Raw genomic sequence first — 56,725 nt, 5'->3', positions numbered from 1 at the left:
CGAGGTGGGGTGGTCCTGCGCCGCTTCGGGGAAGTCCCCGATTCCGGGTGACGAAACGCTTCGCCCCAGCGCTTTCCCGGGTGTGACGACTCAAGCGGAGACCAGGCCATCGGCGGCTGCGAAGCCGCTGCGATGGGCGGCGGACACGGTGGCGACGATGCGCGAGGGGGCACGGCTGCACCTCGACTACTCGGCGCAGAGCCTGTGGAGCGTCGACCGGATGATCGAGGGGATACGGCGGGAGGGGGCGCCCGACGCCGCCGTCCAGCAGGTGCTGCGCGGCTTCGGCGCGTACGCCGGTGAGGTGATGGCGCGTCAGGCCGGCGCCGAGTGGTGGGCGACCGGCGGCGACCACTGGATCCGTACCCCCGACGGGCGCCTGTGGGACCCCATCGACGAGGCCCGCCGCTGCTACGGCGGCCATGGATCGCTGCGGCTGCTGTGCCGGGACGCGATGACCACCGCGCCCCGGCGTTAGCGTCAGCGCCCCGGGACGCCCTCGTCGCGGACCTCGGCCAGGCCCTCGTACCCGGGCCCGGGCGGCTCGGTGACGGGCGTGGCGGTCGTGCCGGCGTTGGCGGCCAGGGCGCGGATCGCGGGCAGATCGTTGTAGAGGTTCTGCCCGGGGCACTCGGTCGGGTAGCCGTCGCGGTGGCCTGAGACGCGGTGGAACGCCACCTTCTGGCCCAGTTTGTACTTGCCGTTGTCGGCACCCGCGGTCAGCACGACCGCCCCGGCCGGGTCGATGCCGTAGAGGCCGAGCTTCCACGCGGCGACCTTCGCGACCGACGCGCGCACCGCGGCGTTGGTGGCCGCCGTGGAGTAGTTGCCGAGCACCGAGACGCTGCTGGTGGCGGTGTTGAACCCGTAGGTGTGCGCGCCGAGGACGGGCTTGTCGATGCCGCCCGCGCGCCCCTCGAAGACGGTGCCGCACTTGTCGACGAGGAAGTGGTAGCCGATGTCGTTCCAGCCGTTGCTCTGCACGTGGTAGAGGAACACGCCGCGCACGATCGACGCCGACTCGGAGCAGGTGTAGTTGTTGGTGCCCGCCGTGTGGTGCACGAACATGGCCTTGGTGCCGCCCGTGTAGGTGGGCGGGTCCTCCACCAGGGACTCGTCGGCGCCCCAGGCGGAGCGCGACGTCACGGTGGGACGCGGGGCCGCGAGCGGCCCGGCGGCCGGCCCGGCCGCGCCCGGCCCGACGGCAGCGCTGTGCACCGCGTCCGACCCGGCCCCGGGATCGACCAGTTCGACGCGCAGCCCCTCCGGCAGGTGCCAGCCCGTCACGCGCACCTGGACACCGTCCGAGGGCCCGGTCCACAGCGGCTGGGTGCTGCCGCGCACGCCGGTCCGGTCGCGGTCGGGGCCGGTCTCGGGCGTACGGCCGTCGGCCTCCAGGGGGCGCCAGGCGGTCCACGCGCCGCTCTCCCGGGAGCGGGTGCGCACCTGCGCGGTGCCGTCCAGGGCCGCGTGCGGGTCGTCCCAGGTGATGCCGATCATGCTGAACGGCTCGGTGGTGCGCGGGGCGAGGGACCGGTCGTAGGGGTCGCCGTCCGGCACCCGGACGGTGTGCACACCGTTCGAGGGATTGGCCCGGGCGGGCTGGGTCAGGCCGAGGGCACCGAGGGTCAGGGCGGTGGCGACGGCGGTGCGCAGGAGGCGGGATGTCATACGGCGCTCGCCTTTCGTGGGCGGTGGCATCGCCGGCAGAGGTCCCCGGTACGTCACTTGACCGAAACGTCCACGGGGGCGGGGTCCCGAGGACGGCGGGCCGGGATGACCCGAACGGTCGTCGGGCCGGGGCGACCCGAACGGCCGTCGGACCCGGGCGCCTGACGCGCTGTGACACTTCCGAGCGGACCGGCGCTGATCACCGTGGCAGGGCGCGCAAGCGGCACGGACGAGGACGGTACTTGGGTCAGGGAGCGGCACCCCGGCGCGGGCAGGCGTACGACGGGGAACTGGGCGCGGCCGTCGCGCGGGCCCAGCAGGGCGACGAGGCGGCCTTCGCGGCCGCCTACCGGTTCGTGCAGCCCGGACTGCTCGGCTATCTGCGCGGCCTGGTCGGGGACGACGCGGAGGACGTGGCGTCCGACGCCTGGCTGGAGATCGCCCGGGACCTCGGAAGGTTCCGGGGCGACGGGGCCGGCTTCCGTGGCTGGACGGCGACCATCGCCCGGCACCGGGCGCTGGACCACCTGCGCCGGCAGCGGGTACGGCCCCGGTCGTCCGCGCTGGAGCAGGACGTCCTGGAACTGCCCGGACCGCAGAGCACGCACGACCAGGCGCTGGAGGCCATCTCCACCGCGCACGCCCTGGAACTGGTCCGGGGGCTGCCGCGGGACCAGGCCGAGGCCGTGCTGCTGCGGGTCGTGGTCGGCCTCGACGGCCCGGCTGCCGCGCGGGTCCTGGGCAAGCGGCCGGGCGCCGTACGCACGGCCGCCCACCGGGGTCTGAAGCGCCTCGCCCGGAGGCTGGGCGCGGAGAGTGTGACGGATGAGGCCCCGCGGACGCTGGGTGAGTCGACGTAGCGGAACCGATGGTTTCGCGGACGGGCCCGCAGGGGCGGCGCGGGCCGGGCGCCCTGAACAGGGCGGACCGGCGGGACGTACTGGGGCCCGGCGGGCCGGCCGGCGCCGGTGTGGCAGAAGTATCGATCGGATCGAGCAGGGACGGAAACAGACATGGGTGAACGGCCGAACGGCGGCGGGCTTTCCGGCCGTGGTTCCCGTCATGCCCTCCTCGACTCCGACGTGGAGGCGCTGATCGTCGCCTCCCTCGTCCGGGAAGGCGTCGACGCCGGGGCCGAACAGCGGGCCGTGGCCGCCTTCCGGGCCGCCCGGGACGCCGGGGCCGTGCGCACGCGCACCCGCCGCCGGGACGACTGGCGGGCCCGCGAGCGGCGTCACCTGGGGCGGTCCCTGAGGACGACGCTCTCCGTGCTGCTCGCCAGTCTCACGCTGGGCGGTGTCGCCGTGGCGGCGATCGGCGTGGCGGGATCGCCGGAGGAGGACACCGAGGACGGCCCCGAGCGCCGGCCCGCCCCGAGCAGCGCCCCGCGCGACCCGGCGGGACAGCCTGCCCCCGGCAGCCACAGCCCCAGCCCCGGCCCGGGTACCGGCTCGGCCCCGGCGGACCCGGAACGCCCGGCTCCCGCCCAGGACGCCGAAGCCCACTGCCGCGCCTACGAGGGGGCCCGGCAGCACGGCAAGGCGATGGAGGCGACGGCCTGGCAGCGTCTCGTGGCCGCCGCGGGCGGTGAGAGCAACGTCACGGCGTACTGTGCGGAGCGACTGGACGACCCGAAGGACAGCAGTGGCGGCTCCGGGAACGGCGATCCCGCGCAGAACGACGCCACACCCGGCGCGGACCCGGGCGGGGGCAACGAGTCGGGCGACGACTCGGGCAAGAGCGCGGACACCGGCGCGGGCGAGGACCGCAGCGAGGGCAAGCGCTCCCAGCCCAACGGCCGTCACCCGTAAGGGATTCCGCGAGCGCCGGCCGTCACCGCGGGGCGACTGCGCGCACCCGCCGGTCCTCGCCTTGGCAACGGCCGAGGCCGCCACCCCCCACAGGAGAGGCCCCGGCCGTCGCGCGGCACGGGCCGCGCGGCGGCCCGTACTCCCTACAGCGCCCGGTGTGCGTTTTCTGTCACACCCCAGCGCGTCACGGCTTAGTTGCATCCTGGGCGGACATGGACGGGGAGTGGTTTCAGGTCGTAACGTGCCATTCGCGCCAAGGCGAAGGCGGTACGACCACCGCAACCACCTGCGGTCTTGATACCGCAACCACCAATTGAGCAACCACGACGGCGATAACCCGGTCCGCGAGGGCGGCACCGGTTCAGGCGCAGAAGGGCGCGCGGTGCTGGGGGACGACGCGGAGCTGACCACCGCGGTGCGCGCGGCACAGGCCGGGGACGAGGACGCGTTCCGGGCCGTGTACCGCACGGTGCACCCGCGGCTGCTCGGGTACGTACGGACGCTGGTCGGCGACCCCGACGCCGAGGACGTGACGTCCGAGGCCTGGCTCCAGATAGCCCGCGACATGGAGCGGTTCACCGGAGACGCGGACCGGTTCCGCGGCTGGGCCGCCCGGATCGCCCGCAACCGTGCGCTGGACCACATACGCATGCGCGGGCGGCGGCCCGCGATCGGCGGTGACGAGACCGAGCTGACCGGCCGGGCCGCCGAGTCGGACACCGCGGGTGAGGCCATCGAGGCGCTGGCCACCGACGGCGCGTTCTCCCTGATATCCCGGCTGCCGCAGGACCAGGCCGAAGCGGTCGTGCTGCGCGTGGTGGTGGGGCTCGACGCGAAGACGGCAGCCGAGACGCTCGGCAAGCGACCGGGCGCGGTCCGTACGGCGGCGCACCGGGGCCTGAAGCGGCTCGCCGAACTGCTCGGCGACCACCCGCAGGGCGATCCGGAATCCGCCGGGGTGCTCGATGCCCTGCCGCCCCAGCGAGAACCGCGCGGCGGTGCCGTGACGTCCGCAGGTGTGACGCGTAGCGTTGCGCGGACGCAGAAGGATGTGTGATGGCCGACGAGCAGTACAGGTGGCTGGACCGCGAAACGGCGGAGCGTTTGCTGAGCGGAGAGCCACTCGGAGCTGTCGAAGGCGCCGGCCGGGAACAGGCCGAACACCTCGCCGAGGCCCTCGGCGCGCTGTCTGCCACACCCCCGCTGACCAGCGATGAACTCCCCGGCGAGGCCGCCGCGGTGGCCGCTTTCCGCAAGGCCCGGGCGGAACGCGCCGACGCCGACGCGGCCCGTGCGGACCTGGGCGGTCAGGGCGCGGCCGAGGTCGCCGACGCCGGGCTGGTCCGTATCGGAACCCCCGGTGACCGCGGTACCGGCACCGTCCGGCCGCCGCGCTGGGCCCGTCCCGTACGCCTCGTCCTGGCCGCCGCGCTGGCCGTCGGCATGGTCGGCGGGGTCGCCCTCGCGGCCGGAACCGGAGCGCTGAAGGCGCCCTTCGGCGAGGACGAGCCCCACCCCGGTGCCTCCGTCTCTGCCTCCGTGACGCATCCGGAACGCCCGCTGGTGTCGCCGTCGCCGAGCGACGCCGCCCAGGGCGGCTCCACCCCGGACGACGACCCCGGCCGGGGCCGGCACCCGCAGCGCGAGGACGCCGCCGCGGGGCCGGGCGACCCGAAGGCGCGCTCCGGCGGCGACCGCGACGAGATCGTCTCCGCATGCCGCGACCTCCGCGACGGCCGGCGGCCGGATCCCGACCGCAGACGTGCCCTGCGGGACGCGGCGGGCGGCCTGCGGGTGTGGAAGTACTGCAAGGGCGTCCTGTCCTCCGAGGACCCCTTCTCGGGCGAGCGCGGGCACGACGAGCGCGCGGACCAGGGGCGTCACCAGGGGAAGGGCGCGGACCGGCACCCCGAGCAGGACCGCGACCACGGCCGGAAGCACGACCGGAAGCTGGACCGCGACCACGGCCGGAAGCAGGACCGGAAGCAGGACCGCGGCCAGGACGGACAGCAGGACAAGGCCGACCGGAAGGCCGGGAAGCGGGCCGCGCAACAGGACGGGGACGGGGACGGCGCGGACCGTGGCCGGCTCCGGACCTCGCTCGCACCGCTGCGACCTGCGGTTTCGTCCTCCGTGAAAATTGACGGGCCGAGGGTGTGACGTTTTCGGCCGCCCCGGCGCAGTAATGAGTGAGCCGACTGGTCATCGGCCGTCGCACAGAGCCGGGGTTCCCCCCGTACCTACGGCTCGTGCACCTGAGCGCGGGCGGGACACGTTCCCCCGGTCCCGCCCGCGCCCCAACTTCCCCTCCGCGCCGTCACCAGGACACGACGACCTTGTCGCCGTTGCGGACCTGCGCGTAGAGCTCCGCGATCGCCGCCTCGTCCCGGACGTTGACGCAGCCGTGTGAGGCGCCCGCGTAGCCCCGGGCGGCGAAGTCCACCGAGAAGTGCACGGCCTGGCCGCCGCTGAAGAACATCGCGTAGGGCATGGGCGAGTCGTAGAGCGTCGAGACGTGGTCGCGTGATTTCCAGTAGACGGAGAAGACGCCCTCCCGGGTCGGCGTGTACTGCGAGCCGAAGCGGACCGCCATCGTGGACACGGTCCGCCCGTCGATCATCCAGCGCAGTGTCCTGCTGGTCTTGTCGATGCACAGCACCCGGCCGCTGCGGCAGCGCGCGTCCGGCGGGTCGGCCGGCTGGCCGCCCATCAGGTACAGGTCCCAGCGGCCCGGCTCGCGCGTCATGCCCAGCAGCCGCTGCCAGGTGACGGCGTCGGTCCTCCCGGTGCGCGGCAGCCCGCGCTTGCCCTGGAAGCCGCTGACCGCCCGTTCCGTCTGTTCGCCATAGGTCCCGGTCGGCCCCTCGAACAGCCAGGCGACCTGCCGCAGCCGGGCCTGGAGCTCCCGGACGTCCCGGCCGGTGTCGCCGCGGGACCACAGCACGCGGGACGGCGTGGGAGCGGCCCGGGGCCGGTCGTCGCCGGACGGCGGCGCGGAGCGCGGCCCGTCGCCGCCACCGGCGGGCGTGCGGCCCGGGGACGGGGTGTCGCCGGGCAGCTCGATGTGCACCGGCGAGCGGCGCTCGCCCTCGCCGTCGGGGGTCTGCACCGTGCAGCCGGCCAGCGCGGCCACCACGGCGAGTCCCGCCACGAACGCTCTCCCCATGCCCGTAGTACGCACACGGCCCCCCGCTCGGCTCACCGGCACCCCTGGATGTCACCTGAGATGTTCCCCGGGCGTGACCCGCGGCGAACCAGGGGGCATGGTGGTGAGCGAGGTCACTGCTCTGCGGGAGGCACCCACCATGGCGCGTGAGTCGGAGTCCGGACTGCCCATCGAGCCGCTCTACGGGCCGCGGGACCTCGAGGGCTGGGATCCGGCGCAGAAGCTGGGGGAGCCGGGGGCGTTCCCGTACACCCGGGGCGTGTACCCGTCGATGTACACGGGCCGCCCCTGGACCATGCGCCAGTACGCCGGTTTCGGCACGGCCGCGGAGTCCAACGCCCGCTACCGGCAGCTGATCGCCCACGGCACGACCGGGCTGTCGGTCGCCTTCGACCTGCCCACCCAGATGGGCCACGACTCCGACGCGCCGATCGCCCACGGCGAGGTCGGCAAGGTCGGGGTGGCCGTCGACTCGATCGAGGACATGCGGGTGCTGTTCGACGGGATCCCGCTGGACCAGGTCTCGACGTCGATGACGATCAACGCCCCGGCGGCCCTGCTGCTGCTCCTGTACCAGCTGGTGGCCGAGGAGCAGGGGATCCCGGCGGACCGGCTGACGGGCACGATCCAGAACGACGTGCTGAAGGAGTACATCGCCCGGGGCACCTACATCTTCCCGCCCAAGCCGTCCCTGCGGCTGACCGCGGACATCTTCCAGTACTGCCGGGCCGAGATCCCGAGGTGGAACACCATCTCGATCTCCGGCTACCACATGGCCGAGGCGGGTGCCTCGCCCGTGCAGGAGATCGCCTTCACCCTGGCCGACGGCATCGAGTACGTGCGCACCGCGGTCGCGGCCGGCATGGACGTCGACGACTTCGCCCCCCGCCTGTCGTTCTTCTTCGTGGCCCGCACCACGCTCCTGGAGGAGGTGGCCAAGTTCCGTGCCGCGCGGCGGATCTGGGCCCGGGTCATGCGCGAGGAGTTCGGCGCGCGCGACCCCAAGTCGCTGATGCTGCGCTTCCACACCCAGACGGCCGGGGTGCAGCTGACGGCTCAGCAGCCCGAGGTCAACCTGGTCCGGGTCGCCGTGCAGGGGCTCGCCGCGGTGCTCGGCGGGACGCAGTCGCTGCACACCAACTCCTTCGACGAGGCCATCGCCCTGCCCACCGGCAAGTCCGCCCGCCTCGCCCTGCGCACCCAGCAGGTCCTCGCCCACGAGACCGACGTGACCGCCACCGTCGACCCGTTCGCCGGGTCCTACGTCATCGAGAGGATGACCGACGACGTCGAAGCCGCCGCCGTGCGGCTGATGGAAAGGGTCGAGGAGCTGGGCGGCGCCGTCGACGCCATCGAACACGGCTTCCAGAAGAACGAGATCGAACGCAACGCCTACCGCATCGCCCAGGAGACCGACTCCGGCGAGCGGGTCGTGGTCGGTGTCAACCGCTTCCAGCTCGACGAGGAGGAGCCGTACGAGCCGCTGCGCGTCGACCCGGCCATCGAGGCGCGGCAGGCCCGGCGGCTGGCGGAGCTGCGGGCGCAGCGGGACCAGCCGGCCGTCGACGCGGCCCTGGCCGCGTTGAAGAAGGCCGCCGGGGGCGAGGACAACGTCCTCTACCCGATGAAGGACGCGCTCCGGGCGAGGGCCACCGTCGGCGAGGTGTGCGACGCCCTGCGCGAGGTGTGGGGGGCGTACGTCCCGTCCGACGCCTTCTGACCGAGGCCCCGGCCAGGGATGCCGGACCCGCGTGCGAGACTCATGCGCATGTTCGGTGTCGTCGATCTGCCCACCTACCTGGCGGGCCTCGTCCTGATCGTCCTGCTGCCCGGTCCCAACTCGCTGTACGTCCTGTCGGTGGCCGCCCGCCGCGGTGTGCGCGCCGGGTACACCGCCTCGGCCGGGGTCTGGTGCGGGGACGCGGTGCTGATGACGCTGTCCGCCGCCGGCGTCGCCTCGCTGCTCCAGGCGACCCCCGTGCTGTTCGCCGTCGTCAAGTACGCGGGGGCCGGATACCTGACGTGGCTGGCCGTCGGCATGCTGCGGGCCGCGTGGGGCATGTGGCGGACGCGTGCGAGCCGGTCCGCCGGTGACGAGGCGCCCGCGCCCGCCGGGGAGCGGCCCTTCCGCCGTGCCTTCGTCGTCAGCCTGTTCAACCCCAAGGCGATCCTCTTCTTCGTCGCCTTCTTCGTGCAGTTCGTGGACCCGGGGTACGCCTATCCGGCCCTGTCCTTCGTCGTCCTCGGGTCCCTCGCCCAGCTCGCCAGCGTGCTCTACCTCAGCGCTCTGATCTTCGGCGGCACCCGGCTGGCCGCCGCCTTCCGCCGTCGCAGGCGCCTGTCGGCGGGGGCGACTTCGGCGGCGGGCGCGCTGTTCCTCGGGTTCGCGGTGAAGCTGTCCCTGGCGAGCTCGTAGGGCGCCCCCTAGGCCTGGCCGAAGCGGGCCAGGTGGCCTTCGAGTCCGGCCGCCGTGTCCCCTGCCCAGCCGACATGGCCGTCGGGGCGGACGAGGAACAGACCGGGCCCGTACGGCCCGGGTGCGCGGCCCCGTACGACCGGGATCCGCTGGCCGAGGTCCGGAGCCTGTGCGTCCCCGAGGGCCAGCAGGGTCCAGTGCGGGCCGCGGAACACGTCGAAGAGCCGGACGCCGGCCACGAACCCGTCGGGCGCGCGGTCGCCCGCCAGCAGGGAGCCGGGATCGGTCCGGGTCTCGCGGGTGAGCGGTGACCGCCGGTAGCCGATGCCGAGTTGACGGGTCGCCCCGCCGCGCCGGGTCTCGCCGCGGTGCACACGGGTGGACAGCCCGAGCACCTCGGCGGCTATGGGCCGGCGCTCCTGTTCGTAGGAGTCGAGCAGGGCCGCGTCCGCGCCGTCGCGCAGCACCGCACCCAGCTTCCAGCCCAGGTTGTAGGCGTCCTGGACGCTGGTGTTCAGGCCCTGGCCGCCGGCGGGGGAGTGGACGTGCGCCGCGTCACCGGCGAGGAAGACCCGCCCGGAGCGGAAGCGGTCCGCGAGCGCCGCCCGGGGGCGGAAGTCCGAGGCCCACCGCAGCTCCGTCACGGACTCCGGCGCGAGGTGCGACCGTGCGGCGACGACCTTGCGGACGCCCTCCAGGGAGAGGTCCGGTGCCGTGCCCTCCGGGAACTGCGCCACCAGCTGGAAGTCCTCGGTGCCGGCCAGCGGGCAGATCGCCAGGAATCCGTCGCCCGCACCGGGCGGGAAGACATGCCAGTTGTCCCGGTCCAGGCCGTCGATCCGCACGTCCGCGACCAGGGTCGGGTTGGGGTCGACGGTCTCGCCCGCCATGCCGATGCCGAGCAGCCTGCGCGCGGTCGAGCGGCCGCCGTCCGCCGCCACGGCGTACCGGGCGGTGACGGCCTCGCCCGAGGCGAACTCCGCGCGCACCCCCTCCTCGTCCTGGCTCAGCCCGACCACCTCCCGGCCGAAGGCGACCTCCCCGCCCAGCTCCTCCAGCCGCGCCCGCAGGATCTGCTGCGTGCGCCACTGCGGCACCATCCACGGCTCGTTGTAGGGCGCGTCCTCGCTCGGTTCGGCGGCGTCGAACATGTGGTGTTCGCCCGCCCGCCTGCCGTCCTGCCAGACCATCCCCACCGGGTAGGGGCCGCCCGCCGCGCGGATCGCGTCGAGCACGCCCAGGTCGTCGAAGACCTCCATCGTGCGCGGCTGGATCCCCTTGCCGCGCGAACCGGGGAACAGCGCCCCGGCCCGCTCGACGACCAGCGCTGCCACGCCTCGCCGGGCGAGGTCGATGCCGAGCGCCAGGCCCGTCGGGCCCGCACCCACCACCAGCACGTCCGTGTCCATCACGCCACCTTCTCCTTAACGCTGTTAAGTAGCCTCGTTTCAGAGGATTGCCTTAACGGTGTTAAGTTGTCAAGCGTGAGTACGGACCGACGCGAACCCCTGGACCGCCGCCGGGTCGCGGACACCGCGCTGCGGCTCCTGAACGAGACCGGCCTGGACGGCCTGACGCTGCGGGCCATCGCCCGGGAGCTGGACGTGAAGGCGCCCGCCCTCTACTGGCACTTCAAGGACAAGCAGGCGCTGCTCGACGAGATGGCGACCGAGATGTACCGCCGGATGGTCGCCGGGGCCGCTCTCGACCCGGCCGACACCTGGCAGGACCGGCTGCTCAAGGCCAACCGGGGCCTGCGCGCGGCCCTGCTCGGCTACCGGGACGGCGCGAAGGTGTTCAGCGGCTCACGCTTCACCGGCATCGAGCACGCCGGGCAGATGGAGGACAACCTGCGCCTGCTCACGGCCGCCGGGTTCACCCTCGCCCAGGCGGCCCGCGCGCTCACCACGGCGTACCTGTACACGCTGGGCTTCGTCACCGAGGAGCAGGGCGTGCAGCCGCTGCCGGGCGAGCGCCGAGAGGGCTACGACATGGGCGAACGCGCCCGCCTGATGGCCGACTTTCCCTTGTCGGCCCAGGCGGGCGCGGAGATCTTCGAGGACTACGACCGGCACTTCGAGGAGGGACTCGCCCTCGTGATCGGGGGGATCGGGGCGCGCTACGGGGTCTCATGACGCGGCCCGGCGCGTCATGACCGTTTCGCGCGGGCCCGCCGTACCGCCCGGGTGACCACCGGCGGCAGCAGGTCCTTGGCGAGCCTGCGGGCCCGGGACGGGGCGGGCCGGGCCGGGCGCGCCGCGCTCGACGCGCGGGCCTCGGGGATGGGGACCGGTGCGGGTGCGGGCTCCTCGTAGTGCCGCGAGAGCGGGAAGGGCGGCGGCTTCATACCCCGGGAACGGGTCCGGATCAGCCGGTGCCCGGCCGCCTCCTGCACACTCAGCCCGACGTCCGTGCGCAGCCGGAGCATGGCGAGCAGTTCCTCCTGGAGCGGCTCGGGGTCGCCCCAGGTCGCGTACATCTTCTGCGTGCTGAGGCAGATCGGGCGCAGTCCGCGGTTGAGGACGGCCTCCCAGGCGGCGACCGAGACACCCGGGGTGTGCTCGGACCGGAAGTCGTCCAGGACCACGACGCCCTCGGGCAGCAGGATGTCGTGGGCCGCGCCGATGTCCCCGTACACGTGCTCGTACAGGTGCGAGGCGTCGATGTGGATGAAGCGGCAGGAGTCCGGGGAGACCTTCTCGTCCACCAGGGAACTGGGGCCGGTGATCACCGTCGGCAGGGAGTCGTGGAAGGACAGGTAGTTCCGCTCGAACGCCTGCTGGGTCAGCGAGGCGTACGACTGTGCCGACTCCGCCTGGTTGGCGTCGTCGGGGGCGTCGCCCTCGAACAGGTCGCAGACCGTGAACCGCTCGCCGTCCTGGAGGTGGTGGCCGAGGAGGATCGCGCTCTTGCCCATGTAGACGCCGAGTTCCAGCAGGTCTCCCTCGAGGCCGGCCTTCGTCTGCTGTTCGAGGAACCAGGTGAACAGCGTCTGGTCCAGGGCCGGGAACCAGCCGGGTACGTCGGCGAGTTCGCCGGGGTGCTTGTCGATCGCTTGTGCGTGGGTCATGAGACGAGCCTTCTCTCGGAGCATTGCCCCGGTCGACGGCCGGTTGAACGTCCCGTGAACAGGGTCAGCGGGTCTTCGACAGGGCCGCCCGCAGCCGGGGCGTCAGCGGCTTCTCCACATACTTGTGCAGGAGCCACGCCAGCAGCAGCATTGACGCCACCGTCAGCGCGAAGGTCACCCCCGACGCCAGCCCCAGACCGCGGTGCAGGGCCTGGATCACCACCCAGCCGAGATGCTCGTGGACCAGGTAGAAGGGGTACGTCAGCGCGCCCGCGACCGTCAGCCACCGCCAGTTCACCCGGCCCAGCAGGCCCAGCGCGATCGCGGCGACCGCCACGAAGCCGAACGTGACGACGGCGATGATCCCGAACGACGAGCGGTAGGAGAAGGCCTCCGGGTCCGGGGCGTGCCACAGCGACTGCACCGCGTAGTGCTGGCCGATGAGCCAGCTCACGGCCACGATGCCCCAGCCGTGGACGTCCCGCCGGTCGCGGTGCACGAGATAGAGGCCGACACCGCCGATGAAGAAGGGCGCGTACTCGGGCATCAGCACGATGTCGAGCAGCGGCATGTCCGCGTTCTGAGCGATCACCGCCGCCAGCATCCAGCCCGCGCAGAACATGATCACCCGGCGCCGGTTCGCCCCGGGCAGCACCACGCACAGGGCGAACAGGGCGTAGAAGCGGACCTCCGCCCACAGGGTCCAGCACACGCCGAGCACCCGGTCGACGCCCAGTGGCATCTGCAGCATCGTCAGGTTCACCAGCGCGTCGCTCGGCGACACGGCCTTGTAGGCGACCACCGGCAGCGCGAAGACGGCGGTCACCAGCAGGACGGCCGTCCAGTAGGCGGGCAGCAGCCGGGAGGCGCGGGAGGCGAAGAACGACTTCAGGGGGCGGCCCCAGCCGCTCATGCAGATCACGAACCCGCTGATCACGAAGAACACCTGGACACCGAGGCAGCCGTAGGCGAACAGCGAGTGCAGGGTGGGGAACTGGTCCCGGGGCGAGGTGCCCCACGCCTGGGCGACCTCACCGCCGCGCCCGCCGTAGTGGTACAGCGCCACCATCAGCGCCGCCACCAGCCGCAGTCCGTCCAGTGCGCGCAGCCGCCCGGCGAAGTCCCTGGCGCGCCGTGGGACGGTCGTGGAGCCCGGTGGTTCGACCAGCACGGCGACGCCGGGCTGGGGCTTGCGGGTGCTGACGACCGTCTCGGTCACGCTGGAAACCTCTGTGTGGCTCGTATGTCCTTTGCCTGAGCCGCCTGCGGGCGGGCGCCTGTCACCCTAGGACGAGAGTTGACGCAATCACGTTCGACGGTGACAGGCTTCGCCTGCAGGTCCCCATGGGTTCATCTGGAAGTCGCCGGGCGGCGCGGACCGCCGGACGGACCGGCTCAGCGGCCTACCGCCTTGCGCAAGGCCCGGGCCCGCCGGACCACCCGGCGTGCCGTTGAGTTGCGCGGCAGGAACGCCAGCCGCTGCGGAATGCCCCCGGGCAGCCCGAGCGCGGTGAGGCGGCGCTTCTTGAAGTAGCGCCGGGTGCGCGGCCCGAGGTGCCGGGCGAGGAACTGCTCGGCCTGCGGGCGCAGGTCCGGGTAGATCTGCGGCTGCATGGTGAATCCGAGCGCCGTGACGAGAGCGGACAGCCGTGCGGCCGGCAGCACGTCACCGTCCTCGCCGCTCTCCAGGCCGGGCAGCAGCGCGTCCGCCAGCGCGGTCGGGACCCGGTTGCTGTTCTGGTACGGCGTCAGCCGCTCCAGCAGCAGCTCCGTACCGATGCGCGCGACCGGCAGGTCGTAGAACGCCGAGGCGGTGAACAGCGCGGTCGAGAAGCAGCCGACGACCAGCGCCGGCCGGGCCCGGTCGAACAGCACCTCGGCGAGCACGGGCGTGTCCAGCACCGTGAGGTCCACGCCGAGCTTCCCGGCCTCCGTCTCCAGGGCCCGGCTGTAGCGGGCCGGGGCGGTGGGATGGGGCTTGAAGACGACCGTGCGGTGGCCGCGGGCGACGGCGCCCCGCATCATCCGCACGTGCAGGTCCTCTTCCTCCTCGGGGGAGAGGATGTTCAGCGCCGAGAGGTACTGGCCGAGCAGCAACGCCGAGTCGCCGGGCAGGCCGGGCAGTTCGGGCACCGTCTCGGTGACCTCGCCGAGCACCTTCAGGAACGCGGGCGTGGGCACCAGGTGCGCCGGCACGCCGAACTCGGTGAGCAGCATCGGCGTGAGCCCCGGCACCAGGTCCAGGTGCAGCAGCCGCCGCACACGGGTGCCCACCAGCGGGTCGAGCTTGTTGCGCGTGGGGCCGTAGCTCATCAAACCGTCGGCGTAGACGTCGACCGGCGCGTCGGTGAACAACTGGGCCACCGTCAGGGCGGGCGCCACCTGGATGGACTCCAGGACCAGGCTCACCCGGTCGTCGCCGAGACCCCACAGCAGCCGCAGATAGCGCTCGAAGAGCGGGATGTCGTCGGAGCGCGGCGTCCATGCCCCCGGGTGGAAGGGGCGGATGGCCTCGTTCCAGGACAGCACCTCGTCGAAGTGCTCCCGCAGCGGCGCGAACCCCGGCATCTCGTCGAGGGCCGGAGTGGTCTCCGGCGTCGCGGAGTTGTTGAACACCAGCAGCACCCGGCGGTCCGGCTCCTCGAAGAGGCCGGAGTCGATCGCGGCGGCCAGGGTGGCGACGCCGTACAGCGTCGAGGCGCAGAAGATCTGAGTGGTCCCGGGCATCAGGCGGCCGCTCCCGTCGTGGTCACCCGGCGCCGCAGCCGCCGCAGCTTGGACGAGCGGTCCATGTCCATGGCCTCCAGTGCGTCGGCGAGTGCGTCCTGCGGCATGCGCCTGATGGCCGCCGCGCTCATCGACCGCAGCTGCCTGGCCACGGCCGGTTCGAACCTGTCCTCGTTGGACAGGTGGTGGGCGATGATCGCGCAGTAGGTGCGCACCGCCTTGGGCAGCAGCCGGTCGGCGTCGCGGTCCGCGGCCGTCTCCTCGATCACCTGGTCGAAGGCGCGGATGAAGTCGAGCTGCCGGACATCGCCGATCTGCGTCAGGGACGAGGCCACCCCGCGCCGGTAGAACACGCCCAGCAGGCTCACCACGGCGAACGACTCCGCCTCGCGGTGCAGCTTCCAGATCCACGGCCGGTCCTCCGCCGTGCGCAGCCCGTGGGTGAAGTGGAGCACGCCCTTGTCGACGAGGCGGCGGTGGTACGCGCCGGCCCAGGCGTAGGCGTAGTCCACGGAGGTCGAACGGTGGGCGGGCAGGATCGCCTCCCGCGGGTCGAAGGCCTCCCAGCGCCGACCGACCGGGACCCGGTGCACGGAACGGGCGCGCGCGGTGGCCTGGACATGGTCGGTGCGCACGAAATCGCACCCCAAGTCATCCATCGCGGACACCAGTTCGGCGAGATAGCCGGGGGCCAGCCAGTCGTCGCCGTCCAGGAACGTCAGGTACTCGCCCTGCGCCGCGTCCAGGCCGGTGTTGCGCGCGGTGGCGAGCCCACCGTTCTGCTCGTGGCGGATGTACCGCACCTGGGCGACATCCGAAAGCTCCTCGGCCGCTCGTTCGAGAATGGCCGGAGTTTCGTCCTTCGAATGGTCGTCGACCAGGATGAACTCGAAATCGCGGTCGGCGTTCAACCGAAGGCTTCTGAGGGTGTCCGGGGCATATTGCTGCACGTTGTAGAACGGCACGATCACGGAAAGCTTAGGCACCCGCAAAACGTTAGGAGGCTGCCCGGCAGCGGAACTTTACGATGAAGGTACACCGGGTGAACTCGATGTGTCAGAACGGTGCACCCCGTGTACTTCCCGCTTTCCAGCAGGCCAGTTCGGCTCTCAGTGGGCTGTTGTTAACTTTTCGTTGAATCGCGGTTCCGCCATACCTAGGATTCGCTTCCTAGCGTCATCGACGTGCCAGTAAGTACACCGAAGCGCTCGCGAATCGCCGTCCTCGCGGACTCCGACACCCGCTGGAAATGGGGTGCGCTGACCGCGGACCGCATCGCCCCGGAACCGTCCATGGAAGCCGCTCCGCGCGAAGCCGCGCAAGCCGGCCCCCTCCTCGACGGCTTCCTGCTGCGCGGCCGGGCCACACCCACGCCGCGCCAGCTCAGGGAAGTGGGCGTGCGCGCCGACTCGCTGCGCGAGGTCACCGCCGTGGAGTTCCTGGGCGCCATGGCCGAGGGGGCCTACGACGTCGTGGTCCTCTCCCTGGTGGGCGGCGGGGTGCAGGCGATGCTGCACGGACTGGCACGCGTCTGGGAGCACCGCACGCAGCGGCCCGTCGTCGTCACCGGCTATGTCGGAGTCGTCTACGAGAAGCTCGCCGACGGCCTGCTGCTGCGGCACGGCGCGGACCTGGTCCTCGCCAACTCCCGCCAGGACGCGGACCGTTTCCGGGCCGTCTATGAGGGCGTGGGAGCCGACGCCTCCGCGGTGACGGAGGTCGCCCTGCCGTTCCTGGGCGGCGCGCCGTACGAAGGCCAACACGACCCGTGCACGGTCGTCTTCGCCGCCCAGCCCTCCGTCCCGGACAGCCGCAAGGACCGTGCGTACCTGCTGAACCGGCTGGTCCAGCACGCCCGCAGGCACCCCGAGCGCGAGGTGCTGCTGAAGCTGCGCTCCAAGCCGGGCGAACACACCACCCACATCGAGGAGTTGCCGTACCAGAAGCTGGTGCAGCGCCTCGATCCGCCCGCCAACTTCAGCCTGGTGTACGGGAACATGGGCGAGGTCCTCGACCGGACCGACCTGCTGGTGACCGTCAGCTCCACCGCCGCCCTGGAGTCGCTGCACCGCCGCATCCCGACCGTCGTGCTGACCGACCTCGGCATCCGGGAGTCGCTCGGCAACCACCACTTCGCCGGCTCCGGCTGCCTCGCCTCCTGGGACCAGCTCGACGCCGGGCACCGGCCCGTGCCCGACGAGGAGTGGGTCTCCCGGCAGGGCGTCGCGGCGGACGGTTCGTACGACTCCGCCTTCGACGCGGCACGCAAGCGCATCGCCGAGCTGCTCGGCCGGCCCGGCGGCCTGCCCCCGCTGACCCCGTACTACACCCCCGTCACCGCGCCCGGCTACCTGCCCGGGATCCTCGCCCGCCACCACCTCGGCCCGGACGGCACCCCGCTGCCCGGCGCGCCCGCCGCCGACAAGGACCCCGGACCGGTCCGCCAGATCGTGCGCCGGGCAGCGCGCGGCGCCTACCGGCACGGCGTGCAGCGCGTGGCGCCCGTCATCCGGCGGATGGGGGAGCTGTGAGCCGCCCCGAGACCCCTGCCCAAGGAGTAGACCCCATGTCCCACCCGGAAACGGGCAAAGGCGCCTCTGTGCGCCGCGTGCTCGCGGTGATCCCCGCGCGCGGCGGCTCCAAGGGCGTGCCCGCGAAGAACCTCCTGCCCGTCGGCGGAGTCCCGCTGGTGGCGCGGGCGGTGCGCGAGTGCCGTGCCACGCGGCTCGTGACGGACGTCGTCGTCTCCACCGACGACCAGGCCATCGCGGCCGCCGCCCGTGAGGCAGGCGCCGAGGTCGTGCTGCGCCCCGCCGCCATCGCCGGTGACACCGCCACCTCCGAGGCCGCCGTCCTGCACGCCATGGACGCCCACGAGGCCCTGCACGGGGCGCCGGTGGACGTCGTCCTGCTCGTGCAGTGCACCAGCCCGTTCATCGTCCGCGAGGACATCGACGGGGCGGCGGGCGCGATCGCCGAGAACGGCGCCGACACCGCGGTGACCGTGGCGCCCTTCCACGGATTCGTCTGGCGGGACGCGGACGAGATCGCGGCGGGCTCCGTCGCGGAGACCGACGCCGCCGCCGGCGGCGGCTACGGCGTCAACCACGACAAGTCCTTCCGGCCCCGCCGCCAGGACCGCCCCCAGGACCTGCTGGAGACCGGCGCCGCCTACGCCATGGAGGCGACCGGCTTCCGCAAGCACCAGCACCGGTTCTTCGGCCGCACCGAACTGGTCCGCACCGACCCCGCGCGCGTGCTGGAGATCGACGACCCGCACGACCTCGCCCGCGCCCGGGCTCTCGCGCCGCTCTTCGACGCGGACCGCCCCGGCGCCCTCCCGACCGCCGACGACATCGACGCGGTCGTCCTCGACTTCGACGGCACCCAGACCGACGACCGGGTGCTGGTCGACTCCGACGGACGGGAGTTCGTCTCCGTGCACCGCGGGGACGGACTCGGCATCGCGGCGCTGCGCAGAAGCGGCCTGAAGATGCTGATCCTGTCCACGGAACAGAACCCCGTGGTCGCCGCCCGGGCCCGGAAGCTCAAGCTCTCGGTGCTGCACGGCATCGACCGCAAGGACCTCGCCCTCAAGCAGTGGTGCGAGGAGCAGGGCATCGCGCCGGAGCGCGTGCTCTACGTCGGCAACGACGTCAATGACCTCCCGTGCTTCGCCCTCGTGGGCTGGCCCGTGGCGGTCGCGAGCGCCCACGACGTCGTGCGCGGCGCCGCACGCGCGGTCACCACCGTCCCCGGCGGTGACGGCGCGATCCGGGAGATCGCCAGCTGGATCCTCGGCCCCTCTCTCGATTCCCTCACCAAGTAAGGAACGCAACGCCATGAGCAACAACTCCCGCATCCGCACCTTCGGTACCCGCGAGGCCGGCCCCGGCCGCCCCGTCTACGTCACCGGCGAGATCGGCATCAACCACAACGGCGACATCGAGAACGCCTTCAAGCTCATCGACGCCGCCGCCGAAGCCGGCTGCGACGCGGTCAAGTTCCAGAAGCGCACCCCTGAGATCTGCACCCCGCGCGACCAGTGGGACATCGAGCGCGACACCCCCTGGGGCCGGATGACGTACATCGACTACCGCCACCGCGTGGAGTTCGGCGAGGAGGAGTACGGCCAGATCGACGCCTACTGCAAGAAGAAGGGCATCGACTGGTTCGCCTCCCCGTGGGACACCGAGGCCGTCGCCTTCCTGGAGAAGTTCGACGTCCCCGCCCACAAGGTGGCCTCCGCCTCCCTCACCGACGACGAGCTGCTGCGCGCCCTGCGCGCCACCGGCCGCACGATCATCCTCTCCACCGGCATGTCGACGCCGAAGCAGATCCGCCACGCGGTCGAGGTCCTGGGCAGCGAGAACATCCTGCTCTGCCACGCCACCTCGACGTACCCGGCGAAGGCCGAGGAGCTCAACCTCCGCGTCATCAACACCCTCCAGGCCGAGTACCCCAACGTCCCGATCGGCTACTCCGGCCACGAGACCGGCCTGCAGACCACCCTCGCCGCGGTCGCCCTCGGCGCCACCTTCGTCGAGCGCCACATCACCCTCGACCGCGCCATGTGGGGCTCGGACCAGGCCGCCTCCGTCGAGCCGCAGGGCCTGTCCCGCCTCGTCCGCGACATCCGCACCATCGAGGCCTCCCTGGGCGACGGCGTCAAGAAGGTCTACGAGTCCGAGCTCGGCCCGATGAAGAAGCTGCGCCGCGTCGCCGGCGTGGTCGCCGAGGCGGAGATCGCCACGGCCGCGGGCGAGCCGGTCGGCGTCTGAACGCACCACTCCCACAACCCCCCTTACGACGGGACGGTCGTACGTCGATGAGCCCCCGCGCCGGGAACACCGGCCCCCACACTCTCGCCTTCGTCGAGAGCCCGGTACAGCTGCTGAACGTGCTGGAGTGGGCGCACGCGCATGCGCCCGGCGTGGGGCTCACCCTCGTGGTGCTGTCCCCCGTCGACCCGATGACGCGCGGCCAGCTGCGGCGGATGTCCGACCTGGCCCGCGACGAGGGGCACGAGGTCCGCTGGGAGGAGGCCAGGGGCGGCCCGCTGGCGCCCTTCCAGACCATCGGCGGCCTGACCTCCCTGCTTCGCAGGGCTCACCGCGTCGTGCTGGGGGATCCCTTCTCCCGCTACGTCCAGCTGCTGCTGACGATCACCCGCGCCCGTGACCTGGTCGTCGTCGACGACGGCACGGCGACGATGGAGTTCGTCGGGCAGCTGGCCCGCGGTGAACGGCTGGTGCGCTGGCACCGCAAGGGCGGCCGCCCCGGCCCGCGGGACGTGCTCTTCGCGCCGGTGTCCGCCTCGGCCCGCCGCCGGCTGACCCCCGGCGACCGCCGCCGCATCGAGATCTTCTCCTCCATGCCCATGGAGGAGACCCCGGCGGGCGTCACGGTGAGCGCCAACGTCTTCGCCTGGACCCGGGCCCGCTTCGGCCCGCCCCGGATCACCAAGGGCGCCGACATGGTCGGCACGTCCCTGGTGGAGACCGGCGTGGTGGACGACGGCCGCTACCTGGAGGCCGTCCACGCCCTGGCCGCGGCGCACGGCGCCACCCGCTACTTCGCCCACCGCCGCGAGAGCACCGACAAGCTCCACCGCCTCGCGGTCGAGACGGGCCTGGAGATCGTCCGCCCCGAACTCCCCCTCGAACTGATCGCCCGCCGCGGTCCCATCGGCCGGACGATCCTCAGCTTCCCCTCCACGGTCGTCCACACCCTCCCGCTCGCCCTGTCCGGCACGGAGGTACGCGTGGCCGTCTGCGACATCGACCCCGCCTGGCTGGCCGAGAACGCCTCCCCGCGCGCCCAGGGCTTCCTGTCCGGGGTCACCGGAACGGCCCGGGACGTCCACCGGCTGTCGCCGGCGGACCCGGCGATCGCCCCGAAACCGCCGAACCCGTCCGCCCGGGCGCCCTTCACCGCGACGCAGCCGTCCGCCGACCCGCCTGCCCCGGCTCCTTTCACCGCGGCGCAGCCGTCCGCCGACCCGCCTGCCCCGGCTCCTTTCACCGCGGCGCAGCCGTCCGCCGACCCGCCTGCCCCGGCTCCTTTCGCTGGGACGCGGCCGTCCGCCGACCTGCCTGCCCCGGCTCCTTTCGCTGGGACGCGGCCGTCCGCCGACCTGCCTGCCCCGGCTCCTTTCGCTGGGACGCGGCCGTCCGCCGACCCGCCCGCCTCGGCTCCTTTCGCTGGGACGCAGCCGTCCGCCGACCCGCCTGCCTCGGCCCCTTTCACCGCGACGCAGCCGTCCGCCCGGGCGCCCTTCAGCGCCACGTGGTCTTCGGCCGGCCCTTCCGCCCAGGCGCCCTGCACCGCCACACCGCCGTCCGCCGGCCTGGTCGGCCCGGCGGCGTCGTGACGCGTTCCGCTCATTCCTCCCGCGGCACCGGTCCGGGCCTGCGCGCCAGCAGGAACGCGCGGGGCAGTTCCTCCCCGCACTCCGGCTCGCGCAGCACGCGGGCGCGCAGGTCGAGGCCGGCCTTCGCGAGGTGCCCGATGACGGTGTCCGGGGTGCGCCAGTAGTAGTCGAGCGCGATCTCCTGCCCGAAGCGCTCGGTCAGGTGCCGGTGCCCGTCTTGTGCCCCGGACTGGAAACCGAGCAGCACCGGCGCCCCCGGCAGCAGGACGCGGTGGAACTCGGCGAACACGGACGGCAGGTGATCGTCCGGCACGTGGATGATCGAGTAGAGCGCGACGATGCCGCCGAGCGTCTCGTCCGGCAGGTCCAGGGCCGTCATCGACCCGACGTGGAATCGGAGCCCCGGGTGCGCCTTGCGGGCCAGGGCCACCATGCGGGGCGAGGCGTCGACCCCGAACACCGGCAGCCCCGCGTCGCGCAGCCGTGCCGTCACGTGTCCCGGTCCGCTGCCGAGATCCGCGACCGGCGGATGCCCGGGCACCCCCGGCGCCCCGGCCAGCTCCACGAAGGCCGACAGCAGCGCCCGCTCCAGCGGTCTCCCGGCCAGGCTGTCCGGGTGCTCGGCGGCATAGGCCTCGGCGATGGCGTCGTACGAGGCTCGCGTGGACTCCAGGAATTCGGGTGCGCGCACGGGGCGCACACTAGTGGTGGCGGACGTCCGGCAGATGAACACACCCGTGTTCGCCGCGCAGGGCGTGGTATCCGTGGAGAGGATGGATGGATACCGGAGTCCCGACGTCGATGTGATCGAAGTCACACTCCGGGGAGTGGATGGCCCGGCTGCCCCCCAAAAGGCTGGCGAGCATACCCATCTCACTTGATAGCTATGCGTCAGGCGGTCATATTTTCTTCCCCTATCGGGTTGAACTTTTGTTGATCCAGGGTCAGCCGACCGCCCCGGCGCCCTACCCTTCAGAGGGTGAAGCCACTGATGTCACTGGAGTCCGAGGTCGATCTTCCCGCCGGAGCTGTCCTTCCCGGTGCACTGCCCGACGCCCTGCGGGCCGAGCTGATCGCGTTCCGGCGCGACCTCCACATGCACCCGGAGCTCGGCAATCAGGAGTTCCGCACGACCGCCGCGATCAAGGAGCGGCTCGAGCGGGCCGGCCTCAAGCCGCGCGTCCTCGCCGTGGGGACCGGACTCGTCTGTGACATCGGTGTGGAGGGCGAGCAGTGGGACGGCGGTCCCAGCATGCTCGCCCTGCGGGCCGACATCGACGGCTTGCCCATCCCGGACACCAAGACGGAGTGCCCGTACCGCTCGACCGTGCCCGACCGCGCGCACGCCTGCGGTCACGACGTGCACACCACCGTCGTCCTCGGCGCCGGACTCGTCCTCGCCGAGCTCCACCGCCAGGGCGCGCTGCCCCGCCCCGTCCGGCTGATCTTCCAGCCCGCCGAGGAGGTGCTGCCCGGCGGTGCCGCCGACGCCATCAAGTGCGGGGCGCTGGAGGGCGTCGGCGCGATCATCGCCGTGCACTGCGACCCCCGGGTGGACGCCGGCAAGATCGGGCTCCGTGAGGGCCCCATCACCTCCGCCTGCGACCGGCTGGAGATCGGCCTCGACGGCCCGGGCGGCCACACCGCCCGCCCCCACCTCACGACCGACCTGGTCACCGCCGCCGCCCGCGTCGTCACCGACGTACCGGCGCTGGTCAGCCGGCGCTTCGACAGCCGCAGCGGGCTCGCCATCACCTGGGGGCGCGTCGAGTCGGGCCACGCGCCGAACGTGATCCCGCAGCACGCCGAGCTCTCCGGCACCGTGCGCTGCCTCGACCTCGAGGCGTGGCGGCAGGCGCCCGACGTGGTGGTCGCGGCCATCGACGAGATCGCCAACCTGCACCGAGCCAAGTCGGAGATCAACTATGTGCGCGGCGTCCCGCCCGTGGTCAACGAGCCCGGCGTCACCGAGCTGCTGCGCGAGGCGATGATCGCCCGGCGTGGCGTCGAGTCCGTCGAGGGCACCGAGCAGAGCCTCGGCGGCGAGGACTTCTCCTGGTACCTGGAGCAGGTCCCCGGCGCGATGGCCCGCCTGGGCGTCCGCACCCCTGGCGAACGCCAGATCCGCGACCTCCACCAGGGCGACTTCGACGTGGACGAGGCGGCCATCACGGTAGGAGTGGAACTCTTCACGGCAGCGGCCCTGGTCAACGGCCTCCGCTGAGCGTCCCTTCCGCGGCGCGGGGAACCGCGCGACAAGCCACGACGCCGCCGCACGGGCACGCGGGGGCGCGGTGAACTGCGCAAATCCCGCGACGGCGCCGCACGGGCACGCGGGAGCGCGGGGACGCGGGGAGCTGTGCGAATCCCGCGACGGTGCCGCACGGGCACGCGGGGGCGCGGGGACGCGGGGAGCTGTGCGAATCCCGCGACGGTGCCGCGCGGGCACGCGGGAGCGCGGGGGCGTGGGGAGCTGTGCGAATCCCGCGACGGTGCCGCACGGGCACGCCGGGGCGCGGGGAACCGCGCGCCCAGCCGCGACGCCGCCGTACAAAGACGAGACCCCAGCCGCCACCCCGTGCACCCCGGCGCAGCCTCCGGTTGCGAGCGGCGCAGCCGCACGGCAGCCTGGTGCGCGGTACGAGGTAGGCACGCGCCGTGTTCCCGACTACACCTTTCGACCCCGTTCGCTCCCGTGGTTCACAAGGGCGTAACCGGCCATCGGCACGAATGGATAACGGCCCTGCGGCGAACCGTTCCCAGGAGTGTCTACGCGCGTTAATGTGCGCCGAACCGAGCACCCATCGCGGGGCTTTGGAGAATGGGGAACTTCAGATGCGTCGGATTTCCAAACTGACCCGTGTCGCGGTGGGGGTCGCGTCGCTCGGGCTCGTCGCCACGGCCTGCGGCGGCACCAGCAGTGACAGCGGCGACAGCGACAGCAACGACAAGGGCCTCGCCATCGCGTACGACGTCGGTGGCAAGGGCGACCAGTCCTTCAACGACGCCGCGTACGCCGGCCTGACGAAGGCCAAGGACGAGTTCGGCTACAAGACGGCCGACATCGAGCCCACCGAGGGCGAGACGGACGCCGACAAGGAGCAGCGCCTGGCGTCGCTGGCCAAGCAGGGCTACAACCCGGTCATCGGCGTCGGGTTCGCCTACGGCCCCGCGATGAAGGCCGTTGCCGCCAAGTACCCGAAGACCACCTTCGGCATCGTGGACTCGGTCGTCGAGGGCAAGAACGTCGCCTCCCTCGTGTTCGCCGAGGAGCAGGCCTCGTACCTCGCCGGTGTCGCCGCCGCCAAGGCCACGAAGACCGACGTCGTCGGCTTCGTCGGCGGTGTCGACGTGCCGCTGATCCACAAGTTCGAAGCCGGCTACAAGCAGGGCGTGCAGGACACCAACCCCAAGGTGAAGGTCCTGTCCCAGTACCTGACGCAGACGGCCGAGGAGGGCGGCTTCTCCAGCCCCGACAAGGGCAAGGCCGCCGCGGAGGGCCAGATCGAGAAGAAGGCCGACGTGCTCTACGCGGCCGCCGGTCTGTCCGGTCAGGGCGTCATCGAGGCCGCCGCCAAGGCGAAGGTCTGGGCGATCGGCGTCGACTCCGACCAGTACAAGCAGGCCGCCCTGGCGCCGTACAAGAACTACATCCTCACCTCCGCGCTCAAGGACGTCGGCGGCGCGGTCTACACCCTGTCCAAGTCGGTCCACGACGACAAGCCGCTGACGGGCACCCAGACGTTCGACCTGAAGGTCAACGGCGTGGGCCTGTCCGAGTCCAACCCGGAGTACGCGAAGGTCGCGGGTCTCGAGGACGCGGTGAACAAGGCCAAGCAGGAGATCATCGACGGCAAGATCAAGGTCAACACCGAGTGATCCGAGCGGTCTGACCGGCCGGAGCGGGCGGACACCCCCTGGGGTGTCCGCCCGCTCCGCGTTTCCCGGCCCCCTCCGGGAACCGGATCACCCAGCGCCACACCCCGTTTGCGGTCGGCAACGACCCGGCCAAGGACCGGTGATGGCTTGGCCACGGGCGCATAACAAGGTGGACAGAAGGGGTTTTCAGGCAGGTCTACGCGCGTTAATCTGCGGCGAAGCCAGCGCTGAAGCTGAACCGTCCGGCGCTGTGCACCTCGGTTGTACGACAGGAGCACCCACACATGCGCCGGATTTCCCGGATCACGGTCGCAGGCGCAGCGACCGCCTCCCTGGCCCTCGCGCTCTCCGCCTGCGGCGGTACCTCGACCTCCGCCGGGTCGTCGGACTCGAAGGGCGACAAGGGCCTCGCCATCGCCTACGACGTCGGCGGCAAGGGCGACCAGTCCTTCAACGACGCCGCCTTCGCGGGCCTGGAGCAGGCGAAGAAGGAGTTCGGGTACCAGACGGCCGACGTGGAGCCCACCGAGGGCGAGACGGACGCCGACAAGGAGCAGCGCCTGGTCTCCCTGGCCAAGCAGGGTCACAACCCGGTCATCGGTGTCGGCTACGCGTACGCCGCGGCCGTCAAGGGTGCCGCGGAGAAGTTCCCGGACACCACGTTCGGCATCGTCGACGACGCCACGATCAACACCAAGAACGTGGCCGACCTGGTCTTCAACGAGGAGCAGGCCTCCTACCTGGCCGGTGTAGCCGCCGCCAAGACCAGCAAGAGCAAGGTCGTCGGCTTCGTCGGCGGTGTGGACATCCCGCTGATCCACAAGTTCCAGGCGGGCTTCGCGCAGGGCGTCAAGGACACCGACCCGAAGGTCAAGGTGCTCTCGCAGTACCTCACTCAGACGGCCGAGGAGGGCGGTTTCGCCAGCCCCGACAAGGGCAAGACGGCTGCCGAGGGTCAGATCGAGAAGAAGGCCGACGTCGTCTACGCGGCCGCCGGTCTGTCCGGTCAGGGCGTCATCGAGGCCGCCGCCGCCGAGAAGGTGTGGGCCATCGGTGTGGACTCCGACCAGTACCAGCAGGAGGCCCTTGCCAAGTACAAGGACTCCATCCTGACCTCGGCGATGAAGGACGTCGCCAAGGCGGTGTACAACCTGGCGAAGTCGGTCGAGGACGGCAAGCCCGAGACCGGTATCGTTCGTGGCGATCTGAAGACCGGCGAGGTGAGCCTGTCGAACTCCAACCCGAAGTTCGCGGACGACGCCGAGCTCCAGGCAGCCATCAAGACGGCCAAGGAGAAGATCATCAGCGGCGAGATCAAGGTCAAGAGCAGCTGACGAGCGACTGCCTCGAAGCAGGCGGTAACCCCCGGGGTTACGTCCGCTCGACGGGGTACGGGGAGCTGCTCCCCGTACCCCGTTGCCGCGGGGCGTCGGCCCCTTTGTATGCCGTAGGGGCGCTACGCGCGTAGACGGCCCCCGTCCCCAGGAGAGTGCGCCATCAACGCGTCCAGCAGCCCTCCGGCCGGAGCGGCGGTCAACGAATCGGTGACCGCCGTCGAACTCGCCGGGATCACCAAGCGTTTCCCCGGAGTCGTGGCCAACCACGACATCCACCTGAGCGTCCGCAAGGGCACCGTGCACGCCCTCGTCGGCGAGAACGGCGCCGGCAAGTCGACGCTGATGAAGATCCTCTACGGCATGCAGAAGCCGGACGAGGGCACCATCGCCGTCGACGGCGAGCAGGTCAGCTTCTCGTCGCCGGCCGACGCCATCGCCCGCGGCATCGGCATGGTCCACCAGCACTTCATGCTCGCCGACAACCTCACGGTCCTCGAGAACGTGGTGCTCGGCAGCGAGAAGCTCTACGGCATCGGCGCCAAGGCCCGCCGCAAGATCAAGGAGCTCTCCGAGCGCTACGGCCTCGGCGTCAAGCCCGACCTCCTCGTCGAGGAGCTCGGCGTCGCCGCCCGCCAGCGCGTGGAGATCCTCAAGGTCCTCTACCGCGGCGCCACCACCCTCATCCTCGACGAGCCGACCGCGGTCCTCGTCCCGCAGGAGGTCGACGCCCTCTTCGCGAACCTGCGCGAACTGAAGGCCGAGGGCCTGTCGGTCATCTTCATCTCGCACAAGCTCGGCGAGGTCCTCTCCGTCGCCGACGAGATCACCGTCATCCGCCGGGGCACCACCGTCGGCACCGCCGTCCCCGCCGAGACGACGCCCCGTCAGCTCGCCGAGATGATGGTCGGCAGCGAACTGCCGACGCCCGAGACGGCCGAGTCCACGGTCACCGACCGCCCGGTCATCGGCGTCGAGAAGCTGCGCCTGGCGGCCCCCGGCGGCAAGGCGCTCCTCGACGACATCACCTTCACCATCCACGCGGGCGAGGTCCTCGGCATCGCCGGCGTCGAGGGCAACGGCCAGACCGAACTGGTCGACGCCCTCATCGGCCTGCGGTCCGCCGACAGCGGCACCATCCGGCTCGCCGACGAGGAGATCACCGCCTGGCCCACCCGCAGGCGCCGCGAGCAGGGCATCGGCTACATCCCCGAGGACCGGCACCGTCACGGTCTCCTCCTGGAGGCGCCCCTCTGGGAGAACCGCATCCTCGGCCACGTCACCGAGAAGCCCCTCGCCAAGGGCATCTGGCTGGACCCGAAGGCGGCCCAGGAGGACACCCGCCGGATCGTGACGGAGTACGACGTCCGCACCCCCGGCATCGACGTCACCGCCGCCTCCCTGTCGGGCGGCAACCAGCAGAAGCTGATCGTCGGCCGCGAGATGAGCCACAAGCCGCGCTTCCTCATCGCCGCGCACCCCACCCGGGGCGTGGACGTCGGCGCCCAGGCCGCCATCTGGGACCACATCCGCGAGGCGCGCCGCGAGGGTCTGGCCGTGCTGCTGATCTCCGCCGACCTGGACGAGCTGATCGGCCTGTCCGACACGCTTCGCGTGATCTACAACGGCAAGCTGGTCGCGGACGCCGACCCGGCCACCATCACCCCCGAGGAGCTCGGCTCGGCCATGACCGGTGCCGTCACCGGGCACCTCGCGCACGACGACACCCCCGAGGTCTCGAAGGCCGACGCCCCCGAGTCTCCGGAAGACGAGGCCCGCTGATGAAGAAGTTCGACAAGGAGCGCCTGCTCCTCGCGGTGGCCGGACCGGTCATCGCGCTGGCCGTGGCCTTCGTGCTGAGCGCGATCGTGCTGCTCGCCTCGGGCAAGAGCCCCTTCGAGCCGTTCGCCCTGATGTTCGAGCAGCTGAGCTTCTCCGACATCCAGGTCCTGATCATCAACCAGGCCTCGATGTACTACATCGCGGCCCTCGCGGTGGCCATCGGCTTCCGGATGAACCTGTTCAACATCGGCGTCGACGGCCAGTACCAGCTCGGCGCCATGATGGCCGCCGTCGTCGGCGCCCACGTGAACCTGCCGTCCGCCCTGCAGGTCCCGCTGCTGCTCCTGACGGCCGTCCTCACCGGTGCCTTCTGGGCCGGCATCGCGGGTGTCCTCAAGGTCACCCGCGGGGTCAGCGAGGTCGTCGCCACGATCATGCTCAACGCGATCGCCACCTCCGTGATCGCCTACCTGTGGCTGCCGAACGTCTTCGGCGTCAAGGTCGGCAACAACAACACCACCGGCGAGATGTACGAGTCCGGCTGGATCCCCGGGATCAGCCTGGGCGACGCCGGTGAGATCTACGGCCTGGTCCTGCTGGCCGTGCTGCTCGGCATCGGCTACTGGATCGTCCTCAACCGCACCCGCTTCGGCTTCGACCTGCGCGCCTCCGGCGCCTCGACGAGCGCCGCCGCGGCCAGTGGTGTCGACCCCAAGCGCATGGTGCTGACCGCCATGCTGATCTCCGGCGCGATCGCGGGCCTGGCCGGCCTGCCGATCCTGCTCGGCGACACCCACACCTACAGCCTCAACTTCCCCACCGGCATCGGATTCCTCGGCATCGGCATCGCCCTGCTCGGCCGCAACAGCCCGGTCGGCATCGCCTTCGCCGCCCTGCTGTGGGCCTGGCTCGACAAGGCCTCGCCCGAGCTGGACTTCCACGGCTACGACAAGGAGATCGCGGTCATCATGCAGGGCCTGATCGTGCTCTCGGTCGTCGTCTCCTACGAGGCCGTCCGCGAATGGGGTCTGCGCCGCCAGCAGCGTCGCGTCGGCGCCGAACTCGCCGCCGGACACGTCCTCGGCGCTCAGAACACGAAGGAGGTGGCTGGCCGATGACCACCGCGACCGACGTCAACCAGCCCACGCTGCAGCCCGCGGCGCCGACCGGCCGCCGCCTGTCGTGGCCCGTCCTGCTGCTCGTCATCGCCGGAGGCCTGGCGCTCACCTCGATCGTCCGCCTCATCACGGGCGCCGACGGCATCACCAACGTCAGCCAGATGTCCACCGCGCTCCAGCTCGCCGTGCCGATCGGCCTCGCGGGTCTGGGCGGTCTGTGGGCCGAGCGCGCGGGCGTGGTCAACATCGGCCTCGAGGGCATGATGATCCTCGGCACCTGGTTCGGCGCCTGGGCCGGCTTCCAGTGGGGCCCGTGGACCGGTGTCCTGGTCGGCATCCTCGGCGGCGCGATCGGCGGTCTGCTGCACGCCTTCGTGACCGTCACCTTCAACGTCAACCACATCGTCTCCGGTGTGGCCATCAACATCCTCGCCCTCGGCGCCACCCGCTACCTCGCGCCCCTCGCCTTCGAGGGCCACACGGGCGGCTCCGCCAAGCAGTCCCCGGCGGTCGACACCCTCGGCCACTTCACGGTGCCGGGGCTGTCCGACGCGCTGCGCGACCTGAACAACCAGGGCTGGTTCTTCGTCTCCGACATCGCCGGGCTGCTCGGCGGCCTGGTCACCAACGTGTCCTGGCTGACCCTGATCGCCATCGCGCTGATCCCCGCCACCTGGTGGATCCTGTGGCGCACCGCCTTCGGCCTGCGGCTGCGCTCCTGCGGTGAGAACCCGGTGGCCGCCGAGTCCCTCGGCGTCAACGTCTACAAGTACAAGTACATCGCCGTCGTCATCTCCGGCGGTCTGGCCGGCCTCGGCGGTGTCTTCCTGTCCATCGTGGCCAACCCCTTCTACCTGGAGGGCCAGGTCAGCGGCCGCGGCTTCATCGGCCTCGCGGCGATGATCTTCGGCAACTGGATGCCGGGCGGCCTCGCCCTCGGCGCCGGCCTGTTCGGCTACACCGACAGCCTCAACCTGCGCGGCGGCTCCGCCAACGTGCACGCCCTGCTGCTGCTCGGCGCGCTCCTGCTGATCATCGGCGCCGTCTGGCTGGTCGTCCGCAAGAAGTACGCCCCGTCGATGATCACCGCGGTCGTCGCCGCCCTGGTGTTCGCCTGGTACGCCACCACCGACGAGGTCCCGAACCAGGTCGTCTCCGCCACGCCGTACGTCATCACCCTCGTCGTCCTCGCCATGTCCGCCCAGCGGCTGAGGATGCCGAAGGCCGACGGGCTGCCCTACCGGAAGGGGCAGGGCAAGTGACCGACGCCGGTCCCGCCGTCGACTGGGAGCAACTGCGCGCGGTGGCCCGGGACGCCATGTCCCGGGCGTACGCCCCCTACTCCGGCTACCCGGTCGGCGTGGCGGCCCGGGTCGACGACGGCCGGATCATCTCCGGATGCAACGTCGAGAACGCCTCGTACGGGCTCGGACTGTGCGCCGAGTGCGGTCTGGTGTCGGAGCTGCACAGCACCGGCGGCGGGCGGCTGACGCACTTCACCTGCGTCGACCGCAACGGCGACACGCTCGTCCCGTGCGGCCGCTGCCGCCAGCTGCTCCACGAGTTCGGCGGCCCGGAGCTCCTGCTGGAGACCCCGGCGGGGATCCTGCCGCTCTCGGAGATGCTGCCCCAGGCCTTCGGCCCGGAGCACCTCAGCAAGTAACCACCGTGCGGCCCCTCTGAGTTGCTCACGCGACCGGCTCAGGGGGGCCGTACGGCTTCTGGAAACCTCGGAAGGAAGCCAAGCCATGGCCATGGACGTCATCTCCGTCATCCGCACCAAGCGGGACCGCGGTGAGCTCAGCGACGCACAGATCGACTGGGTCATCGACGCGTACACCCGCGGGGAGGTCGCCGACGAGCAGATGTCCGCTCTCGCCATGGCGATCCTGCTGAACGGCATGAACCGCCGCGAGATCGCCCGCTGGACGGCCGCGATGATCGCCTCCGGCGAGCGCATGGACTTCTCGTCCCTTTCCCGCCCGACCGCCGACAAGCACTCCACGGGCGGTGTCGGCGACAAGATCACATTGCCCCTGGCGCCCCTGGTGGCTGCCTGTGGCGCGGCCGTCCCGCAGCTGTCCGGCCGCGGCCTCGGCCACACCGGCGGCACCCTCGACAAGCTGGAGTCCATCCCCGGCTGGCGCGCGCTGCTGTCCAACGAGGAGATGCTGAACGTCCTCGACACCACCGGCGCCGTCATCTGCGCGGCCGGCGACGGCCTGGCCCCCGCCGACAAGAAGCTCTACGCCCTGCGGGACGTCACCGGCACGGTCGAGGCTATCCCGCTGATCGCGTCGTCGATCATGTCCAAGAAGATCGCCGAGGGCACCGGTTCGCTCGTGCTGGACGTGAAGGTCGGCACCGGGGCCTTCATGAAGACCATCGAGGACGCCCGCGAACTGGCCTCCACCATGGTCGGCCTCGGCACGGACCACGGCGTGAAGACGGTCGCACTGCTGACGGACATGTCCACCCCGCTGGGTCTGACGGCCGGCAACGCCCTGGAGGTCCGCGAGTCGGTCGAGGTCCTGGCCGGCGGCGGCCCCGCGGACGTGGTCGAGCTGACGGTGGCCCTGGCCCGCGAAATGCTGGAAGCGGCCGGCATCAAGGACGCCGACCCGGCGAAGGCCCTGGCCGACGGCTCGGCGATGGACGTCTGGCGGCGCATGATCGCGGCCCAGGGCGGCGACCCGGACGCGACGCTTCCGGTGGCCCGCGAGCAGCACGTGATCAAGGCCCCGGCCTCGGGCGTGCTGACCCGTCTCGACGCCTACGACATCGGCGTCGCGGCCTGGCGTCTCGGCGCGGGCCGTGCCCGCAAGGAGGACCCGGTGCAGGCGGGCGCGGGCGTCGAGCTGCACGCCAAGCCGGGCGACACGGTCACCGAGGGCCAGCCCCTGCTGACCCTCCACACGGACACCCCCGAGCGCTTCGACTACGCCCTCCAGTCGATCGAGGGCTCCTACGACCTCGCAGCGCCCGGGACGGACTTCACGGCCTCGCCGGTGGTGCTGGAACGTATCGCCTGACCAGGCGGTTTCCCTTTTGGGTGAACGGGACCGGTGGACCCCCGCCGGTCCCGTTCGGCATGCTGGGATCGCCGTCCAACGCCCACAACGGCATCGCTGAACTGGTTCAGCGAGCCCTGTACGAGGTCATCCCGAGGCACTGGGGCATCTACCAGACTCTGGGTACGGCGGTCCCGTCCCGCGACGGGCTCTACATTCCTGATCTCGCGGTGGCCCCCAGGCAGGTGCTGCGTGACGAGGGTGGCAACTTCATCCCGGCAGCTGCCGCCGAACTCATCGTCGAGATCACGTCCAAGCCGAACGCGGCGCACGACCGGATCAAGAAGGCAGCAGGCTACGCCCAGGCGGGTGTCCCGCTGTATCTGCTCATCGACGGCTGGGCCCCCGGCGGCCCTACCATCACGCTCCACGACGAACCGCAACGGGATGTCTACCGGGTTCTCGACGCGGGCAAGTTCGGAGAACATGTCGCGCTGCCCGAGCCCTTCGGCCTCGCACTCGACACCGGCGAGTTCGCCGAGAACTGAGTCACCCCAGCACTGCCGCCACCACCACCAGCACCGGTACCGACAGCACCGTCGACAGCAGGATCGCCTCCCTCGCCAGCACCTCGCCGACGCGATAGCTGCTCGCGTACGTGAAGAGGTTCTGCGCCGCCGGGAGCGCCGACGTCACCACCACGTCGAGCAGGGAGGCCCCGTGGAGGCCGAAGAGGCCCGTTGCGAAGGCCCAGGCGGCCAGGGGCTGGGCGACAGACTTGAGAGCCACCGCGAGGAGCACAGGGGCCCGTTCCGCGCCGCGCAGGGGGAGGGTGCTGCCGCGCAGCGAGATGCCGAACGCCAGCAGGACCGCCGGGACCGACATGTTGCCGATCAGGGTGAGGGGATCCATGAGGGGGCCCGGCACCGCGAGGCCCGCCGCCGAGACCGCCACCCCGGCCAGGGAGCCCAGCGCTATCGGATTGCGCAGCGGGGTGAGCAACCGCTGCCACAGGGGCCGCTTGTCCCCGCCGCTCGCCAGGTCCAGGACCGTCAGCGCCACCGGCGTCACACCGACCAGCTGGAACAGCAGCACCGGCGCGACCAGTGAGGCGTCGCCCAGCACGTACACGGCGATCGGAATGCCCAGGTTCCCGGAGTTGACGTAGCTGGAGCACAGCGCGCCGATCGTGGTCCGGCCCACGCCCCACCCGCGGGCCGCGCCCACCGCCATGAAGACACCCGCCGCCGCTGCCGTGCTCATCGCCGTGACCAGCAGCCGGTCGGAGAAGATCACCGACAGGTCGGCCTGCGCGAGCGTCGTGAAGAGCAGCGCCGGGGAGGCCACGTGGAAGGCGAGCTTGGTGAGAACCTCGCGGCCTCCGTCCCCCAGATACCCCCGGCGCCCGATCAGATAGCCGACACCTATGACGACGGCGATGACCGCGAACCCGCTCAACACCCCCTGCACATTGCCTCCTCACCGGTGAGGAAGGCATCGGGCAGCGCGGTGGGAGCGGATGGTTGGGGCATACACCCAACCCTCTGGGGAAGGCGCCGCCCGGGTCAATGTGATCCTCACGGCGCCGACCGGCCGTGACCGCGCCCCGGGAGGACGGAACAACGCGATGAGTTACAGCCGCCCGCCCGGTCTACCGATCGTGGACGCCATGACACCCCCCGTGCTCGTACTGGCCGGCCCCGCCACCCGGGACGAGGTGAGGGGGCTCGGCGACGATGTGCGGGCACTGCTGCACGGCAGCGGTGCCCGGGTCGTGGTGTGCGACGTCGGGGGATGGGGACTGGGACCGCCGGGCCTGGCCGCCGTCGACCTGCTGGCGAAACTCCAGCTGGCCGCCCGGCGCGCCGGGGGACGGATCCGGCTGCGCGACCCCGACCCGGCTCTACGCGCCCTGCTCGACCTGGTCGGTCTCCGCTTCGAGGTGGAGGGGGAGGTCGAAGAGCGGGAACCAGCGCTGGGTGTCGAGGAAGCAGTGGAACCCGGTGATCCGGCCGTCTGAGATCTCCAGCACCTGGACCGCCCACGGCATGAAGCCGCCGCGCTCCGGGTCCGGCTTGTACTGGGCGAACCCCGGCAGGCCGTTGACCTGGACGGGCACCAGCCGGGAGCCGGCGCAGGGCGCGCCGAGGGTGGTCATGAAGCCGGTGATGTCCCGCGTACCGGTCAGCCACAGGTCGAACGGCGGCATCGTCATGACCGCGTCCTCGTGCAGCAGGGCCGTCAGCGCCGTCATGTCGTAGCCCTCGAAGGCCGCCACATAGCGGTCCAGCAGCTTCTTCTGGTCCTCGTCCAGCGGGTCGGAGACGGCCGCGTCGGCGCCCGGCTCCTGCCGCTCGGCCAGGGTGGCGCGGGCCCGCTGGAGAGCGCTGTTCACCGACGCCACCGAGGTGTCCAGCAGCTCGGCGACCTCACTGGCCTTCCAGGCCAGGACCTCGCGCAGGATCAGCACGGCGCGCTGCTTGGCCGGGAGCTTCTGCAGAGCGGCCATGAAGGCGAGCCGCACGGACTCCTTGGCGACCGCCGCCTCGGCCGGGTCGCCGGTCGTGGGCAGCACACGGGCATCCGGCATGGGCTCCAGCCAGGTGTTGTCCGGTCGGGGGGAGAGGGCGGCCTGGGCGAGCGGGGTGGACTCGGTCAGATCCATGGGCCGGGCGCGCTTGTTGCCCGCGTTCAGCATGTCCAGGCACACGTTGGTCGCGATCCGGTAGAGCCAGGAGCGCAGACTGGAACGGCCCTCGAACTTGTCGTAGCTGCGCCAGGCGCGGACCATCGTGTCCTGCACCGCGTCCTCGGCCTCGAAGGAGGAGCCGAGCATCCGGTAGCAGTACCCCGTCAGCTCCGTGCGGTGCGCCTCCAGCCTGGTGTCCAGGTCCGTCGGTGTCGCCGTGCCGTTCGCCATCTCCACCCACCCCTGTGGACGTTCTGTTCACGCGCCGTCGCGCCCCAGCACTTCGGAAGCTACCGCAGCCCACTGACAACGGCCCCCCGAGCGAACGAAAGAGCAGGTCGGGGCGTGTGGCCCGGAAAGCCCGCGACCGTCCCGCAGGCCTTCACGGGAACTCCTCGACCCGCATGGCCGGATGCCGGTGCTCCCCGACACCCGCGGCAGCGACCGTCGGTCCCGTCGTCACTGCATGAGAAAGCCCCCGGCCCGGGTCCGGTGATCAGCCGGCGCGGACGGAAACCGCACCCCCTGACGACCGCCCCGGCCGGGGGATCCTCGCCGGCGCTCAGGCGGCGGCCAGGTGGCGGCGCTGCAGCCGGGCCGCCCTGGTTCCGAAGACGGTGATCGTCACGACGCCCAGGACCGCCAGCAGTCCGACCCCGACCGTCCCGGCCCAGCCGCCCGCGTGGAAGGCGATCGCGCCGACGGTGCTTCCCGCGCTGGAGCCGATGTAGTACGCCGACTGGTACAGCGCCGAGGCCTGGGCGCGGCCGTGCGCGGCCGTCTTGCTGACCGCCGAGGAGGCGACCGCGTGACCCGCGAAGAACCCGGCCGTGATCAGGACCAGGCCCAGCAGGACCAGTGGGAGGGAGCCCGCCAGGGACAGCAGCAGGCCCGCCGCCGTCGTACCGCCGCCCGCGTACAGCGCGCCCCGGCGGCCCAGCCGGCCGACCAGGCGGCCCGCGGTCGACGCCGACACGGTGCCCACCAGGTACACCAGGAAGATCGAGCCGATGATGCCCTGCGGCAGCGAGAACGGGGCCTCGGTCAGCCGGTAGCCGATGACCGTGTACACGCCGCCGAACACCGTCATGAACAGCGCGCCGATCGCGTACAGCCGGCACAGCAGCGGGTTGGACAGGTGGTCACGGACCGTCCGGGCCAGGACGCCCGGCCGCAGCGAACCGGCCTTGAAGTGCTTCGGGGCGGGGAGCAGTGCCCGGAAGGCCACCGCGCACGCCACCGCGATCACGCCGATGACCCCGACGGCGACCCGCCAGCCCCACTCCTGCGCGACCCAGCCGGTGATGACCCGGCCGCTCATCCCGCCCACGCTGTTGCCCGCGACGAACAGGCCGATCGCGGTGACCAGCGCCTTGGGGCTGACCTCCTCCGCGAGGTACGCGGTCGCCGACGCCGGCAGTCCGGCCAGGGCGGCGCCCTGCAGCGCCCGCAGCGCGATCAGCACACCGAGGGAGGGGGCGAGGGGCACCAGCAGCCCGAGCGTGACGGCCACGGCGAGCGACGCGGTCATGACCGCACGCCGTCCGAAGCGCTCCGACAGGGCGCTCATCGGCAGCACGAACAGCGCCAGCCCGCCCGTCGCGGCGGCCACCGTCCAGCTCGCGTCGCTCGCCGCCACCCCGAACTCGCCGGAGATCAGCGGGAGCAGGGCCTGGGTGGAGTACAGCAGCGCGAAGGTCGCGACACCCGCGAGGAAGAGGGCGAAGCTCATCCGGCGGTAGCCGGGGCCGCCCGGGGACACACGTGAGTCGGCAGTGGGAACAGAGGCATCGGCGCCCACGACGGTGGACGCCCCGGTACTGGCGGGAGACATGCCTCGAACCTACGGACGGCCCCACTCATCCGTCCAATGCATGGAACGGTCATAATCGTTCCCATGGCGCATCAACCGAGCTCACAGCCCCGCCTGTCACCGAGTAGTGACACAGAAGACATGGCGGAGATGTCCAAGCTGCTGGCTCCGCGCCTCGCGTACTTCGCGGGCGTCGCCCGCACCGAGCACGTCACGCGCGCCGCCCAGGAGATGAACGTCCCCCAGTCGACCCTCTCCCGCTCCATGGCCCGCCTGGAGCAGGACCTGGGCGTCGACCTGTTCGCCCGGCACGGCCGCACGGTCTCCCTCACCCCGGCCGGCCGCACCTTCCTCGCCTCCGTCGATCGCGCCCTGGCCGAGGTCGAGCGCGCCGCCGAGGAGGTGCGCGCCGACGCCGACCCCACCACCGGCAAGGTCGCCTTCGGCTTCCTGCACACCATGGGCGCCGAGACCGTCCCGGGCCTCCTGCACGCCTTCCGCGCCGACCACCCGCGCGTCCGCTTCAGCCTCGTCCAGAACTACGGCGAGGCCATGCTGGAACGCCTCCGCGCCGGCGAACTCGACCTGTGCCTGACGTCCCCGGTGCCGGACGCCCCCGACCTGGTGGCCCGCCGCCTGGACGAGCAGAAGCTGCGCCTGGTCGTGCCCGCCGACCACTCCCTCGCGGGGCGCCGCCGCATCCGCCTCGCCGAGGCGGCCGACGAAACCTTCGTCACCCTGGAACCCGGCTACGGCCTGCGCCGCATCACCGACGACCTCTGCAAGGAGGCCGGCTTCAAACCCCGCATCGCCTTCGAGGGGGAGGAGGCGGAAACGCTGAGGGGCCTGGTGGCGGCGGGCCTCGGCGTGGCCCTCCTGCCCCCACCGGCCGTCCCCCGCCCGGGAGTCGTCGAACTGACGGTGACGGCCCCGCGCGCCGTCAGAGAGATCGGTGTGGCCTGGCTGGAGGGCCACCCGGACACGCCGCCGGTGGCGGCCTTCAAGAAGTTCCTTCTCTCGAGAAGGGGCAGCCTGCTGCCCACCTGAAGGGTCGCGGGGAACCGCGCGAGCGGCCCACCACCGACCCGCACCTCGAGGACCATGAGCACCTCACATGGCGCTACCGCCTCGAAGGGCTGAACCCCGCAGCGAGCGGCATCCGCAACCCCAACGGCGGCGGCGCGGCGAACGCGTCCCGCACCGGCCGCGAAACCGGCCGCCCGAACAACGCCCCCATCACGAAGTCCTCGGCCAGCGCCAGCACTTCGTCCCGGTACTGATGCAACCCGTGCCCGTCGGCGTGCACTTCGAACCGGCACACGTCCCGGTTCGCCTTCTTCGCCCGCGCCGCCAGCCGGAACGACAGCTCCGGATCCGTCCGCCCGTCGTTCGTGCCGTGCACGATCAGCACCTGGCGCCCGACCAACTGCTTCACCGGTTCGGGTGGCGCCGTGACGTCCTCCTCCGGGAGCCAAGGGGCGAGCGCCAGCACGGAGTTGACGGCGTCGTGACCGCCCGCCCGCAGCGCTGCCCGGCCCCCCATCCCGAGACCGGCCAGACAGACCGGGACGTCCCCGTACCGCCGTACGACCTCGTCGGCCGCCCAGGTCGCGTCCTGCGCGAGATTGGCCTCGCCGCCGTTCCAGCCGCGGCAGCGGTAGTGCACCACGTGTGTGGCGAGGCCCTCGCCCCGGCCGGCGCGGGCCAGACGGCGCCCGACGGCGCGCACCGAGGCGGTCGCCAGCAGGGGGGACGGTCTGCGGCTCGAGACCTCGTCGCCGCCGGGGAGCAGCAGCACCACGCCGCTCACCGCCGCCGTCGGTTCCGGACCGAGTGTCCTGCCCAGCCGTGCCCTGCGAACCGGCGTCGCTTGGTGTGCCATGACAGAACAGTGTCAGAAGCGCGGGTGTACACAACCCGTCGCCGGGGTCACCGTTGCGTATCGACGAAAACGCACGGCATCCGGCAACGCGCCATCTACGCGCGTAGGAGTTAGAGTGCGGAAATGACGAGCCAGACCATTGCGAACACCCCGACACCGGACCAGATCCGCCGGGCGCCCAAGGTTCTGCTGCACGACCACCTCGACGGCGGTCTGCGCCCCGGCACGATCGTCGAACTCGCCCGCGAGAACGGCTACACCCAGCTCCCCGACACCGACCCCGAGAAGCTCGGCGTCTGGTTCCGCGAGGCCGCCGACTCCGGCTCCCTGGAACGGTACTTGGAGACCTTCTCCCACACCGTCGGCGTCATGCAGACCCGTGAGGCCCTGGTCCGGGTCGCCGCCGAGTGCGCCGAGGACCTGGCCGCGGACGGGGTCGTCTACGCCGAGGTGCGCTACGCCCCCGAGCAGCACCTGGAGGGCGGCCTCGGCCTCGAAGAGGTCGTCGAGGCCGTCAACGAGGGCTTCAGGGAAGGCGAGCGGCGGGCACGGGAGAACGGTCAGCGCATCCGCGTGGGCGCGCTGCTCACCGCCATGCGGCACGCGGCCCGCGCCCTGGAGATCGCCGAACTCGCCAACCGGTACCGGGACCTGGGCGTCGTCGGCTTCGACATCGCGGGCGCCGAGGCCGGCTACCCGCCCACCCGGCACCTCGACGCCTTCGAGTACCTCAAGCGCGAGAACAACCACTTCACCATCCACGCCGGGGAGGCCTTCGGGCTGCCCTCCATCTGGCAGGCCCTCCAGTGGTGCGGCGCCGACCGGCTCGGTCACGGCGTGCGGATCATCGACGACATCCAGGTCCACGAGGACGGCCGCGTCGAACTCGGGCGGCTCGCCTCCTACGTCCGGGACAAGCGCATCCCGCTGGAGCTGTGCCCGAGCTCCAACCTCCAGACCGGAGCGGCCGCCTCGTACGCCGAGCACCCGATCGGGCTGCTGCGACGGCTGCATTTCCGCGCCACCGTAAATACGGACAATCGTCTTATGTCGCACACCAGCATGAGCCGGGAATTCGAGCACCTCGTCGAGGCATTCGGATACACGCTCGACGACATGCAGTGGTTCTCTGTCAATGCGATGAAATCAGCGTTCATTCCTTTCGATGAACGACTGGCCATGATCAATGACGTCATCAAGCCCGGATATGCCGAGTTGAAATCCGAATGGCTGTTCCGTCAAACCGCCTCCACCAGCGGTTCTGTCCCTTCGGGCGACTGAATCAGGGGTATTCGGCACACGGGTGCGCCGGCCGTGTTCACAATCCGTCCGCATTTCGATGTTTGCGGCGGGTGGTGCGGGGTGTTTACGGTCGCTTGACCGCTCAGCCACTCCGTCATCCCGTTACGAGGACGCATTTCATGAAGCAGTCTGCTGCCAAGTCCCTCGGTGTCGCCGCTCTCGGTGCCGCCTTCGCCGTATCCGGTGCGGGCGCCGCCAACGCCGCCCTCCCGGCCACCGCCCAGACGCTGGAGACCGTCACCACCGCGCTCCCGGCGGAGCAGCTCTCCCAGACGGTGCCGGGCTCGGGTGAGGCGCTGGGCCAGGGGCAGGCGGCGGTCGGTGCCGGTCACGCCGCCGCCCAGCCGGCCGCCGAGCAGATCCTCGCAGGCGGTCCGACGGGCCCGGACGCCAAGCTGCTGGGCGGGCTCCCGGTGCAGGGTCTGCCCACGCAGGGTCTGCCCACGCAGGGTCTGCCCACGCAGGGTCTGTCCACGCAGGGCCTGCCGGTCAACGGCGTGCCGGTCGGCTGACCTCCCGTCCGCGCGGACACGCAAGCCGATGGGGCGCACCCGCACAGGGTGCGCCCCATCGGAGTTCTCGCGTACGGGCGTTACCAGGCCGTCTGCGCCTTGCCGTGCGTCTTGTCCTCCGCGGGCAGCAGGATCCACAGCGCGATGTACAGCAGGAACTGTGGGCCGGGCAGCAGACACGAGACCAGGAAGATCACCCGCATCGTCGTGGCCGAGGTGCCGAAGCGCCGAGCCAGTGCGGCGCACACTCCGCCGATCATGCGGCCGTGGGTGGGGCGGGCGAGGCGGGACATGTGCGACTCCTTCGTGAGGATGTGTGAGGCCTCTCGACCGAGTACCCCATCTGCACTCCACGCTACGGAGACGAAGGGGGCAAAGCGTCACTCCACGGGGCGATCCCGACCCTGGGAATCGTCGGGGTCCGACCCTGAGCCGGCTCCTCCGGGAGCAGGGGCGTGCGCGGCAGCCGGGCGGTGGTGCGGCGGCGCAGCCAGGAGCGGCCCGCCGGGACCAGCGCGAGATGCGCGAGGGCGACCCCCGTGGTGTTGAGGAAGAGCGAGTCCACGTCGACGACCTGACCGGGTACGCCGGTCTGCAGCAGTTCGATGCCCCAGGAGAGCAGGGCACCGGCCGCGACGGTACGCAGCAGGGACGCCAGCGGTGAGACGTCCAGTCTGCCGCCGGCCAGCGGCAGCAGCACACCCAGCGGCGCGAGCAGGGCCAGCCCCTCTCCGATCCGGCGGGCCGCCTCGGGCCAGCCCAGGGCCAGATCGGCCCGGATACCCGCGAACGGCCTGAGATTTGCCGGCATCACCCAGGGCACCTCCAGCGGCCGCAGCGTGAGCCAGGCGACGAACGCCAGGTGTGCGACGAGGAGGACACCTCCTGTCACACGGATGCGGGACGCGGCGCTGCCGCCGATGGAGCCTTGACGCTGCACGCCCCCCAAGACGCCGCTTGCGGCGACTTCGGTTCCGCGATGGGCACCGTCGGCCCCGTGAGGCATGCGCCACAGCCCCGGGCGGGTCAGTCCCCGGCCGTGGGCATGCGCCGCCGCCCCTGGCGGGTCAGTCCCCGGCCGTGGGCATGCGCCGCCGCCCCTGGCGGGTCAGTCCCCGGCCGTGGGCATGCGCCGCCGCCCCTGGCGGGTCACTCCCCGGCCGTGGGCATGCGCCGCCGCCCCGGACGGGTCAGTCCCCGGCCGTGGGCATGCGCCACAGCCCCGGACGGGTCAGTCCCCGGCCACGGGCATGCGGCCCAGCCCCAGGCGGGTCACTCCCCGGCCACGTCCTTCGACGGTGGCTCCGTGCTGCCCGGCCGGGCCCGCACCTCGTCGGTGCACTCGTAGCGGCGCGGGCTCTCGGCGCCGGGGCCGCCCAGCACCACCGAGCCGTCGCCCTCGGCCGCCGCCGAGTCGGAGAAGGTGCAGACGATCTGCGCGAGGGCGTACGAGGTGAGCCCGGCCGGAGCCGTGCTCAGCCGCAGTGTGTCGTCCGGGTCGCCGGGGCGCGGCCCGCCGACCGTGATGCCGCCGCGGACGTCCGTGCCGTAGCCGGCTTCCTTCTCGGCGGTCGACGGCGGTGCGGCGAGCTGGTCCAGCAGGCCCTGCGCGACGAGCATGCGCCGCTCGGAGTCGGCCGCGCCGTCCGGGACCCGCACGGTCCGGTCGACCGTCACCAGCGAGGACCCGCACAGCAGGAACACCTGCACCGGCAGCCCCCGGGCGGCCTGGGCGGAGACGTCCGGCTCGGAGAGGGAGCACTGCACCCGCGAGGGCGCCGGCCCGAAGTTCGTCGGCACCTCCGTGGCCCGGATCCCGCAGCCGGCCAGCAGCACGGCGAGCGCCGGAACGGCGAGCAGCCGGGACACGGCCGCCCCACGCGCGGTCCTCATGCGTCCCCCTTCGCGTCCTCGTCCCGGGGCCGGTCGCCACCGCTCCCGGGCTTCAGTTCGTCCTCGGCTGGCTGCTCCTCCGCGGGCGACGTGCCGCGCGGGAGCCGCAGGGTGAACACCGCGCCCGAGTCGGGCGAGTTCGCGGCGGTGATCTCGCCGCCGTGGATGTGGGCGTTCTCCAGCGCGATGGACAGTCCCAGGCCGCTGCCCTCGGACCGCGGCCGTGAGGCGCTGGCCTTGTAGAAGCGGTCGAACACGTGCGGCAGGACGTCCTCCGGGATGCCGGGACCGTGGTCCTGCACCTCGATGACGATCGAGTCGTCCGCCTCCCGCACGGACACCCGCACCGGGGAGCCGCCGTGCTTGAGAGCGTTGCCGATGAGGTTGGCCAGGATGACGTCCAGGCGACGCGGATCCAGGCGGGCGTGCAGGCCGCGCTCGGCGTCCAGCTCGACCGCGTCCAGCCAGGCGCGGGCGTCGATGCAGGCGGTGATCTGGTCGGCGAGGTCGACGTCGTCCAGGACCAGCCGGGCGGTGCCCGCGTCGAAGCGGGTGACCTCCATCAGGTTCTCCACCAGGTCGTTCAGCCGCCGCGTCTCGCTGACGACCAGCCGGACGGCGGGCTCGATCATCGGGTCCATGCTCCCGGTCTCCGCCTCCAGCTCCTCCTCCAGCACCTCCGTCACGGCGGTGATCGCGGTGAGCGGCGTCCGCAGCTCATGGCTCATGTCCGCCACGAACCGCCGGGACGCCTCGTCCCGCGCGGCCATCTCGGCGACCCGCTTCTCCAGCGCCTCCGCCGCGTTGTTGAACGTCCGGGACAGATCGGCGAGTTCATCGGTCCCGGACACCCTGAGCCGGGTGTCCAGCTTGCCCTCGCCGAGCCGCCGCGCGGCCGTCCCGAGCCGCTGCACCGGCTTCAGCACGGTCGTCGCCGCGGCCTGCGCCAGCAGCGCCGAGCCGATCAGCGCCAGCCCCGTGGCGATGCCCAGCGACCAGGCCAGCGAGTTGAGGTCCTTGGCCTCCGGCTCCAGCGACTTGAGCATGTAACCGGTCGGGCCGCCGCCGATGACCCGCGTCCCGGCCACCAGGTACGGGGTGTCGTGATCGACTATCCGCTGCCAGTACAGGTGGTGGGGGTACTTGTTGGCCTCGTCGACCTGCTGCGTCCTGTTCACCGCCGTGCGCAGCGACTTCGGCACGTCACGCAGCGAGAAGCCGTTCAGCCCGCCGGAGCTGCCGTAGACGGTCCTGCCCTCGGCGTCGCGGCCGACCAGCAGCACGCTGAAACGCTGGTCGCTGCCGGCCATCTGGCCCGCGGTGTGCTGCAGCTCGTCCTGAGCCGGACGCTCGGGCAGCGCGCCCGCCCGGTTCTGCATCTCCTGCTCGAAGTCGCGCAGCACGGCGTCCTGGGTGCGGGTGAGCACGGCCTCGCGGTTGAGCCAGTACGCGATGGCGGACGCGGACACGGCGGCCGTCAGGGCCACCAGACCGAACACGACGACCAGCCGCAGCCGCAGGCTGGTGAAGCGCAGCCCCGACAGAACTCCCTTGCGCGCCCCGGTCCAGCCGCGGGCCCCCCCTTGGTGCGCCTGTGTCACTGAGGCGCGTCCAGCCGGTAGCCGACACCCCGCACGGTACGGATCAGCGTCGGGGACGACGGCACGTCCTCGACCTTGGCACGCAGCCGCTGGACACACGCGTCCACGAGACGCGAGTCGCCCAGGTAGTCGTGCTCCCACACCAGCCGCAGCAGCTGCTGCCGGGACAGCGCCTGGCCCGGCCGCCGGCTCAGCTCCAGCAGCAGCCGCAGCTCGGTCGGCGTGAGCTGGAGGTCCTCGCCGTTCTTCGTCACGGTCATCGCCGAGCGGTCGATGACGAGGCTGCCGAAGCTCGCCGCGTCGTTCGACTCCCGCTCGCCGCGCCGCAGCACGGCCCGGATCCGGGCGTCGAGCACCCGCCCCTGCACCGGTTTGACGACATAGTCGTCGGCGCCGGACTCCAGCCCGACCACCACGTCGATGTCGTCGCTGCGCGCGGTCAGCAGGATGATCGGCAACTGGTCCGTGCGCCGGATGCGCCGGCACACCTCGAACCCGTCGATGCCGGGCAGCATCACGTCCAGCACGATCAGATCCGGCCGCTGCTCGCGGAGCAGCTTCAGACCGTCCTCACCGCTGGCAGCGGTCGCCACGCGGTGGCCCTGGCGCGTCAGTGAGAGCTCCAGGGCCGTCCGGATGGCGTCGTCGTCCTCGATCAGCAACAGGGAAGGCACGCGCTCATTCTGGCCCATGGAGGGGCCGGGGTTCGACCGGTGGGGCACAGTCGGTGCCGGCCGGTACCGCCGACGTGTGTGGACGACCTGTGGACGACCCGTGGCCGACCCCTGTGACAGGTCTGTGACAGTCGGCGGACACGGCCATGAAAGTGCCGCGGCAAGCTTTTCGGCACAGGGAAGGAAGCCCGCCCAACCGGCGGGCCGCACATCGGAAGTCCACGACGGGGGGCGCGAGATGAACACGCTGCACGGCATCAGCACCAGCGCAGTTGTCACGCGTCTGCACGACGTGCACCGGGGTTCCGAGAAGTCCGGAGCCGTTGGGGGAGGGCGCGGGTGCGCTCGCGGCACCGGGCGTCAGCACACCGGGTTCATGACGGTGGTCGACGCACACACGGGGGAGAACAAGGGGACGGGGGCGGCTCACGGGGGAGCCGCGTACGGGGAGGGCTCGGGGGAGCGCCGCTCGCTGACGGAGGCGGAGTTCACCGCCTACGTCCAGGAGCGCCGTGCCTCCCTGTACGCAACCGCCTACCACCTGACCGGCGACCGCTTCGAGGCCGAGGACCTGCTGCAGAGCGCGCTGTTCTCGACCTACCGGGCGTGGGACCGGATCAGCGACAAGGCCGCGGTCGGCGGATACCTCCGCCGCACCATGACCAACCTGCACATCAGCGCCTGGCGGCGCCGCAAGCTCAACGAGTACCCGACCGAGGAACTGCCGGAGACGCCCGGCGACACGGACGCGATGCGCGGCACCGAGCTGCGCGCGGTCCTGTGGCAGGCGCTGGCCCGGCTGCCCGAACTCCAGCGCACCATGCTGGTCCTGCGCTACTACGAGGGCCGCACGGACCCGGAGATCGCGGAGATCCTCGACATCAGTGTCGGCACGGTGAAGTCCAGCATCTGGCGGTCGCTCCGCCGGCTGCGCGAGGACGAGGTCCTCAGCTTCGGCCGTGACGAGGAGGACGCCTTCGGCGAGCTCGTCGCCTGAAGGCCGGGGGGAGCACCACAAGGGGGCCCACGGGGGAACCGCGTGGACGCTGGGGGGCGTCATCGCGGGAGAGTGGGGACTCGGGGGAGGACAACGGGGGAGTACGGAAGCGGGACTGGAGGGCCGGGGGGTCCGTCCAGTCCCGCTTTCTTTGTGCCTTGAGGTGCCTCTGACCGGTCAGGCCGCCGTGCGCAGGCTCTCGCACCGGCCGGCCGCCGCTGCCGCCAGGCGCCCCATCGCCTCGTCGCGGTCGCAGGCGTACGCGCCCAGCGCCGTCTGACGGGCGACGATCGTGCGCTCCTGCCGCATCAGGCGCCAGCCGCGGCGCAGCAGGAACGGCACCGACTTGCGGCCCTCCTTGAGGTCCCGCATGAAGCGGCGGCGGAACGTCTTCACCGGGCCCCGGCTCAGACACAGCGCGTCGGCGAGGACGCCGAGTTCGCGGCAGCGCGTGACGATCTCCGCGGCGAAGATGCCCTCCGCGATGAACAGCGGGGTCCGTCCGATGTCGACCGTCTCCCCACCCGTTCGGGCGCTGAGCGAGATGTCGTAGACGGGGACTTCCGTACGGCCCGTGCGGCACAGACTGGCGATCGCGGCGACGGCGGTGTCCGCGTCCCACGAGTTCGGGTGGTCCCAGTCGATGTCGGAGCTCCCCGCCACCAGGGGCAGAGTCGGGTCGTCACCCTCCTTGTAGAAGTCGTCGAGCCGCAGCACCGGAAGGCCGGAGCGGGCCGCGAGGAGGGACTTGCCGGAGCCGGAAGGGCCGCAGAGCAGCACGACTCGCGTCGGTATGGGCAGAGGAGAACTCACGGGACACCAGTGTGAGGCATCCGATGGGGGCCGTACGACCCCGCGGGTCGGCTTTGATGCGCGCATCACACCTCAACCACCCTCAGTTCCCATCCGGTTACCCAGTGCATCGACGGGTGGCGCCCATGGCCCGTCAGGACACCTGCAAGGAGCGGGCCGCTGTCGCAGCGGTGACCCCGCCCACGCCACGGGGAAGCCCCGGCCCTCCCGGACGGAGGCGGGCCGGGGCTTCGGCTGTGCGGGCGGCCGGTACGGCTAGTACGAGGAACCCGACGCGCCCAGTGATCCCGTGGGGTGCCAGACCGTCTTGGTCTCCAGGAACGCCGTCAGACGGTCGATCCCGGGCGTCTCCGCGTAATCCACAGGCTGTGGACGCAGTACGCGCTTGAGGTTGTCGGCGGCGGCGATCTCCAGTTCCTTCGCCAGCACCTCGTCGGCGCCCGCGAGGTCGATCGCGTTGACGTCCTGGTGGGACGCCAGCGGGGTCGCGATCTCCGCCGTGCGGCCCGACAGGACGTTGACCACGCCGCCCGGGACGTCCGAGGTGGCCAGCACCTCGGCCAGGGACAGGGCGGGAAGCGGCGCCCTCTCGCTCGCCACCACGACCGCCGTGTTGCCCGTCGCGATCACCGGGGCCAGCACCGACACCAGGCCCAGGAACGACGACTCCTGCGGCGCCAGCACCGCGACCACGCCCGTCGGTTCGGGGGACGACAGGTTGAAGAACGGGCCCGCGACCGGGTTGCCGCCTCCGACCACCTGGGCGATCTTGTCGGTCCAGCCCGCGTACCAGACCCAGCGGTCGATCGTGGCGTCCACGACCGCGGCCGCCTTGGACTTCGACAGGCCCTCCGCGTCGGCCACCTCACGGGTGAACTGCTCCCGGCGGCCCTCCAGCATCTCCGCGACGCGGTAGAGGACCTGGCCCCGGTTGTACGCCGTCGCCCCGGACCAGCCGCCGAACGCCTTGCGCGCCGCGACGACCGCGTCCCGGGCGTCCTTGCGGGAGGACAGCGGTGCGTTCGCCAGCCACTTGCCCTTCGAGTCCGTCACCTCGTACACCCGGCCGCTCTCGGAACGCGGGAACTTCCCGCCGACGTACAGCTTGTAGGTCTTCAGGACGTTGAGCCGATCAACTGCATTCATTTAACGCTCGCCCTCCGGGCTCGACGGGGCGAGGTACGCCTCCAGGCCGTGACGGCCGCCCTCGCGGCCGAAGCCCGACTCCTTGTAGCCGCCGAACGGCGACGTCGGGTCGAACTTGTTGAACGTGTTGGACCAGACGACACCCGCGCGGAGCTTGTTCGCGACCGCCAGGATGCGCGAGCCCTTCTCCGTCCAGATGCCGGCGGACAGGCCGTACGGCGTGTTGTTGGCCTTGGCGACCGCCTCGTCCGGCGTGCGGAACGTCAGCACCGACAGCACCGGCCCGAAGATCTCGTCGCGGGCGATCCGGTGCGCCTGGGTGACGTTCGTGAACAGCGTCGGGGCGAACCAGTAGCCGCTCTCCGGCAGCTCGCACGCCGGTGACCAGCGCTCGGCGCCCTCCGCCTCGCCCTGCTCGACGAGCGAGGTGATGCGGGTGAGCTGCTCCTCGGAGTTGATCGCGCCGATGTCCGTGTTCTTGTCCAGCGGGTCGCCGAGGCGCAGCGTGGACAGGCGGCGCTTCAGGGACTCCAGGAGCTCCTCCTGGATCGACTCCTGCACCAGCAGGCGGGAGCCCGCGCAGCAGACCTGGCCCTGGTTGAAGAAGATGCCGTTGACGATGCCCTCGACGGCCTGGTCGATGGGGGCGTCGTCGAAGACGATGTTCGCGCCCTTGCCGCCCAGTTCGAGCGTGACCTTCTTCCCTGTCCCTGCGACCGTGCGGGCGATCTCCTTGCCGACGGCCGTGGAGCCGGTGAAGGCCACCTTGTTCACATCCGGGTGGGCGACCAGCGCCGCGCCCGCGTCGCCGTAGCCCGGGAGGATGTTGACGACGCCCTTGGGCAGGCCCGCCTGACGGCAGATGTCCGCGAAGAACAGCGCGGACAGGGGGGTCGTCTCGGCCGGCTTCAGGACGACCGTGTTGCCCGTCGCGAGCGCCGGGGCGATCTTCCACGCCAGCATCAGCAGCGGGAAGTTCCAGGGGATGACCTGGCCGGCGACGCCGAGGGGCCTCGGGTTCGCGCCGAAGCCGGCGTGGCCGAGCTTGTCGGCCCAGCCCGCGTAGTAGAAGAAGTGCGCGGCGACCAGGGGGAGGTCCGCGTCGCGGGTCTCCTTGATCGGCTTGCCGTTGTCGAGGGTTTCGAGGACGGCGAGCTCGCGCGAACGCTCCTGGATGATCCGCGCGATGCGGAACAGGTATTTCGCGCGCTCCGAGCCCGGCAGCGCCGACCACTTCTCGAACGCCCTGCGCGCGGCCTTCACCGCGCGGTCGACGTCCTCGGAACCGGCCTGGGCGATCTCGGAGAGGACCTCCTCGGTCGACGGGGAGACGGTCTTGAAGACCTTGCCGTCCGCCGCTTCGACGAACTCGCCGTCGATGAACAGGCCGTACGAGGGAGCGATGTCGGCGATCGCGCGCGACTCGGGAGCCGGGGCGTATTCGAATACGGAAGCCATGGTGATCAGTCCACCGTCACGTAGTCGGGACCGGAGTAGCGGCCGGTGGCCAGCTTCTGCCGCTGCATCAGCAGGTCGTTCAGCAGCGAGGAGGCGCCGAAGCGGAACCAGTGGTTGTCCAGCCAGTCCTCGCCCGCGGTCTCGTTGACCAGCACGAGGAACTTGACGGCGTCCTTGGAGGTGCGGATGCCGCCGGCCGGCTTCACGCCGACCTGGATGCCGGTCTGCGCCCGGAAGTCGCGCACCGCCTCCAGCATGAGCAGCGTGTTCGCCGGGGTCGCGTTGACCGCGACCTTTCCGGTGGAGGTCTTGATGAAGTCCGCGCCCGCCAGCATGCCGAGCCAGCTCGCGCGGCGGATGTTGTCGTACGTCGAGAGCTCGCCGGTCTCGAAGATGACCTTCAGGCGCGCCGAGGTGCCGCAGGCCTCCTTCACGGCGGTGATCTCGTCGTACACCTTCAAGTATCGACCCGCGAGGAACGCCCCGCGGTCGATGACCATGTCGATCTCGTCCGCGCCGGCGGCGACGGCGTCACGCACGTCGGCCAGCTTGATGTCGAGCGCGGCGCGTCCGGCCGGGAACGCCGTGGCCACCGAGGCGACCTTCACGCCGGAGCCGGCGACGGCCTCCTTGGCCACGGCCACCATGTCGGGGTAGACGCAGACCGCCGCCGTGGAGGGCGTCGTACGGTCGGTCGGGTCCGGCTTGACCGCCTTCGCGCCGAGCGCCCGGACCTTGCCCGGGGTGTCCGCGCCTTCCAGCGTCGTCAGGTCGACCATCGAGATGGCGAGGTCGATGGCGTACGCCTTGGCGGTCGTCTTGATCGAACGGGTGCCGAGGGAGGCCGCACGGCCCTCGAGTCCGACCGCGTCGACGCCGGGGAGCCCGTGGAGGAAGCGGCGCAGCGAGCTGTCGGACGCGGCGACGTCCTTGAGGGGGTGAGCTGCGGTGAGTGCAGAACTGGGCATGGTCACCAGACGAGCATATCTACGCGCGTAGCGGCTGTACAGTCCCCGGTCCTTCCGAGGCGGATCCGCCGATACTCCTCGGGCGGATGAGGGGCCGGAAGAAGGGTCCGGCAGAATCGAGACATGACCAGCCCCGAACCCCAGTCACCGGCACCGCAGCCCTCGGAGCCCGAGTCCAAGGACCGGGTGTACCGGTCGGTCCCGGCCATCGCCGGTGGTGTGCTGCTGCTCGCCATCGCCGGGTGGCTCGGCATCGACGCGGTGCTCTCCGGGGAGGGACGCACGCCGTGGCTCGCGCTCGCCGTGCTGCTCCTCGTCGTGCCGCTGGTCGTCGCCTTCACTCTGCGGCCCGCCGTGTACGCGGGCGACGACCGGCTGCGGATCCGCAACCCCTTCCGGCTCGTCGTCGTGCCCTGGGGGCAGGTCGCCTCGCTGCGCTCCTCCTACTCCAACGAGGTCCTCACCGAGTCCGGCGCGAAGTACCAGCTGTGGGCGGTGCCCGTGTCGCTGCGGGCCCGCAAGAAGGCCGCGCGGCGTGAGATGCGGGCGACGGCGCAGGCCCGTCGGGAGATGGGCCGGGACGAGGGCCGCGGCAGTGCGCTCGGGATGCGGGCGGGCCTCGGCGCCGGCCTCGGCGGGGACTCCGTCTCCGAGGGGCCCGTGCGGGCCGAGACCGACCGGATCATGGACGAGCTGCGCGGGCTCCACGAGGCACGGCACCGGGCGGAGCCGGCGCAGGGCGAGGTCACCGTGCGGTGGGCCTACGAGGTGCTGGCACCGGCGGTGGCGGGGGCCGTCCTGGTGCTGATCCTGGTGGCGGTGGGCTGAAGGGGCACCCGCCCCCGCCGGGTGTGCCGGCCGCTCTGCCCGGGTGCCCGCTGCCGGGCTCGGCTCCGGCCGGGTGTGCCGACCGGTCCGCCCTGACCGCTTCTGCCCGTGCTCGCTGCCGGGCTCGGCCCCGGCCGGGTGTGCCGTCCGGTCCGTCCGGTGTGATGGCCGCTTCTGCCCGTGCTCGCTGCCGGGCTCGGCCCCGGCCGGGTGTGCCGTCCGGTCCGTCCGGTGTGACGGCCGCCTCTGCCCGTACTTGCTGGCGGGCTCCGCCCCCCCGGCCCGTGTTCCGGCCGCTCCGCCGGTGCCTCGAGATCGGTTAGGTGCCGTGAAAACCGGTGGAGCCGGGGCATCCCCGCGCCTAGGTTCGGGGCATGAGCACCCGTACCTTCCGTGTCACCGTGCGAGGCGTCTTCGAGGGGCTGAGCGCCGGGCAGTGAGCCGAGCTGCTGGAGCGGGCCGCGGAGCACGACGTGCTGCGCGCGGCCTTCACGCCCGAGGGGAGCCTCACCTACGACGTGGCCGTGCGGCCCGCCTTCACCTTCCGCTTCCTGGACTCCGGGGAGGCCGAGGAGGACATCCTGGAGGCCGCCGAGCGGGCCGAGGCGTCGGCGCGGGCCTGGCTCGAGCAGCGTGGGTACGGCTACAAGAACCTCAGGTCCACCGCCGAGGACCTCTCCCAGGCGCCGCTCGGCAAGCGGCAGCGGCGGGAGGCGGCCCGCAAGGGTTCCTAGGGGCGGGGGCCGGGACGGTGCGGGCTCCTCCGTCGCCTCAGATGCCCGCAGCCGTCGACAGGTCGCGCTTGATCGACTCCAGCAGTGCCGTCGCCTTCGCCCGGGCCGCCGGGAGATCGTCGTGCGACCCGACCGGGATCACGACCTCCAGGTAGCACTTCAGCTTCGGCTCCGTACCGCTCGGGCGGACGATCACGCGGGCGCCGTCGAGGGTGTACCGCAGACCGTCCGTGGGCGGGAGTTCGGCCGTGCCCTTGGTGAGGTCGTCGGTACGGGTGATCGGCAGGCCGGCCAGCTCTGTCGGGGGCTGTTCGCGCAGACGCCGCATCGCGGCGGCGATGAGGGACAGGTCCTCGACGCGCACCGAGAGCTGGTCCGTCGCGTGCAGGCCGTGCTCCACCGCCAGGTCGTCCAGCAGGTCGAGGAGCGTGCGGCCCTCCTCCTTCAGTCCGGAGGCCAGTTCCGTGATCAGCAGCGCGGCCGTGATGCCGTCCTTGTCGCGCACGCCGTCGGGGTCCACGCAGTAGCCGAGGGCCTCCTCGTAGCCGAAGCGCAGACCCTCGGCGCGGGCGATCCACTTGAAGCCCGTGAGGGTCTCGACATGGGGGAGGCCCGCCTTCTCGGCGATCCGGCCGAGGAGGGACGAGGAGACGATCGACTCCGCGAAGGTGCCCGTCGCTCCACGGCGGACCAGGTGCGCGGCGAGCAGCGCGCCGACCTCGTCACCGCGCAGCATGCGCCAGTCGCCGCCGTCCCGTACGGCGACGGCGCAGCGGTCTGCGTCCGGGTCGTTGGCGATGATCAGGTCCGGGGCGGTTTCGCCGGCGCGTGCGGTCGCGAAGGCCAGGTCCATCGCTCCGGGTTCCTCCGGGTTGGGGAACGCGACGGTCGGGAACTCCGGGTCGGGTTCGGCCTGCTCCGCGACGAGGACCGGCTCCGGGAAGCCGGCGCGGGCGAAGGCGGCCAGGAGGACGTCCTTGCCGACGCCGTGCATCGCCGTGTACACCGTGCGGGCGGTGCGGGGGGAACCCTCGGCCAGGACGGCGTCCGTGCGGGCGAGGTAGGCGTCGAGGACGCTGTCGTCGAGGACGTCCCAGCCGTCGGTGGGGCGCCGGACGGTGGTGAGGGACGGGACGGCCGCGATCTCCGCCGCGATCTCGATGTCCGCCGGGGGGACGATCTGCGAGCCGTCGCCGAGGTACACCTTGTAGCCGTTGTCGCGGGGCGGGTTGTGGCTGGCGGTGACCTCCACGCCCGCGACCGCGCCGAGGTGCCTTATCGCGAAGGCGAGCACGGGGGTCGGGAGGGGGCGGGGGAGGACGGCCGCACGCAGGCCCGCGCCGATCATGACGGCGGCGGTGTCCTGGGCGAAGTCGTGGGACTTGTGGCGGGCGTCGTAGCCGATGACCACGAGGCCGTCGTCGTGGCCTTGCTTCCTGAGGTACGCGGCGAGGCCGGCGGCGGCGCGGATGACGACCGAGCGGTTCATGCGCATGGGGCCGGCGCCGAGTTCGCCGCGCAGGCCGGCGGTGCCGAACTGGAGGGTGCCGCTGAATCGGGCGGCGAGTTCGGCGTGGTCCTTGGTGTCGATCAGGCGGGCGAGCTCGGTGCGGGTCTCCGGGTCGGGGTCCTCGGTGAGCCACGCCTGGGCCTGTGCGATGAGTTCGTCGTGCACGGTCGGGGTCAGCCTCTCGCTTGTCTCTGATCGGTGCGGGTGCCTCCGGCGGTGGGGCGGGGGCTTGCCTTCCGCCGGTGGGGGTGCGCGTGCGCTTCGCCTGTGCGTGGGGTGCGGGTCGGGGCCGCGCCGGGGGTGTCCGTCCTCGGAACGACGCGATGGGGCCGGACACCGGCTGACCGTCCGTCGACGCGCCAACCGCTGTGGGCGGACACCCCCCGACACGACCTCTGCTCGCGTACGCGGGTGCGGGAGCGACGTGGCTCGCCCCTGGCTGCGGGCATGCGTGCCGCCCGGGGCGGCACGGGTGGGCGTGGGGGTCCCCCCTGCCCGGGCGAAGCCGAGAGCTTGGGGGAGGCACCCCGTTTCGCCGGGTTGCGGTCCCAGCAGGCCTCAGCGCCGTCGCCGGGGCCTACAGGCGGCCCAGGACCTGCGCGAGCAGGGAACCCATGCGTGTCGCGGAGTCGCGGCCCGCCTGGAGGACCTCCTCGTGGTTCAGGGGCTCGCCCGTCATGCCGGCAGCCAGGTTGGTGACGAGGGAGATGCCGAGGACCTCCGCACCCGCCTCGCGCGCGGCGATCGCCTCGAGGACCGTCGACATGCCCACCAGGTCCGCACCGATGACGCGGGCCATGCGGATCTCGGCCGGAGTCTCGTAGTGCGGGCCGGGGAACTGGGCGTAGACGCCCTCCTCCAGCGTGGCGTCGACCTCCTTGCACAGGGCCCGCAGGCGCGGGGAGTACAGGTCGGTGAGGTCGACGAAGTTCGCGCCGATGATGGGGGAGGTGGCGGTGAGGTTGATGTGGTCGCTGATGAGGACCGGCTGGCCGGGGCGCATGCCCTCGCGCAGGCCGCCGCAGCCGTTGGTGAGGACGACCGTCTTGCAGCCGGCCGAGACCGCGGTGCGGACGCCGTGGGCGACCGCGGCCACCCCGCGGCCCTCGTAGTAGTGCGTACGGCCCAGGAAGACCAGGGCGCGCTTGTTGCCGATCCGGTAGGAGCGGATCTTGCCTCCGTGGCCCTCCACCGCCGGGGGCGGGAAACCGGGGAGCTCGGTGACCTGGAACTCGGCCTCGGGGGCGCCCAGGGCGTCCACGGCCGGGGCCCAGCCGGAGCCCATCACGAGGGCGACGTCGTGGGTCTCGGCGCCCGTCAGTTCGCGCAGGCGGGCCGCGGCGGCGTCGGCGGCCGCGTGGGGGTCGCCCTGGATGTCGTCCGGAAGAAGAGATGCGTTCACGCCGACGAGGGTAACCGGTGAAAGCCTACGCGCGTAGATGGCGGAGCTCACGGGGTGGCGATCGTTGTCTTGTCGTTTCCGACGAGAGGCCTCGGGCGGGCCGCCGTCAGCAGGGGCGTTTGCGGAGCTCCATCACGTAGTCGTGGGGAGCACCGGCAGACTCCGCCGCGTCGGCGATCTCGCCCAGATAGCGGGCGGAGGGCAGGCCGCCCTCGTAGGCGTTCAGGGCGAAGGCCCACGCGGTGTCCTCACCGTCCAGGGTGTGGACCCGTACGCGCGTACGGCGGTAGATGTCGAGGCCCACGCCCTCCCAGCGGTCGAGTGACTCCTCGTCCATGGGGGCGATGTCGTAGAGGGAGACGAAGACCTGCGAGAGCGGGTCCTCCACGATCGTCGGCAGGGCACCCTCCCAGCCCATGTGCTCGCCGCCGAAGGTCAGTCGCCATCCGTTCAGCCAGCCGGTGGCGCGCAGCGGCGAGTGCGGGGCGCGGCGGGACATCAGCCGCGCGTCGAGGTTGCCGGCGTACGCGGCGTAGAGCGACATGGGGGAAGGGTACGGCAGGTGGTCCGGCGTCACTCGTGTAACGACAGGCGCACGGTCGGGCCCCCGGGCGGTGTCACGTTGTTGCGTGCGGGACAATGGAGTACGTGACTCGGATCGTGATCATCGGTGGCGGACCCGGCGGATACGAAGCGGCGCTGGTGGCCGCTCAACTCGGCGCGGAGGTGACCGTCGTCGACTGCGACGGTCTGGGCGGGGCGTCGGTGCTCACCGACTGCGTACCGTCGAAGACCCTGATCGCCACGGCCGAGGTGATGACCACCTTCGACTCCTCGTACGAGGAGCTGGGGATCATCGTCGCCGACGACACCCCGCACATCGACACGCCCGCGCGCGTCGTCGGTGTCGACCTCGGCAAGGTCAACCGGCGTGTGAAGCGGCTCGCGCTCGCCCAGTCGCACGACATCGCGGCCTCCGTGACGCGTGCCGGGGCGCGTGTCATGCGCGGGCGCGGGCGGCTGGAGGGCATGCAGGCGCTCGACGGGTCGCGCAAGGTGGTGGTGCGCGCCGCCGACGGCAGCGAGGAGACCCTGACGGCGGACGCCGTGCTCATCGCGACCGGTGGACATCCGCGTGAGCTGCCCGACGCCCAGCCGGACGGCGAGCGGATCCTGAACTGGACCCAGGTGTACGACCTCGACGAGCTCCCCGAGGAGCTGATCGTGGTCGGATCCGGTGTGACCGGTGCCGAGTTCGCCGGTGCCTACCAGGCGCTGGGGTCCCGCGTGACGCTCGTGTCGTCGCGGGACCGCGTCCTGCCCGGTGAGGACCCGGACGCGGCGGCCGTGCTGGAGGACGTCTTCCGGCGGCGCGGCATGAACGTCATGGGGCGCTCCCGCGCGCAGTCCGCCAAGCGGGTGGGGGACCGGGTCGAGGTGACGCTCTCCGACGGGCGTGTCATCACCGGTTCGCACTGCCTCATGGCCGTCGGCGCCGTGCCCAACAGCGCGGGGATGGGGCTGGAGGAGGCCGGCGTCAGGCTGCGCGAGTCCGGCCACATCTGGACCGACAGGGTGTCCCGTACGACCGCTCCCGGCGTGTACGCGGCCGGTGACGTGACCGGTGTGTTCGCCCTCGCGTCCGTGGCCGCCATGCAGGGCCGTATCGCCATGTACCACTTCCTGGGCGACGCGGTGGCCCCGCTGAACCTGAAGACGGTCTCCTCGAACGTCTTCACCGACCCGGAGATCGCGACCGTCGGCTACACCCAGGCCGACGTCGACGCCGGGAAGATCGACGCGCGGGTCGTGAAGCTGCCGCTGCTGCGCAACCCGCGCGCGAAGATGCAGGGCATCCGCGACGGCTTCGTCAAGATCTTCTGCCGTCCGGGCACCGGGATCGTGGTCGGCGGTGTGGTCGTGTCGCCGCGCGCCTCGGAACTGATCCACCCCATCTCGATCGCGGTCGACAACAATCTGACCGTCGAACAGATCGCGAAGGCCTTCACCGTCTATCCCTCCCTGTCGGGCTCGATCGCCGAGGTGGCACGGCAGTTGCACACCCGCAAGGAGACGGCCGGGGGCTGAGGCCGAATTCGACTCCTCCCTGGTCACGGGGAGTGTTCGACCATTCGTACGGCATAG

Annotated in this window: 51 protein-coding genes and 2 pseudogenes; 29 read left to right on the top strand and 24 right to left on the bottom strand. The window is 71.9% G+C overall.

The window, feature by feature from the left end; genetic code table 11:
- Positions 1-82: 82 nt before the first annotated feature.
- On the top strand, positions 83-478 hold the full coding sequence (locus AB0937_RS23690; protein WP_366714181.1) for a hypothetical protein: 396 nt from the start codon (positions 83-85) through the stop codon (positions 476-478).
- 2 nt (positions 479-480) lie between these two features.
- On the opposite strand, the gene AB0937_RS23685 is transcribed toward AB0937_RS23690, so the two are convergent.
- Positions 481-1,671, bottom strand: a complete 1,191-nt coding sequence (locus AB0937_RS23685; protein ID WP_366714180.1) for a peptidoglycan recognition protein — start codon at positions 1,669-1,671, stop codon at positions 481-483.
- Positions 1,672-1,913: 242 nt separating this feature from the next.
- Between AB0937_RS23685 and AB0937_RS23680 the strand changes: the two genes are divergently transcribed.
- The 4 genes from AB0937_RS23680 to AB0937_RS23665 all read left to right on the top strand — a co-directional run bounded on the left by AB0937_RS23680 (position 1,914) and on the right by AB0937_RS23665 (position 5,642).
- A complete protein-coding gene (locus tag AB0937_RS23680; RefSeq protein ID WP_366714179.1) occupies positions 1,914-2,531 on the top strand; it encodes an RNA polymerase sigma factor in 618 nt (205 codons plus the stop codon).
- A gap of 153 nt (positions 2,532-2,684) precedes the next feature.
- Positions 2,685-3,482, top strand: a complete 798-nt coding sequence (locus tag AB0937_RS23675) for a hypothetical protein (protein WP_366714178.1) — start codon at positions 2,685-2,687, stop codon at positions 3,480-3,482.
- 382 nt (positions 3,483-3,864) lie between these two features.
- Positions 3,865-4,539: an RNA polymerase sigma factor gene (locus AB0937_RS23670; RefSeq protein ID WP_366714177.1), complete on the top strand. Its 675-nt coding sequence runs from the start codon at positions 3,865-3,867 to the stop codon at positions 4,537-4,539.
- Complete coding sequence (locus AB0937_RS23665; protein WP_366714176.1) at positions 4,539-5,642, top strand: hypothetical protein; 1,104 nt, start codon at positions 4,539-4,541, stop codon at positions 5,640-5,642. Before AB0937_RS23670 ends, AB0937_RS23665 begins: the two co-directional genes overlap by 1 nt.
- A gap of 157 nt (positions 5,643-5,799) precedes the next feature.
- Here the strand turns inward: AB0937_RS23665 and AB0937_RS23660 are convergent, their stop codons facing one another.
- Positions 5,800-6,648, bottom strand: a complete 849-nt coding sequence (locus AB0937_RS23660) for a L,D-transpeptidase family protein (protein ID WP_366714175.1) — start codon at positions 6,646-6,648, stop codon at positions 5,800-5,802.
- 139 nt (positions 6,649-6,787) lie between these two features.
- Here AB0937_RS23660 and AB0937_RS23655 point away from each other — a divergent pair, with 139 nt between their 5' ends.
- On the top strand, positions 6,788-8,368 hold the full coding sequence (locus AB0937_RS23655; RefSeq protein WP_366714250.1) for a methylmalonyl-CoA mutase family protein: 1,581 nt from the start codon (positions 6,788-6,790) through the stop codon (positions 8,366-8,368).
- Positions 8,369-8,416: 48 nt separating this feature from the next.
- Entirely contained in the window at positions 8,417-9,064 is a 648-nt protein-coding gene (gene leuE, locus AB0937_RS23650; RefSeq protein ID WP_366714174.1) for a leucine efflux protein LeuE, read from the top strand.
- An 8-nt stretch (positions 9,065-9,072) separates the two neighbouring features.
- Here leuE and AB0937_RS23645 read toward each other — a convergent pair whose 3' ends face one another.
- Positions 9,073-10,473 (bottom strand): FAD-dependent oxidoreductase, encoded by a 1,401-nt coding sequence (locus tag AB0937_RS23645; protein WP_366714249.1) that lies wholly within the window; start codon positions 10,471-10,473, stop codon positions 9,073-9,075.
- A gap of 75 nt (positions 10,474-10,548) precedes the next feature.
- Here AB0937_RS23645 and AB0937_RS23640 point away from each other — a divergent pair, with 75 nt between their 5' ends.
- Positions 10,549-11,199, top strand: a complete 651-nt coding sequence (locus AB0937_RS23640) for a TetR/AcrR family transcriptional regulator C-terminal domain-containing protein (protein ID WP_366714173.1) — start codon at positions 10,549-10,551, stop codon at positions 11,197-11,199.
- Between the two features lie 14 nt (positions 11,200-11,213).
- Here AB0937_RS23640 and AB0937_RS23635 read toward each other — a convergent pair whose 3' ends face one another.
- The 4 genes from AB0937_RS23635 to AB0937_RS23620 form a co-directional block, all read right to left on the bottom strand.
- A complete protein-coding gene (locus AB0937_RS23635; protein ID WP_366714172.1) occupies positions 11,214-12,134 on the bottom strand; it encodes a class I SAM-dependent methyltransferase in 921 nt (306 codons plus the stop codon).
- A 64-nt stretch (positions 12,135-12,198) separates the two neighbouring features.
- Complete coding sequence (locus AB0937_RS23630; protein WP_366714248.1) at positions 12,199-13,305, bottom strand: acyltransferase; 1,107 nt, start codon at positions 13,303-13,305, stop codon at positions 12,199-12,201.
- A gap of 224 nt (positions 13,306-13,529) precedes the next feature.
- The gene (locus AB0937_RS23625; protein ID WP_366714171.1) at positions 13,530-14,861 is read right to left on the bottom strand and encodes an alpha-2,8-polysialyltransferase family protein; all 1,332 of its coding nucleotides are present in this window, start codon (positions 14,859-14,861) and stop codon (positions 13,530-13,532) included.
- Complete coding sequence (locus AB0937_RS23620; RefSeq protein ID WP_366714170.1) at positions 14,861-15,847, bottom strand: glycosyltransferase family 2 protein; 987 nt, start codon at positions 15,845-15,847, stop codon at positions 14,861-14,863. The genes AB0937_RS23625 and AB0937_RS23620 overlap by 1 nt, the downstream gene beginning before the upstream one ends.
- A 198-nt stretch (positions 15,848-16,045) precedes the next feature.
- On the opposite strand from AB0937_RS23620, the gene AB0937_RS23615 reads away from it, so the two are divergent.
- The 4 genes and pseudogenes from AB0937_RS23615 to AB0937_RS23600 all read left to right on the top strand — a co-directional run.
- Positions 16,046-17,392, top strand: a complete 1,347-nt coding sequence (locus AB0937_RS23615) for a DUF6716 putative glycosyltransferase (RefSeq protein ID WP_366714169.1) — start codon at positions 16,046-16,048, stop codon at positions 17,390-17,392.
- A gap of 35 nt (positions 17,393-17,427) precedes the next feature.
- Entirely contained in the window at positions 17,428-18,690 is a 1,263-nt protein-coding gene (locus tag AB0937_RS23610) for an N-acylneuraminate cytidylyltransferase (protein ID WP_366714168.1), read from the top strand.
- Positions 18,691-18,703: 13 nt separating this feature from the next.
- Positions 18,704-19,642, top strand: coding sequence for an N-acetylneuraminate synthase family protein (locus tag AB0937_RS23605; RefSeq protein WP_366714167.1), 939 nt, complete (start codon positions 18,704-18,706; stop codon positions 19,640-19,642).
- A gap of 47 nt (positions 19,643-19,689) precedes the next feature.
- A pseudogene (locus AB0937_RS23600) lies at positions 19,690-20,736 on the top strand (hypothetical protein); the annotation flags it as partial.
- Between the two features lie 508 nt (positions 20,737-21,244).
- Here the strand turns inward: AB0937_RS23600 and AB0937_RS23595 are convergent.
- A complete protein-coding gene (locus AB0937_RS23595) occupies positions 21,245-21,925 on the bottom strand; it encodes a class I SAM-dependent methyltransferase (RefSeq protein WP_366714166.1) in 681 nt (226 codons plus the stop codon).
- 300 nt (positions 21,926-22,225) lie between these two features.
- On the opposite strand from AB0937_RS23595, the gene AB0937_RS23590 reads away from it, so the two are divergent.
- The 9 genes from AB0937_RS23590 to AB0937_RS23550 all read left to right on the top strand — a co-directional run bounded on the left by AB0937_RS23590 (position 22,226) and on the right by AB0937_RS23550 (position 32,906).
- The gene (locus AB0937_RS23590; RefSeq protein ID WP_366714247.1) at positions 22,226-23,458 is read left to right on the top strand and encodes a M20 family metallopeptidase; all 1,233 of its coding nucleotides are present in this window, start codon (positions 22,226-22,228) and stop codon (positions 23,456-23,458) included.
- Positions 23,459-24,069: 611 nt separating this feature from the next.
- A complete protein-coding gene (locus tag AB0937_RS23585) occupies positions 24,070-25,113 on the top strand; it encodes a BMP family ABC transporter substrate-binding protein (protein WP_366714165.1) in 1,044 nt (347 codons plus the stop codon).
- Between the two features lie 284 nt (positions 25,114-25,397).
- Positions 25,398-26,447, top strand: coding sequence for a BMP family ABC transporter substrate-binding protein (locus AB0937_RS23580; protein ID WP_366714164.1), 1,050 nt, complete (start codon positions 25,398-25,400; stop codon positions 26,445-26,447).
- A gap of 210 nt (positions 26,448-26,657) precedes the next feature.
- Positions 26,658-28,229 carry an ABC transporter ATP-binding protein gene (locus AB0937_RS23575; protein ID WP_366714163.1) on the top strand — a complete coding sequence of 524 codons (1,572 nt, stop codon included), beginning with the start codon at positions 26,658-26,660 and terminating at the stop codon, positions 28,227-28,229.
- Positions 28,229-29,347, top strand: coding sequence for an ABC transporter permease (locus tag AB0937_RS23570; RefSeq protein ID WP_366714162.1), 1,119 nt, complete (start codon positions 28,229-28,231; stop codon positions 29,345-29,347). The genes AB0937_RS23575 and AB0937_RS23570 overlap by 1 nt, the downstream gene beginning before the upstream one ends.
- Positions 29,344-30,609: an ABC transporter permease gene (locus AB0937_RS23565; protein WP_366714161.1), complete on the top strand. Its 1,266-nt coding sequence runs from the start codon at positions 29,344-29,346 to the stop codon at positions 30,607-30,609. The genes AB0937_RS23570 and AB0937_RS23565 overlap by 4 nt, the downstream gene beginning before the upstream one ends.
- Positions 30,606-31,010 (top strand): cytidine deaminase, encoded by a 405-nt coding sequence (locus AB0937_RS23560; RefSeq protein ID WP_366714160.1) that lies wholly within the window; start codon positions 30,606-30,608, stop codon positions 31,008-31,010. Before AB0937_RS23565 ends, AB0937_RS23560 begins: the two co-directional genes overlap by 4 nt.
- An 85-nt stretch (positions 31,011-31,095) precedes the next feature.
- Entirely contained in the window at positions 31,096-32,379 is a 1,284-nt protein-coding gene (locus AB0937_RS23555) for a thymidine phosphorylase (RefSeq protein ID WP_366714159.1), read from the top strand.
- 59 nt (positions 32,380-32,438) lie between these two features.
- The gene (locus tag AB0937_RS23550; RefSeq protein WP_366714158.1) at positions 32,439-32,906 is read left to right on the top strand and encodes a Uma2 family endonuclease; all 468 of its coding nucleotides are present in this window, start codon (positions 32,439-32,441) and stop codon (positions 32,904-32,906) included.
- A gap of 1 nt (position 32,907) precedes the next feature.
- Here AB0937_RS23550 and AB0937_RS23545 read toward each other — a convergent pair whose 3' ends face one another.
- Positions 32,908-33,828, bottom strand: a complete 921-nt coding sequence (locus tag AB0937_RS23545) for an AEC family transporter (RefSeq protein WP_366714157.1) — start codon at positions 33,826-33,828, stop codon at positions 32,908-32,910.
- 157 nt (positions 33,829-33,985) lie between these two features.
- On the opposite strand from AB0937_RS23545, the gene AB0937_RS23540 reads away from it, so the two are divergent.
- The gene (locus tag AB0937_RS23540; protein ID WP_366714156.1) at positions 33,986-34,378 is read left to right on the top strand and encodes an STAS domain-containing protein; all 393 of its coding nucleotides are present in this window, start codon (positions 33,986-33,988) and stop codon (positions 34,376-34,378) included.
- Here AB0937_RS23540 and AB0937_RS23535 read toward each other — a convergent pair.
- Both AB0937_RS23535 and AB0937_RS23530 read right to left on the bottom strand, forming a co-directional pair.
- Positions 34,262-35,278: a sigma-70 family RNA polymerase sigma factor gene (locus tag AB0937_RS23535; protein ID WP_366714155.1), complete on the bottom strand. Its 1,017-nt coding sequence runs from the start codon at positions 35,276-35,278 to the stop codon at positions 34,262-34,264. The genes AB0937_RS23540 and AB0937_RS23535 overlap by 117 nt on opposite strands.
- 331 nt (positions 35,279-35,609) lie before the next feature.
- Positions 35,610-36,881, bottom strand: a complete 1,272-nt coding sequence (locus AB0937_RS23530; protein ID WP_366714154.1) for an MFS transporter — start codon at positions 36,879-36,881, stop codon at positions 35,610-35,612.
- 63 nt (positions 36,882-36,944) lie between these two features.
- On the opposite strand from AB0937_RS23530, the gene AB0937_RS23525 reads away from it, so the two are divergent.
- Positions 36,945-37,907: a LysR family transcriptional regulator gene (locus AB0937_RS23525; RefSeq protein WP_366714153.1), complete on the top strand. Its 963-nt coding sequence runs from the start codon at positions 36,945-36,947 to the stop codon at positions 37,905-37,907.
- A 73-nt stretch (positions 37,908-37,980) separates the two neighbouring features.
- Here AB0937_RS23525 and AB0937_RS23520 read toward each other — a convergent pair whose 3' ends face one another.
- Positions 37,981-38,742 carry an alpha/beta hydrolase gene (locus AB0937_RS23520; protein ID WP_366714152.1) on the bottom strand — a complete coding sequence of 254 codons (762 nt, stop codon included), beginning with the start codon at positions 38,740-38,742 and terminating at the stop codon, positions 37,981-37,983.
- A gap of 123 nt (positions 38,743-38,865) precedes the next feature.
- On the opposite strand from AB0937_RS23520, the gene AB0937_RS23515 reads away from it, so the two are divergent.
- Together AB0937_RS23515 and AB0937_RS23510 are read left to right on the top strand one after the other, a co-directional pair.
- Positions 38,866-40,023 carry an adenosine deaminase gene (locus AB0937_RS23515; protein WP_366714151.1) on the top strand — a complete coding sequence of 386 codons (1,158 nt, stop codon included), beginning with the start codon at positions 38,866-38,868 and terminating at the stop codon, positions 40,021-40,023.
- A gap of 140 nt (positions 40,024-40,163) precedes the next feature.
- Positions 40,164-40,556, top strand: a complete 393-nt coding sequence (locus tag AB0937_RS23510; protein ID WP_366714150.1) for an ATP-binding protein — start codon at positions 40,164-40,166, stop codon at positions 40,554-40,556.
- Positions 40,557-40,636: 80 nt separating this feature from the next.
- Here AB0937_RS23510 and AB0937_RS23505 read toward each other — a convergent pair whose 3' ends face one another.
- From AB0937_RS23505 to afsQ1, 5 genes are all read right to left on the bottom strand, one after another.
- On the bottom strand, positions 40,637-40,849 hold the full coding sequence (locus tag AB0937_RS23505; RefSeq protein WP_366714149.1) for a PspC domain-containing protein: 213 nt from the start codon (positions 40,847-40,849) through the stop codon (positions 40,637-40,639).
- Between the two features lie 62 nt (positions 40,850-40,911).
- The gene (locus AB0937_RS23500) at positions 40,912-41,496 is read right to left on the bottom strand and encodes a VanZ family protein (RefSeq protein WP_366714148.1); all 585 of its coding nucleotides are present in this window, start codon (positions 41,494-41,496) and stop codon (positions 40,912-40,914) included.
- A 332-nt stretch (positions 41,497-41,828) separates the two neighbouring features.
- Positions 41,829-42,449 (bottom strand): hypothetical protein, encoded by a 621-nt coding sequence (locus AB0937_RS23495; RefSeq protein ID WP_366714147.1) that lies wholly within the window; start codon positions 42,447-42,449, stop codon positions 41,829-41,831.
- A complete protein-coding gene (locus tag AB0937_RS23490; RefSeq protein WP_366714146.1) occupies positions 42,446-44,050 on the bottom strand; it encodes a HAMP domain-containing sensor histidine kinase in 1,605 nt (534 codons plus the stop codon). Before AB0937_RS23490 ends, AB0937_RS23495 begins: the two co-directional genes overlap by 4 nt.
- Positions 44,047-44,724 (bottom strand): two-component system response regulator AfsQ1, encoded by a 678-nt coding sequence (gene afsQ1 / locus AB0937_RS23485; RefSeq protein WP_053675520.1) that lies wholly within the window; start codon positions 44,722-44,724, stop codon positions 44,047-44,049. The genes AB0937_RS23490 and afsQ1 overlap by 4 nt, the downstream gene beginning before the upstream one ends.
- 238 nt (positions 44,725-44,962) lie before the next feature.
- Between afsQ1 and AB0937_RS23480 the strand changes: the two genes are divergently transcribed.
- Positions 44,963-45,721, top strand: coding sequence for a SigE family RNA polymerase sigma factor (locus AB0937_RS23480; protein WP_366714145.1), 759 nt, complete (start codon positions 44,963-44,965; stop codon positions 45,719-45,721).
- 177 nt (positions 45,722-45,898) lie between these two features.
- On the opposite strand, the gene AB0937_RS23475 is transcribed toward AB0937_RS23480, so the two are convergent.
- From AB0937_RS23475 to deoC, 4 genes are all read right to left on the bottom strand, one after another.
- Positions 45,899-46,603: a uridine kinase gene (locus AB0937_RS23475; RefSeq protein ID WP_366714144.1), complete on the bottom strand. Its 705-nt coding sequence runs from the start codon at positions 46,601-46,603 to the stop codon at positions 45,899-45,901.
- A 186-nt stretch (positions 46,604-46,789) separates the two neighbouring features.
- Positions 46,790-47,680, bottom strand: coding sequence for an aldehyde dehydrogenase family protein (locus AB0937_RS23470; protein WP_366714143.1), 891 nt, complete (start codon positions 47,678-47,680; stop codon positions 46,790-46,792).
- Positions 47,681-49,138: an aldehyde dehydrogenase family protein gene (locus tag AB0937_RS23465; protein ID WP_366714142.1), complete on the bottom strand. Its 1,458-nt coding sequence runs from the start codon at positions 49,136-49,138 to the stop codon at positions 47,681-47,683. It lies immediately after the preceding gene.
- Between the two features lie 5 nt (positions 49,139-49,143).
- A complete protein-coding gene (gene deoC / locus AB0937_RS23460) occupies positions 49,144-50,106 on the bottom strand; it encodes a deoxyribose-phosphate aldolase (protein WP_366714141.1) in 963 nt (320 codons plus the stop codon).
- Between the two features lie 123 nt (positions 50,107-50,229).
- Between deoC and AB0937_RS23455 the strand changes: the two genes are divergently transcribed.
- Both AB0937_RS23455 and AB0937_RS23450 read left to right on the top strand, forming a co-directional pair.
- On the top strand, positions 50,230-50,934 hold the full coding sequence (locus AB0937_RS23455) for a PH domain-containing protein (RefSeq protein ID WP_366714140.1): 705 nt from the start codon (positions 50,230-50,232) through the stop codon (positions 50,932-50,934).
- Between the two features lie 446 nt (positions 50,935-51,380).
- Positions 51,381-51,668 (top strand): DUF6204 family protein, encoded by a 288-nt coding sequence (locus AB0937_RS23450; protein ID WP_366714246.1) that lies wholly within the window; start codon positions 51,381-51,383, stop codon positions 51,666-51,668.
- A gap of 37 nt (positions 51,669-51,705) precedes the next feature.
- On the opposite strand, the gene AB0937_RS23445 is transcribed toward AB0937_RS23450, so the two are convergent.
- The 3 genes from AB0937_RS23445 to AB0937_RS23435 form a co-directional block, all read right to left on the bottom strand.
- A complete protein-coding gene (locus tag AB0937_RS23445; RefSeq protein WP_366714139.1) occupies positions 51,706-53,343 on the bottom strand; it encodes a phospho-sugar mutase in 1,638 nt (545 codons plus the stop codon).
- Between the two features lie 412 nt (positions 53,344-53,755).
- Entirely contained in the window at positions 53,756-54,580 is an 825-nt protein-coding gene (locus tag AB0937_RS23440; RefSeq protein ID WP_031110318.1) for a purine-nucleoside phosphorylase, read from the bottom strand.
- 106 nt (positions 54,581-54,686) lie between these two features.
- Positions 54,687-55,124, bottom strand: coding sequence for a gamma-glutamylcyclotransferase (locus AB0937_RS23435; protein ID WP_033311347.1), 438 nt, complete (start codon positions 55,122-55,124; stop codon positions 54,687-54,689).
- 86 nt (positions 55,125-55,210) lie between these two features.
- Between AB0937_RS23435 and AB0937_RS23430 the strand changes: the two are divergent.
- A pseudogene (locus AB0937_RS23430) lies at positions 55,211-56,668 on the top strand (NAD(P)H-quinone dehydrogenase); the annotation flags it as partial.
- Positions 56,669-56,725: the final 57 nt, after the last annotated feature.

The sequence above is a fragment of the Streptomyces sp. NPDC047880 genome, assembly GCF_040706515.1.
GTDB lineage: Bacteria > Actinomycetota > Actinomycetes > Streptomycetales > Streptomycetaceae > Streptomyces.
Note: the sequence above shows the minus strand (reverse complement) of the source record. Positions and strands in the feature narration are given on the sequence as shown.

Bases quoted from the DNA above. Each gene is read 5' to 3' on its own strand.
- AB0937_RS23685 (WP_366714180.1), bottom strand. From the start codon at position 1,671: ATGACATCCCGCCTCCTGCGCACCGCCGTCGCCACCGCCCTGACCCTC.
- AB0937_RS23675 (WP_366714178.1), top strand. From the start codon at position 2,685: ATGGGTGAACGGCCGAACGGCGGCGGGCTTTCCGGCCGTGGTTCCCGT.
- AB0937_RS23665 (WP_366714176.1), top strand. From the start codon at position 4,539: ATGGCCGACGAGCAGTACAGGTGGCTGGACCGCGAAACGGCGGAGCGT.
- AB0937_RS23660 (WP_366714175.1), bottom strand. From the start codon at position 6,648: ATGGGGAGAGCGTTCGTGGCGGGACTCGCCGTGGTGGCCGCGCTGGCC.
- AB0937_RS23655 (WP_366714250.1), top strand. From the start codon at position 6,788: ATGGCGCGTGAGTCGGAGTCCGGACTGCCCATCGAGCCGCTCTACGGG.
- leuE (WP_366714174.1), top strand. From the start codon at position 8,417: ATGTTCGGTGTCGTCGATCTGCCCACCTACCTGGCGGGCCTCGTCCTG.
- AB0937_RS23645 (WP_366714249.1), bottom strand. From the start codon at position 10,473: ATGGACACGGACGTGCTGGTGGTGGGTGCGGGCCCGACGGGCCTGGCG.
- AB0937_RS23635 (WP_366714172.1), bottom strand. From the start codon at position 12,134: ATGACCCACGCACAAGCGATCGACAAGCACCCCGGCGAACTCGCCGAC.
- AB0937_RS23625 (WP_366714171.1), bottom strand. From the start codon at position 14,861: ATGCCCGGGACCACTCAGATCTTCTGCGCCTCGACGCTGTACGGCGTC.
- AB0937_RS23610 (WP_366714168.1), top strand. From the start codon at position 17,428: ATGTCCCACCCGGAAACGGGCAAAGGCGCCTCTGTGCGCCGCGTGCTC.
- AB0937_RS23605 (WP_366714167.1), top strand. From the start codon at position 18,704: ATGAGCAACAACTCCCGCATCCGCACCTTCGGTACCCGCGAGGCCGGC.
- AB0937_RS23590 (WP_366714247.1), top strand. From the start codon at position 22,226: ATGTCACTGGAGTCCGAGGTCGATCTTCCCGCCGGAGCTGTCCTTCCC.
- AB0937_RS23585 (WP_366714165.1), top strand. From the start codon at position 24,070: ATGCGTCGGATTTCCAAACTGACCCGTGTCGCGGTGGGGGTCGCGTCG.
- AB0937_RS23580 (WP_366714164.1), top strand. From the start codon at position 25,398: ATGCGCCGGATTTCCCGGATCACGGTCGCAGGCGCAGCGACCGCCTCC.
- AB0937_RS23570 (WP_366714162.1), top strand. From the start codon at position 28,229: ATGAAGAAGTTCGACAAGGAGCGCCTGCTCCTCGCGGTGGCCGGACCG.
- AB0937_RS23565 (WP_366714161.1), top strand. From the start codon at position 29,344: ATGACCACCGCGACCGACGTCAACCAGCCCACGCTGCAGCCCGCGGCG.
- AB0937_RS23555 (WP_366714159.1), top strand. From the start codon at position 31,096: ATGGCCATGGACGTCATCTCCGTCATCCGCACCAAGCGGGACCGCGGT.
- AB0937_RS23550 (WP_366714158.1), top strand. From the start codon at position 32,439: ATGCTGGGATCGCCGTCCAACGCCCACAACGGCATCGCTGAACTGGTT.
- AB0937_RS23540 (WP_366714156.1), top strand. From the start codon at position 33,986: ATGAGTTACAGCCGCCCGCCCGGTCTACCGATCGTGGACGCCATGACA.
- AB0937_RS23535 (WP_366714155.1), bottom strand. From the start codon at position 35,278: ATGGCGAACGGCACGGCGACACCGACGGACCTGGACACCAGGCTGGAG.
- AB0937_RS23530 (WP_366714154.1), bottom strand. From the start codon at position 36,881: ATGTCTCCCGCCAGTACCGGGGCGTCCACCGTCGTGGGCGCCGATGCC.
- AB0937_RS23525 (WP_366714153.1), top strand. From the start codon at position 36,945: ATGGCGCATCAACCGAGCTCACAGCCCCGCCTGTCACCGAGTAGTGAC.
- AB0937_RS23520 (WP_366714152.1), bottom strand. From the start codon at position 38,742: ATGGCACACCAAGCGACGCCGGTTCGCAGGGCACGGCTGGGCAGGACA.
- AB0937_RS23515 (WP_366714151.1), top strand. From the start codon at position 38,866: ATGACGAGCCAGACCATTGCGAACACCCCGACACCGGACCAGATCCGC.
- AB0937_RS23510 (WP_366714150.1), top strand. From the start codon at position 40,164: ATGAAGCAGTCTGCTGCCAAGTCCCTCGGTGTCGCCGCTCTCGGTGCC.
- AB0937_RS23505 (WP_366714149.1), bottom strand. From the start codon at position 40,849: ATGTCCCGCCTCGCCCGCCCCACCCACGGCCGCATGATCGGCGGAGTG.
- AB0937_RS23495 (WP_366714147.1), bottom strand. From the start codon at position 42,449: ATGAGGACCGCGCGTGGGGCGGCCGTGTCCCGGCTGCTCGCCGTTCCG.
- AB0937_RS23480 (WP_366714145.1), top strand. From the start codon at position 44,963: ATGAACACGCTGCACGGCATCAGCACCAGCGCAGTTGTCACGCGTCTG.
- AB0937_RS23470 (WP_366714143.1), bottom strand. From the start codon at position 47,680: ATGAATGCAGTTGATCGGCTCAACGTCCTGAAGACCTACAAGCTGTAC.
- AB0937_RS23465 (WP_366714142.1), bottom strand. From the start codon at position 49,138: ATGGCTTCCGTATTCGAATACGCCCCGGCTCCCGAGTCGCGCGCGATC.
- deoC (WP_366714141.1), bottom strand. From the start codon at position 50,106: ATGCCCAGTTCTGCACTCACCGCAGCTCACCCCCTCAAGGACGTCGCC.
- AB0937_RS23455 (WP_366714140.1), top strand. From the start codon at position 50,230: ATGACCAGCCCCGAACCCCAGTCACCGGCACCGCAGCCCTCGGAGCCC.
- AB0937_RS23435 (WP_033311347.1), bottom strand. From the start codon at position 55,124: ATGTCGCTCTACGCCGCGTACGCCGGCAACCTCGACGCGCGGCTGATG.